The 57671-nt window shown below is 73.1% G+C and carries 43 protein-coding genes, 2 tRNA genes and 1 pseudogene (2 of these 46 only partly in view); 25 read left to right on the top strand and 21 right to left on the bottom strand.

The features are described from left to right. From LZF96_RS03500 to LZF96_RS03485, 4 genes and pseudogenes are all read left to right on the top strand, one after another. Positions 1–1033, top strand: the 3' portion of a protein-coding gene (locus LZF96_RS03500) for a thioester domain-containing protein (protein ID WP_233865472.1). Its footprint begins 446 nt before the window's first position; 1033 of the gene's 1479 nt are visible here — the last part of the coding sequence; its start codon lies beyond the left edge, outside the window; its stop codon occupies positions 1031–1033. 343 nt (positions 1034–1376) lie between these two features. After that, on the top strand, positions 1377–3041 hold the full coding sequence (gene ettA / locus LZF96_RS03495; protein WP_233865471.1) for an energy-dependent translational throttle protein EttA: 1665 nt from the start codon (positions 1377–1379) through the stop codon (positions 3039–3041). A 45-nt stretch (positions 3042–3086) separates the two neighbouring features. Continuing rightward, positions 3087–3541, top strand: a pseudogene (locus tag LZF96_RS03490) (acyl-CoA thioesterase). Further along, positions 3510–4289 carry a hypothetical protein gene (locus LZF96_RS03485; protein ID WP_233865470.1) on the top strand — a complete coding sequence of 260 codons (780 nt, stop codon included), beginning with the start codon at positions 3510–3512 and terminating at the stop codon, positions 4287–4289. Before LZF96_RS03490 ends, LZF96_RS03485 begins: the two are co-directional and overlap by 32 nt. Positions 4290–4378: 89 nt before the next feature. Here LZF96_RS03485 and LZF96_RS03480 read toward each other — a convergent pair whose 3' ends face one another. The 3 genes from LZF96_RS03480 to LZF96_RS03470 all read right to left on the bottom strand — a co-directional run bounded on the left by LZF96_RS03480 (position 4379) and on the right by LZF96_RS03470 (position 5961). Continuing rightward, entirely contained in the window at positions 4379–4804 is a 426-nt protein-coding gene (locus LZF96_RS03480) for a globin (protein WP_233865469.1), read from the bottom strand. A 145-nt stretch (positions 4805–4949) separates the two neighbouring features. Beyond that, entirely contained in the window at positions 4950–5135 is a 186-nt protein-coding gene (locus tag LZF96_RS03475; protein WP_233865468.1) for a DUF397 domain-containing protein, read from the bottom strand. Next, positions 5128–5961, bottom strand: coding sequence for a helix-turn-helix transcriptional regulator (locus LZF96_RS03470; RefSeq protein ID WP_233865467.1), 834 nt, complete (start codon positions 5959–5961; stop codon positions 5128–5130). Before LZF96_RS03470 ends, LZF96_RS03475 begins: the two co-directional genes overlap by 8 nt. A 501-nt stretch (positions 5962–6462) precedes the next feature. Between LZF96_RS03470 and LZF96_RS03465 the strand changes: the two genes are divergently transcribed. After that, positions 6463–6612: a hypothetical protein gene (locus LZF96_RS03465; RefSeq protein WP_233865466.1), complete on the top strand. Its 150-nt coding sequence runs from the start codon at positions 6463–6465 to the stop codon at positions 6610–6612. Positions 6613–6692: 80 nt separating this feature from the next. Here the strand turns inward: LZF96_RS03465 and LZF96_RS03460 are convergent, their stop codons facing one another. From LZF96_RS03460 to LZF96_RS03415, 10 genes are all read right to left on the bottom strand, one after another. After that, complete coding sequence (locus LZF96_RS03460; protein ID WP_233865465.1) at positions 6693–7760, bottom strand: ABC transporter permease; 1068 nt, start codon at positions 7758–7760, stop codon at positions 6693–6695. Next, positions 7757–8485 carry an ABC transporter ATP-binding protein gene (locus LZF96_RS03455; protein WP_233865463.1) on the bottom strand — a complete coding sequence of 243 codons (729 nt, stop codon included), beginning with the start codon at positions 8483–8485 and terminating at the stop codon, positions 7757–7759. The genes LZF96_RS03460 and LZF96_RS03455 overlap by 4 nt, the downstream gene beginning before the upstream one ends. Positions 8486–8573: 88 nt before the next feature. Further along, complete coding sequence (locus tag LZF96_RS03450) at positions 8574–9422, bottom strand: FHA domain-containing protein (RefSeq protein ID WP_233865461.1); 849 nt, start codon at positions 9420–9422, stop codon at positions 8574–8576. 195 nt (positions 9423–9617) lie between these two features. Beyond that, positions 9618–11105, bottom strand: coding sequence for a PP2C family serine/threonine-protein phosphatase (locus tag LZF96_RS03445; protein ID WP_233865503.1), 1488 nt, complete (start codon positions 11103–11105; stop codon positions 9618–9620). Between the two features lie 2 nt (positions 11106–11107). Beyond that, the gene (locus tag LZF96_RS03440) at positions 11108–13708 is read right to left on the bottom strand and encodes a serine/threonine-protein kinase (RefSeq protein WP_233865459.1); all 2601 of its coding nucleotides are present in this window, start codon (positions 13706–13708) and stop codon (positions 11108–11110) included. A gap of 68 nt (positions 13709–13776) precedes the next feature. Continuing rightward, positions 13777–15195, bottom strand: a complete 1419-nt coding sequence (locus LZF96_RS03435) for a hypothetical protein (RefSeq protein ID WP_233865457.1) — start codon at positions 15193–15195, stop codon at positions 13777–13779. 401 nt (positions 15196–15596) lie between these two features. Next, entirely contained in the window at positions 15597–16400 is an 804-nt protein-coding gene (locus LZF96_RS03430) for a glutamate ABC transporter substrate-binding protein (protein ID WP_233865455.1), read from the bottom strand. Between the two features lie 269 nt (positions 16401–16669). Next, the gene (locus tag LZF96_RS03425; protein WP_233865453.1) at positions 16670–18091 is read right to left on the bottom strand and encodes a hypothetical protein; all 1422 of its coding nucleotides are present in this window, start codon (positions 18089–18091) and stop codon (positions 16670–16672) included. 339 nt (positions 18092–18430) lie between these two features. After that, on the bottom strand, positions 18431–19060 hold the full coding sequence (locus LZF96_RS03420) for a GNAT family N-acetyltransferase (protein ID WP_233865451.1): 630 nt from the start codon (positions 19058–19060) through the stop codon (positions 18431–18433). Positions 19061–19238: 178 nt separating this feature from the next. Beyond that, positions 19239–20270, bottom strand: a complete 1032-nt coding sequence (locus LZF96_RS03415; protein WP_233865450.1) for a mechanosensitive ion channel family protein — start codon at positions 20268–20270, stop codon at positions 19239–19241. A gap of 415 nt (positions 20271–20685) precedes the next feature. On the opposite strand from LZF96_RS03415, the gene LZF96_RS03410 reads away from it, so the two are divergent. The 4 genes from LZF96_RS03410 (at position 20686) to LZF96_RS03395 (ending at position 24661) form a co-directional block, all read left to right on the top strand. Next, on the top strand, positions 20686–21216 hold the full coding sequence (locus tag LZF96_RS03410; RefSeq protein ID WP_233865449.1) for an HNH endonuclease: 531 nt from the start codon (positions 20686–20688) through the stop codon (positions 21214–21216). A gap of 359 nt (positions 21217–21575) precedes the next feature. After that, the gene (locus LZF96_RS03405; RefSeq protein ID WP_233865448.1) at positions 21576–21908 is read left to right on the top strand and encodes a hypothetical protein; all 333 of its coding nucleotides are present in this window, start codon (positions 21576–21578) and stop codon (positions 21906–21908) included. Then, the gene (gene malQ / locus LZF96_RS03400) at positions 21908–24169 is read left to right on the top strand and encodes a 4-alpha-glucanotransferase (protein ID WP_233865447.1); all 2262 of its coding nucleotides are present in this window, start codon (positions 21908–21910) and stop codon (positions 24167–24169) included. Before LZF96_RS03405 ends, malQ begins: the two co-directional genes overlap by 1 nt. 225 nt (positions 24170–24394) lie before the next feature. Then, positions 24395–24661, top strand: coding sequence for a hypothetical protein (locus LZF96_RS03395; RefSeq protein WP_233865446.1), 267 nt, complete (start codon positions 24395–24397; stop codon positions 24659–24661). Between the two features lie 64 nt (positions 24662–24725). On the opposite strand, the gene LZF96_RS03390 is transcribed toward LZF96_RS03395, so the two are convergent. The 5 genes from LZF96_RS03390 to pepN (LZF96_RS03370) form a co-directional block, all read right to left on the bottom strand. Further along, positions 24726–25694 carry a hypothetical protein gene (locus LZF96_RS03390; RefSeq protein WP_233865445.1) on the bottom strand — a complete coding sequence of 323 codons (969 nt, stop codon included), beginning with the start codon at positions 25692–25694 and terminating at the stop codon, positions 24726–24728. 502 nt (positions 25695–26196) lie between these two features. Then, on the bottom strand, positions 26197–28791 hold the full coding sequence (pepN, locus tag LZF96_RS03385) for an aminopeptidase N (RefSeq protein WP_233865444.1): 2595 nt from the start codon (positions 28789–28791) through the stop codon (positions 26197–26199). 396 nt (positions 28792–29187) lie between these two features. Beyond that, entirely contained in the window at positions 29188–32511 is a 3324-nt protein-coding gene (locus LZF96_RS03380) for a S8 family serine peptidase (RefSeq protein WP_233865443.1), read from the bottom strand. 177 nt (positions 32512–32688) lie between these two features. Further along, positions 32689–33843 carry a hypothetical protein gene (locus LZF96_RS03375; protein WP_233865441.1) on the bottom strand — a complete coding sequence of 385 codons (1155 nt, stop codon included), beginning with the start codon at positions 33841–33843 and terminating at the stop codon, positions 32689–32691. 443 nt (positions 33844–34286) lie between these two features. After that, entirely contained in the window at positions 34287–36947 is a 2661-nt protein-coding gene (gene pepN, locus LZF96_RS03370; protein WP_233865439.1) for an aminopeptidase N, read from the bottom strand. A 314-nt stretch (positions 36948–37261) separates the two neighbouring features. Between pepN (LZF96_RS03370) and LZF96_RS03365 the strand changes: the two genes are divergently transcribed. After that, positions 37262–37879 carry a disulfide bond formation protein DsbA gene (locus tag LZF96_RS03365; protein ID WP_233865501.1) on the top strand — a complete coding sequence of 206 codons (618 nt, stop codon included), beginning with the start codon at positions 37262–37264 and terminating at the stop codon, positions 37877–37879. A gap of 138 nt (positions 37880–38017) precedes the next feature. Here LZF96_RS03365 and LZF96_RS03360 read toward each other — a convergent pair whose 3' ends face one another. Further along, positions 38018–38659 carry a superoxide dismutase gene (locus LZF96_RS03360; protein WP_233865437.1) on the bottom strand — a complete coding sequence of 214 codons (642 nt, stop codon included), beginning with the start codon at positions 38657–38659 and terminating at the stop codon, positions 38018–38020. A gap of 367 nt (positions 38660–39026) precedes the next feature. Here LZF96_RS03360 and LZF96_RS03355 point away from each other — a divergent pair, with 367 nt between their 5' ends. The 6 genes from LZF96_RS03355 to LZF96_RS03330 all read left to right on the top strand — a co-directional run bounded on the left by LZF96_RS03355 (position 39027) and on the right by LZF96_RS03330 (position 44816). Next, positions 39027–39629 (top strand): biotin transporter BioY, encoded by a 603-nt coding sequence (locus tag LZF96_RS03355; RefSeq protein WP_233865435.1) that lies wholly within the window; start codon positions 39027–39029, stop codon positions 39627–39629. A 260-nt stretch (positions 39630–39889) separates the two neighbouring features. After that, positions 39890–40378 carry a ribose-5-phosphate isomerase gene (locus tag LZF96_RS03350; RefSeq protein WP_233865433.1) on the top strand — a complete coding sequence of 163 codons (489 nt, stop codon included), beginning with the start codon at positions 39890–39892 and terminating at the stop codon, positions 40376–40378. Continuing rightward, positions 40379–41233 carry an Fpg/Nei family DNA glycosylase gene (locus tag LZF96_RS03345; RefSeq protein WP_233865431.1) on the top strand — a complete coding sequence of 285 codons (855 nt, stop codon included), beginning with the start codon at positions 40379–40381 and terminating at the stop codon, positions 41231–41233. It begins immediately after the preceding gene. A gap of 205 nt (positions 41234–41438) precedes the next feature. Next, entirely contained in the window at positions 41439–42590 is a 1152-nt protein-coding gene (locus tag LZF96_RS03340; RefSeq protein ID WP_374203076.1) for a PP2C family protein-serine/threonine phosphatase, read from the top strand. 248 nt (positions 42591–42838) lie between these two features. Further along, positions 42839–43840 carry a M23 family metallopeptidase gene (locus LZF96_RS03335; protein WP_233865427.1) on the top strand — a complete coding sequence of 334 codons (1002 nt, stop codon included), beginning with the start codon at positions 42839–42841 and terminating at the stop codon, positions 43838–43840. Between the two features lie 760 nt (positions 43841–44600). Continuing rightward, entirely contained in the window at positions 44601–44816 is a 216-nt protein-coding gene (locus LZF96_RS03330; protein ID WP_233865425.1) for a hypothetical protein, read from the top strand. A gap of 229 nt (positions 44817–45045) precedes the next feature. Here the strand turns inward: LZF96_RS03330 and LZF96_RS03325 are convergent. Further along, positions 45046–45116, bottom strand: a tRNA-Gly gene (locus tag LZF96_RS03325). A gap of 197 nt (positions 45117–45313) precedes the next feature. Between LZF96_RS03325 and LZF96_RS03320 the strand changes: the two genes are divergently transcribed. The 5 genes from LZF96_RS03320 (at position 45314) to clpX (ending at position 50350) form a co-directional block, all read left to right on the top strand. Next, positions 45314–45390: transfer RNA gene (locus tag LZF96_RS03320), tRNA-Pro, on the top strand. Between the two features lie 201 nt (positions 45391–45591). Continuing rightward, complete coding sequence (tig, locus tag LZF96_RS03315) at positions 45592–47019, top strand: trigger factor (RefSeq protein ID WP_233865423.1); 1428 nt, start codon at positions 45592–45594, stop codon at positions 47017–47019. Between the two features lie 292 nt (positions 47020–47311). Further along, entirely contained in the window at positions 47312–47929 is a 618-nt protein-coding gene (locus LZF96_RS03310) for an ATP-dependent Clp protease proteolytic subunit (RefSeq protein WP_308294139.1), read from the top strand. A 58-nt stretch (positions 47930–47987) separates the two neighbouring features. Further along, positions 47988–48671: an ATP-dependent Clp protease proteolytic subunit gene (locus LZF96_RS03305; protein WP_233865421.1), complete on the top strand. Its 684-nt coding sequence runs from the start codon at positions 47988–47990 to the stop codon at positions 48669–48671. Between the two features lie 377 nt (positions 48672–49048). Further along, positions 49049–50350, top strand: a complete 1302-nt coding sequence (clpX, locus tag LZF96_RS03300; protein ID WP_233865419.1) for an ATP-dependent Clp protease ATP-binding subunit ClpX — start codon at positions 49049–49051, stop codon at positions 50348–50350. Positions 50351–50526: 176 nt separating this feature from the next. Here clpX and LZF96_RS03295 read toward each other — a convergent pair whose 3' ends face one another. Beyond that, positions 50527–51573: a hypothetical protein gene (locus LZF96_RS03295; protein ID WP_233865417.1), complete on the bottom strand. Its 1047-nt coding sequence runs from the start codon at positions 51571–51573 to the stop codon at positions 50527–50529. A 158-nt stretch (positions 51574–51731) separates the two neighbouring features. Between LZF96_RS03295 and LZF96_RS03290 the strand changes: the two genes are divergently transcribed. The 4 genes from LZF96_RS03290 to ndk form a co-directional block, all read left to right on the top strand. Further along, positions 51732–54371: a valine--tRNA ligase gene (locus tag LZF96_RS03290; RefSeq protein WP_233865414.1), complete on the top strand. Its 2640-nt coding sequence runs from the start codon at positions 51732–51734 to the stop codon at positions 54369–54371. Between the two features lie 491 nt (positions 54372–54862). Further along, positions 54863–56470: a folylpolyglutamate synthase/dihydrofolate synthase family protein gene (locus tag LZF96_RS03285; RefSeq protein ID WP_374203075.1), complete on the top strand. Its 1608-nt coding sequence runs from the start codon at positions 54863–54865 to the stop codon at positions 56468–56470. Further along, entirely contained in the window at positions 56470–56802 is a 333-nt protein-coding gene (locus tag LZF96_RS03280; RefSeq protein WP_233865412.1) for a DUF4233 domain-containing protein, read from the top strand. Before LZF96_RS03285 ends, LZF96_RS03280 begins: the two co-directional genes overlap by 1 nt. Positions 56803–57409: 607 nt before the next feature. Beyond that, positions 57410–57671, top strand: partial view of a nucleoside-diphosphate kinase gene (ndk, locus tag LZF96_RS03275; RefSeq protein WP_233865410.1) — the 5' portion only. The gene runs 152 nt beyond the window's last position; only the first 262 of its 414 coding nucleotides appear in the window; the start codon lies at positions 57410–57412; its stop codon lies beyond the right edge, outside the window.

Raw genomic sequence — 57671 nt, 5'->3', positions numbered from 1 at the left:
GGCCACTGCCGCAGCGGGCACCCAGGCCGCCATCTGGCGTTTCTCGGACCCCAAGCACGCCGCTTCCGCCAACCCCCTCAACGGGGCGGCGAAGAAGCTCACCAAGTACCTGTACGAGAACGCCGGTGACATCGCCGAGCCCGAGATCTCCCTCGAGCTCACCCCGCCGGAGGTCGCCGGCAAGCCCGGGCAGAAGCTCGGCCCCATCGGTGTGAAGACCTCCGCGGGCACCGTCTCCATCGCCCCGAACACCTCCGCCGGCGTCACCGTCACCGACGCCTCCGGCGCCCCGGTGACCGAGGCCGTCGACGGTAGCGAGCTGTACTTCGACGTCCCGGCCGACGCGGCCGACGGCACCGCCTCCTTCACCGCCTCCGCCACCCTGGCGGCCGAGGTCGGTCGGGTCTTCAAGGGCATCGACAAGAAGACCCAGACCATGATCCTGGCCGGCGCCAGCGAGGTCTCCACCTCCAAGACCGCCACCGCCAACTGGGCCTCCGACGGTCCCGCCCCGACCTTCAGCCACCAGATCGACTGTGTGGCCGGCGGCGTCAACCTGACCGTGGGCAACGACGGCGACCAGCCGTTCGAGTTCGACTTCCAGGGCGAGACCCACACCATCCCGGCCGGCGGCACCAAGGACATCTTCGTCCCGGTCGAGAACAAGCAGGAGTACCACATCTCCATCACCGACGAGGCCGGCGAGTCCCTCGCCGACTTCCATGGTGTCCTCGACTGCGAGGTCTCCCCGCCGGCCGAGCCGGAGGAGAACGAGGAGGGCCAGGAGACCGAGGAGCCCGCCCCGGGCACCGAGGAGCCGGGTGACGAGACCGAGACCCCGGACGAGACCGAGAACGAGCCGAACCCGCAGGGTTCCGGTGACGAAGAGGTCAAGGACGAGTCCCCGAACCTGGCCGAGACCGGCAGCAGCAGCAACGTGGGCATGATCGCCGGTATCGCGATCGCCCTGCTGGTGGCCGGTGGCGCGGCGATGTTCTTCATCCGCAAGCGCGGCGCCTCCTCCTCTTCCTGAGGATTCTTCTTCCCGAGGACCCCTCTTCACGAGGATCACGGGGGTTCACTCCTCCCGGTGCCACACCGGACCCCGTTCTCCCGGATCATCCGGGGGAACGGGGGGAGTGAACCCCGACAGGGGCCCGCCCCCGGCGCAAGCCGGGGGCGGGCCCCTGTCGTGCGCCGGGAGGAGGGGGAGGCCGACGGGAAACCCCGGGGCCGATCCGTTCCGCCCCGGCCCGACCGGTTCCGGCGCCCGGGCGACGGGCCGGTCGGCGTTTTCGTCCGGGGGCGCGAATGGGGCAGGATAGAGCGCACTGCCCCTGATCGAACCCGCCCCACAACCCGCCGGATGGTTTCTCTTGGCTGAGTACATCTACACCATGCGCAAGGCGCGCAAAGCGCATGGCGACAAGGTGATCCTCGACGATGTGACGACGGCGTTCCTGCCCGGCGCCAAGATCGGTGTCGTCGGCCCCAACGGAGCCGGCAAGTCCACCGTCCTGAAGATCATGGCCGGGTTGGAGCAGCCCTCCAACGGCGACGCCTTCCTCTCACCCGGCTACAGCGTCGGCATCCTGCTCCAGGAGCCCCCGCTGGACGAGGAGAAGACTGTGCTGGAGAACGTCCAGCAGGGCGTCTCCGAGGTCAAGGGCAAGCTCGACCGGTTCAACGAGATCGCCGAGCAGATGGCGACCGAGTACACCGACGAGCTGATGGAGGAGATGGGTCGGCTCCAGGAGGCCCTGGACCACGCCAACGCCTGGGACCTCGACGCCCAACTCGAGCAGGCCATGGACGCCCTCGGCTGCCCGCCCGGCGACTGGCCGGTCACCCACCTCTCCGGTGGCGAGAAGCGCCGCGTCGCGCTGTGCAAGCTCCTGCTGGAGCAGCCCGACCTGCTGCTGCTCGACGAGCCCACCAACCACCTGGACGCCGAGTCCGTGCAGTGGCTCGAGCAGCACCTCGCCAAGTACCCGGGCACCGTCGTGGCCATCACCCACGACCGGTACTTCCTCGACAACGTAGCCCAGTGGATCATGGAGCTGGACCGTGGCCGGGCGCACGGCTACGAGGGCAACTACTCCAAGTACCTGGAGACCAAGCAGGCCCGTCTGAAGGTCGAGGGCCAGAAGGACGCCAAGCGGCAGAAGCGCCTCAAGGACGAGCTGGAGTGGGTCCGCTCCAACGCCAAGGGACGCCAGGCCAAGTCCAAGGCCCGCCTCGCCCGTTACGAGGAGATGGCCGCCGAGGCGGAGAAGACCCGGAAGCTGGACTTCGAGGAGATCCAGATCCCGCCGGGGCCCCGCCTGGGCGGTGTGGTCGTCGAGGTCGAGAACCTGCAGAAGGGCTTCGGCGACAAGGTGCTGGTGGACGGTCTGTCCTTCACCCTCCCGCGCAACGGCATCGTCGGCGTCATCGGCCCCAACGGCGCCGGTAAGACCACCCTGTTCAAGATGATCCAGGGTCTGGAGCAGCCGGACGCCGGCAAGGTCAAGGTCGGCGACACCGTCAAGATCGCCTACGTCGACCAGAACCGCGAGAACATCGACCCGAAGAAGTCGCTGTGGGAGGTTGTCTCCGACGGCCTGGACTACATCAACGTCGGCCAGGTCGAGATGCCCTCGCGCGCCTACGTCAGCGCCTTCGGCTTCAAGGGCCCGGACCAGCAGAAGCCCGCCGGGATCCTCTCCGGCGGTGAGCGCAACCGCCTGAACCTCGCGCTCACCCTCAAGCAGGGCGGCAACCTGCTGCTGCTCGACGAGCCCACCAACGACCTCGACGTGGAGACGCTCTCCTCGCTGGAGAACGCCCTGCTGGAGTTCCCCGGCTGCGCCGTGGTCATCTCCCACGACCGGTGGTTCCTGGACCGCGTGGCCACCCACATCCTCGCCTACGAGGGCGATTCGCGGTGGTTCTGGTTCGAGGGCAACTTCGACTCCTACGAGAAGAACAAGATCGAGCGGCTCGGCCCCGACGCCGCCCGCCCCCACCGCGCCACCTACAAGAAGCTCACCCGGGGCTGAACCACTGTGCGACACCTCTTCCGTTGTCCGCTCCGCTGGTCGGACATGGATTCCTTCGGACACATCAACAACGTCGTCTTCCTGCGGTACCTGGAGGAGGCGCGCATCGACTTCCTCTGGCGCCTGGCGCGGGAGGCGGCCGACGAGACGGGTGTGTCCGGAACCGACCCCGGGACCGGCGACGGTCCCGGGGCGTCTTCGACCCGGAGATCGCCTTCTCCGGAACCACCGTGGTCGCCCGGCACGAGATCGACTACCTGCGCCCGCTGGTGCACCGGCACACCCCGATCGACATCGAGCTGTGGGTGACCAAGATCGGCGCCGCCGCGACCACGATCGGCTACGAGATGATCGACGGGGGCACCGTGCACGCCCGGGCCCGCACCGTCATCGTCCCCTACGACCTGGAGAAGGAACGCCCCCGCCGCCTGTCGGTGGTCGAACGGTCCTTCCTGGAACGGTACTTCGATGACGCCACCGACACGGCTCCGGTTCGCTGAGCCTGCCGACGCCTCCCTCCTCGCCTTCTTCCTCGGCCGACACCTCAAGTGGGACCGGACGGCGGCGGTCCGGCTGCGCGCCGAGGACGGAGTCCTCGCAGTCTTCGCCCGCCCCGCCCGCTTCGAGGTGGTGGCGGTGCTGCCGCTACCCCTCGCCGCGCCGGAGGTTTCGGACCCGGCGGACGGGACGGACGCGCCGGCGGTTCCGGCGCTGGACCTGACCGTCTCCGCCGGCGAGCTGTTGGAAGGGGTGGAGGAGCCCGACGGGGGAACCCCGGCCGGGGTCCGCCTCCCGGCCCCCGTCACCGGCCCGCCGTGGACCGGTCTGCTCCCACCCCGTGAGGGCTGGCAACGAGTGGCCGAGCTCTCCGCCGACGGCCTCCGGGCCGCCGCCGGCGCGGTGATCGCCGAGTTCCGCGACCGCACCGAACGCCTCGCCCCCGCCGAGCGCACCCGCTCGGCGCTGGAGACGCTGGCGGAGGGGATATGGTCCCGGCCGCTGCCGGACACCGTGCTGCCGCTGCGCGCCGTGCACGCCGCGCACGCCCTCGGTTTCCTCATCGCGTCGGAGGGGACGCCCGCCGAAACGGGCGGGGACGCCCCGGACGCGGGCCCCGTGGTGCTCACCGCCGGGAACTGGATACGACTGCGCACCCCGCGAGGCTCGGTCGCGGTGCGCCGCTCCGGCGGACCGTCACTGCCGTTCGTGGCCCCCACCACGGCGGGACGGGGACGCCACACCCACTGAGCGCGCGTCGAGTGGAAAGAGGGGTCCCGCTGGATGGCGGGACCCCTCTTTCCACTCGTGTCACGCCGGTCGCCCGGGCCGGCCCCGGGTCAGTCCGGGGTGTTCACCATCGAGGCGGCGGCGTACACCAGGTAGTTCCACAGCTGCCGCTCGTGCTCCGGGTCCAGCTCCAGGCTGTCCACCGCGTCCCGCATGTGACGCAACCACGCGTCGTGGGCGGCCCGGTTCACGGTGAACGGGGCGTGCCTCATCCGCAGGCGCGGGTGACCGCGCCCCTCGCTGTAGGTGCGGGGGCCGCCCCAGTACTGCATGAGGAACAGCACCAGGCGCTCCTCGGCCGGCCCCAAATCCTCCTCGGGGTACATCGGCCGCAGCAACGGGTCCTCGGCGACACCCCGGTAGAACCGCCGGACCAGGGCCCGGAAGGTCTCCTCGCCACCCACCTGCTCGTAGAAGGTGCGCTGCGGGTCGGCGCCCTCCGGCAGGCGCGGGATGTGCGGGACGTTCGACGTCATATGTGATCACCTCGGCTGGGGTACCCCGCCATGGTCGCAGATCCGACCCCCGCCCCGGCGGGGCCGTCCGGCCGCCGATCCCGGAGACGGGGAACGGCCCTCCGCCGTCACGGTGGAGGGCCGTCTCCCGGGAACCGGGGTGTGCTCAGGCGGTCCGCCGGACGTGCCGGACGAATCCGGTCCAGGCCGCCGCCGGCACGGTCAGCGCGGGCCCACCGGGAACCTTGCTGTCCCGCACCGGCACGACCCCCGGGGCCCCGTCCCGGACTTCCAGACAGGCGTTCTCCATGCCACCGCTGTAAGACGACTTGCGCCATTCAAGGCTACTCATCGGCGTATCTCCTTTCATACTGCTCGATCATCTCGAGGGACTCCGACTCGGGCAGCGCACGTGCCTGTGAGTGGTCAAATTGGTGTAGCAATTCCGCCACTCGGCGGGGCTCTTCGATTGTTGCACCGCTACTGAAGGATTCCACATAGGTCATGCAGCTGCCGTCCGGGCCTGTGAGGGCGGTGAAGCTTCCTCCCAGCATGGAGTATGCCCCGGCGGTGAAAGGAAGCACCTGTACGACGATATTCTGTCGACAGGTCATGGTGTGCATATGCCGTAGGGCTTCGCACATGATTTCTTTTCCGCCGACTGGTCGAGCAAGTGCGGCTTCATCCATGATTGCCCAATAAAAAGCTGGTTCCTCCCTTTCCAGTGCGGTATGGGAGCGCTCGCGACGAAGGATTACGGCATCGTCGAAGGTCTCCGGCGGTGCCTTGGGGGCGGCGCTCGCGAAAAGGGCTCGTGCATATTCAGGTGTTTGGAGCAAGCCCGGTAGAGTATTGCCCGTGAGTACCTGAATCCGCACCGCTGTGCGCTCTTTCATCAGGGCCGCTCGGGAGTAATTTGGGGCACCGTCGTGGCTGGCCAGTACCATGAGGCCGGCGAAAAGGCCGTCGGTTTCGAAGTGGGCGTCCAGGGCTCGGGTGAGGGACTCCGAGGGCATTTGGGTTCCGGTTTCGACGCGGGCGATATAGCCGTGGGTGAAGTTGATCTCCTTCCCCAGTGCGCGGACGGACAGGCCGGCGCGTGCCCGGTGGGCTTTCAAGCTGGTCGCCATGAGGTCCCGGGCTCCCGACTGCCGCATATCCAGATTGCGTTCCGTCATGCTTTGGCCTCCGCTTCGTTGTGGGATGCACTGTTTCCTGATCCCGTCGGCAACACGTTACGTCCCGTAGGCACCTCAATACTGCCCGATAGTGGAAGTGAGAGTTTCCAAGGATGGGAAGTGACCGGTGATCGATCGCCAGTGCGGCCGGGGGGAAGGCGTGTTTTCCCCGGTCCCGCCGTTTCTTCAGCCGTTTCGACAATCCCGCCGTCGGCATTCGGTGGGCGTCCGCGCAGAATCGAACAATCGTGGCAACGGTGGCTCGTCCGGTGGATGGTGAGAGGTGAGCGCGCGACATCTTCCCCGGCTTTCCCGGCCCGTTCCCGAGCCGATTCCGGGCTCGGAACGCCACATCTGTTACTTCTGCCGCGTGGGTCTGCACACCACGTGCACCGGGCGGGAGATCACCCACGACCCGGGGGTGCCCGGCGTGGTCTACATCGGATGTTCGTGCGCGGTGTGCGATCCGGCGAAGGACTCGATGAGGGGCGGGGGAGCGTCGTGACCACGGGGAACCGGGCGCGCCGGCGCAGGCATCGGCGCCGCGAGCGGCTGCGGGACCTCGGATGGTTCCTGTTGACGGCGCTGATCGGCGCGGTGGGCTGCGCGGCCCTCGTCACGGGCCTGTGGATGATCGGTCGGGGCTCGTGACCGTCCCCGCCGTCCCCATCGCCCCCGCCGCGCACGGTCGCGCCGGCGGGGGCGATCAGCGGGCGCGGAGCCCTCGACGACTACTTCGCCTCCCAGCGGAAGAGTCGGGCCGCGATCGCCGCCACCACGGCCGCGAACAGCAGCAGCCCGCCCATCACCGGCAGCGCCGTGCCCCAGCTCTCGCCGCGCGAGAGCACCCCCATCAGCGCCTCGTTGAGGTGCTTGAGCGGCAACAGGCGGGCGATCGGCTCCAGCCAGCCCGGCATCACCTCGGTCGGGAAGAAGGACCCGGAGAGGAACGCCATCGGCATGATCACGGCCTGGAGCACACCGTTGGCCGCCTCCTCGGTGGACGTCACCGCGCCGATCAGGAGGCCCACCGCCATGAACGCCAGCGTTCCGCAGGCCACCAGCGGGATCGACAGCCACCACATGCCGGTCAGCCGCAGCCCGTAGAAGGGGATCACGGCGACCGCGAGGAAGAGGACCAGCTGTGCCATCGCCAGCCCCAGGCTGACCCCGATCCGGGCGCCCACCACCGTGCCGGGACCGATCGGCGCCAGCCACAACCGGCGCAGCAGTCGCTTGCGGCGCCAGTTGACCAGGGTGAGCGCCGACATGAAGGACGCGCCCATGGCGATCGCCCAGCCCAGCAGGCCCGGCGCCAGGAACTGGATCGCCCGGATCGACTCGTCCTCCACCCGCTCGGTGCTCATCCGGAAGGCGGGCGGTTCGCCGGTCGCGGCCACGTTGGCGTCCTGTACCAGGGCGTTGACCAGGCCGCGCGCCGCCGCCGCCCGGGCCTCGTCGGCCGCCGAGTACCGCAGCTCCAGGGTGCCCGGTATCTCCTCCCAGACCACCGCGTCCACCTCGCCGGCACGCAGTCGCTCCAGCGCGTCCTCGCGGTCGCCGGTCCGCTCCAACACCAGGGCCTCGGAGAGCGCGGCCAGGTGTTCCTCGTCCAGTTCGTCGAGGACGGTCACCTCCCCGTACTGCACGACCGTCGAGCGCGATCCCCCGTCCCCCTGGAAGAGGGCGCCGAAGAGCACCAGGAAGGACAGCGGCAGCACGAGCATGAAGAACACGGCCGTGCGGTCCCGGAGCAGCCCCAGGAACATCACCTTCGACAGGCTGGACAGCGCGCTCATTCGCGGTACTCCCGTCCGGTCAGGCGGAGGAAGACGTCCTCCAGGTTCGCCACGCCCAGCTCCTCGATCAGCTCCCGGGGCGGGCCGACGCGCAGCACCCGACCGGCGTCCATCACCGCCACCCGGTCGCACAACAACTCGGCCTCGTCCATGTAATGGGTGGTCAACACCACCGTGCGGCCCTGGCCGTTGATCTCCCGCAGCAGGTCCCACAGGTTGCGGCGGGCCTGTGGGTCCAGGCCGGTGGTCGGCTCGTCCAGGAAGACCAGCTCGGGGTCGTGGACCAGGGCGCAGGCGATCGACAGGCGTTGCGCCTGCCCGCCGGAGAGCTCGGTGTCCCGCACGTCCGCCTTGCCGGTCAGGCCCACCGTCTCCAGCATCGCGTCGGCCCGCCCGGCGGAAACCCCGTACAGCGAGGCGAAGGAGCGGATCTGCTCGCGGGCGGTGAGCTTCTCGAAGAAGGCCGAGGCCTGGAGTTGCACGCCGATACGGCGCAGCAGGTCGGGGTCGCGCGGCCAGGAGGGCATGCCCAGCAGGCGCACCGTGCCCTCGTCGGGTTCGCGCAGCCCCTCGATCAACTCCAGGGTGGTGGTCTTCCCGGCCCCGTTCGGGCCGAGGATGCCGTAGAACTCCCCGGAGGCGACCTCCAGCGAGACGCCGTCCACCGCCCGCACGTCCCCGTACCGCTTGCGCAGTCCCTCGACCATGATCGCCGCATCAGTCATGCGGCGGATGGTAGGGGGTGCCGGGAGGTTCCACCTCGACCCGGGGGAGGACCGGGGTCACCCCCGGGACGGACGCGACCCCGGCGGGTCAGCCCCGGTGGACGGTCAGGGTGGTCCAGGCGCCCACGTGCACCCGGTCGCCCTCGCGCAGCGGCACCGGGACGAACGGCTGGATCGGCTCCTCCTCGTAGTTCACCGTCGTGCCGTTGGTGGAGTTCTGGTCCACGACCGCCCACCCGCCGTCCGGCTGACGCACCAGCAGGGCGTGCCGGTGCGAGACGCCCGGGTCCTCCGGGGGACGCGACAGGTCGATGTCGGGGGCCTCGCCGGTGGACGGCCGCGTCCGGCCGATGCTCACCTGCTGCCCCTCCAGGCGGATCCGCTGCTCGCCACCGGGGCCGGGCATCCGCAGGCGGGCGGCCTCGGGGCCCGAGCGGCGCATCATGGCGACGAAGTAGTCCTGGTCGGGCGTGATGTCCAGCATCCACGCGCCGGCGCCCGGTCCGCCGCCGGGGGGTGTGATCAGCCAGTCGCCGGTGCGCTGTTCGCCGCCGGGCACGGGTGGCGGGGGCACCGGCGGTGGGCCCGGCGGGGGAGCGGGCGGGAGGGGCGGGCTCCCGTAACCGGACGGGGCGCCGACGGGGCGCGGGTCCCAGTGGCCGGCGGCCGGGGCGCCGGGGTGCGAGTGGTGCCCGCACTCGACGCAGTAGGTCTCGCCGACCTCCCGGGGCGTGCGGCAGCGTGGGCACACCTCGCTCCGCGCGGTCGGTGGACCGGGATCGGGGTAGCCGGCGGGGGGAGCCGGGGGATAGCCGTAACCGCTGGGAGCGGGGGGCCCCGGCGGGGGTATGGGGCCGGGGTCGGAGGGCATGCGGTGACCGCAGACCTCGCACCAGTCGTCCGCCGTGGACCGGTGGCCGTTCGGGCACGTCGGCATCGGACGGCCTCCCCCTTTCTGCTCTCCGCGCCCGGGGCCCGTGGTGGACCGTGCCGGTGCCGGCGGATGGTTCCGTTGTGACCCGGAGCGGGTCCGGTGGGCCCGGGCTCCAGCCGGAACAGTACCCGGCCGTACGCCCCGGCGGCCGGCGTCGACCGGGCACCTCTTCGCTCCCGGTGGATCGCTCCCGGTGGATCAGGCCGACGGCGGTCGGGGCACGGCCCGGGTCGGGGTGCGTTCGACCGTCGGCCGGGGCGGTTCCGGCCGGGCCGCCGCCGTCCCACCCGGTGCCGTGGGGGCCGGGGCCTCCAGCGGCAGCGGGATGACCGCGACCGTGACGTTGTCGTGCCCCCCGCTGTCCAGGGCGTAGCGCACCAACTGCCGGGCGCCGGTCAGCGGCGCGGTCCTGGACTGCGGCGGGACCACGGCGGCCATTCGGTCGGCGGCGTCCGCGTAGTTCCACAGCCCGTCGGTGCACACCACCACCACGCCCGGTCGGTCGGGGGCGAAGGTCGCGGTGTGCGGTTCCACCCGGGGGTTGTCGGCACCCAGCCAGGCGGTGATGGCGTGGGCCCGCCGGTCCGCCATCGCCTCCTCCTCGCCGAGCAACCCGGCGCGGACCATCTGCGCGGCCCAGGAGTCGTCCTCGGTCAGCCGGCTGGGCCGTCCCGCGCCGTCCATCGGCACCCAGTAGGCGCGGCTGTCCCCGACCCAGCCCACCGTGAGGTCGCCGCCCACCGAGACGGCGCCGACGATGGTGCAGGCGGGGGCGTTCCGGCCGATGGGCTCCGGATCGCGTTCGGCCAGCTCGTTCACCGCCCGGGAGGCGGAGAGCAGCGCCTGGTGCATCGCCTCCCGCCCCGGCACGCCCTGCGGCAGCGCCGACAGCAGCACCTCGTCGGCGACCCCGGCGGCCACCGCCGAGGCCTCGTGCGGTCGGGAGGAGGAGGAGACCCCGTCGCAGACCACGGCGATGGCCACCGGCGTGCCGTTGGCCAGGGCGGTCGCCGAGACGCGGAAGGCGTCCTCGTTGCGGTGGTGACGCAGCCCCTGGTCGCTGACACCGGCCACCCCGCACACCGCCCGCTCCACGTGGTCGCGGTCGGTGGGGCGGGACCAGCCGCAGTCGTCGCAGCGGCCCCGGGCGTCAAGGATCCCCCGACCGCAGCCGGTGCAGTGGACGGGGACGGAGCCGGGCTCGGGCAGCGAGGTGTCCCGCAGCCGGGGGTCCGGGAGGCCGGCCGGGGGCGGAGCCGTCGGGATCGTCGGGGGCCCGGAGGACGGTCCGCCGGCGGGTGGGATCGGGGTCGCGGGCGCGGGGGGTTGGAGGGTGAAGTCCGGTTCGGTGGGTGTGGCCCCGGGGCTCCCGGCGCCGGTGTCCGTGCCGGTCCGGGGGACCGCGCCGGCGGGTGGGGCGGGTGGGGCGGGGGGTGTCGGAGGGGTCGCCGCGCCGGGCGACGCCTGCCACGGCGCGGGCCCGGCGACCGGCGCGGGGTACGGGTCGGCGCGGGACGGGGGGTACGGCTCGACGGTCCGGTTCGGGGGGTAGGGGTTGGCGACGGGCGGGGCGGGCGCGACGGGCATCCGGCGCAGTTCCGCGCCGCACACGCCGCAGCGGCGGTCGGCGACGGCCGGCGGCTCACCACAGCCGGGGCAGACGGAGACTTGATCGAGCTGCGGCATCGTCACACCCATGTCCTCGGGCGGAGACGGTTGGCCGTCTCCACCAGTTCGATCCGTTCGCGGGGGCTCGCGGCGAGGCGGGCCAGTACCCGGTACGAGCGTTCCAGACCCGACCGGATCCCCGTTTCGTCCAACGAGTGTCCCAGCACGGTACGTGCCCCCTCCGACGCAGGTTCCGGGGCCCCGGCCCGACCGGCCAACCACCAGTCCAGCGTCACGCCCAGCACCTCACAGGACAGCCGTTCGGCGAGTGCCGGTTCCACGCCGTTCCGGCGCAGTTCGGCCACCCGCCGACCACACGTCAACAGGTCGGGGAGGAGGGGGTCGCGGGGGTCGCGACCGCGCAGCCGGGCGCGTACCGCCGCCACCCGGGCGGCGTTGCGGTGCACCGAGGTCTCCGGGACGGACTCCAACGCCTCCACCGCGCCCGCGCGGTCGCCGGCGGCGAGCCGCACCCGGGCGAGGCCGAACCCGGCGCCGTGGTGGCCGGGGTCGGTGGCCCACACCACGGCGTACCACTCCTCGGCGTCCCGGGTGCCGCCCAACGCCTCCGCGCACACGCCCAGCGCCAGGCCGGGCGCGGGCTCACCGGGGAAGGCGTCGTGGACCGCGCCGAAGCACCGGGCCGCCGTCGCGGGATCGTTCGCGCACAGCGCCGCCACCCCCCGGTACCAGACCACCCGGGGGTCGCCGGGCGCGTGGCGGTCCAACTCGACGAGCAGCCGCGCCGCCCCGTCGTCGGCCGCCGCCCGGACACCGGGGTCCCCCGGCCGTTCGAGGGGCAGCTCCAGCAGCGCGCGGGTCCTGCGCAACCGCAGCTCCACCGACTCGGCGGGGGCGGCCCGCAGCGCGGTGAGGGTGTCCGAGGCGCCCGCCGGCGGCAGACCGGTGAGGAAACCGGCGCAGGGGTCCTCCGGGTCGAGTCGGGGGGCCGGTAGCGCCAGCGCGCTCTCCCGCAGGTCCGGGACGACCGTGCCGGGTGGGCCGCCGGGGGCGGGGAGATCAGGGGGGCCGTCCGTGCCCCCGGTGCCGACGGGAGGGCCCGGTGGCGTGGCGGGTGGGCGGCGACGGAGCAGGCGTAACCGGCGGCGCGGGACCGCGCGTCGGGTACCCGGCACCGGGACCTCCTCCGCCCCCGCCGCCCCCGACGGTGACACCACGGTGGTGTCCACCACCCGCCTCTCCGGCCCGAACAGAGTGGAGACGGCCGGTCGCGGCACACCGGTGGTCAACGCCACCACCTCCCGCAACACCCCGGTCAGTTGTTCGGCCATCGCGGCCGCGGAGGCGAACCGCAGCGCCGGGTCCGGGTCCGTCCCGCGCACCACCAGCCGGTGGAACGAGGCGTGGGTGCGGGGCACCTCCGTGTCCGGCGCCGAGAGCGGGTCGTCCTCGGGCAGCCCGGCCCGCACCGGGACGCCCAGGCCCAGTTCGGCCAGCGTGACGGCCACGGTGTGCAGATCCGAGGCGACCGACACGCCCAGTTCGGGTACCTCCGGCGCCTGGTAGCCGGGGGTGCCGTACAGGGTGCCGGTCGTCTCGTCGATCCGTCGTACCGCCCCCAGGTCGATCAGCTTGAGTCGGTGCCCGGTCCGGATGACATTGGCCGGTTTGAAGTCGCAGTACAGCAGCCCCCGGTCGTGCAGGTGGCCCAGGGCGTCCAGCGCCTCGATCCCGTGAGCGCACGCCTGTTCGAGAGGGAGCGGTCGGGGGCCACCGGGCCCGCGCCGCGCGTCCGCGATCTCCCGCAGGGACCGCCCGCCCGCGTACTCCATGACGATGTAGCCGTCCGGCGTGCCGGAGCGTGGATCGGGGTGTTCCACGAAGTTGTGGATGCGAACGATGCCCGGGTGCTCGATCTCCGCCAGGAACCGTCGTTCGGCGATGGCCGAGGCCAGCGCGTCCTCGTCCTCGGTGTCCCGCAGCCCCTTGAGCACCACCCACCGGCGGGAGACCGGGTGATCCACGGCCAGGTAGATCCATCCCTGACCGCCGTGGGCCAGACAGCCCACCACCTCGTACTGGCCGCCCACCCACTCACCGGCGCGCAGCCGGGGCACGAAGCCGTAGCGGCGTCCGCACCGACCGCACCGCCCCTCGTCGCCGCCCACGCCCTCACCGCGTGAGCGGCCCACGGGGGCGTCGCACTCGGCGTTCGGGCAGCGCCGCCGGTGTTCGGGCACGCGCGGATCGGCGAGCACCACCGAGCGGGGATCCGGACGGGGCTCCTCCGGGAGTTCGACCAGCCCCGCGACCGGACGGCTCCCGCCGCCGCGCGGACCGCCGCCCCGCGCGGCGGCGCGGACCACGGGCCCGGACCGGGAGGCGAACCGGTCGGGGAAGCCGGGGGAGGGGTACGGATCCCCGTGCGGGAGGTCGTCATCGATGGGGGAGAAGGAATCGAGAGGATCCGGTGGGGCGAAGGAAGGGGCGTCCTCCCGCTCGGTGTCCGCCGTGCCCGCCGCGTGACGACGGTCCGGATCCGGCCGTCCCCGGCCCACTCGGTGGGGGAGGGGCAGGACGGGGCGGGTCCGCGCGGCTTCCTCCCGGTCCTCCGCGGCTGCTCCGTGCCCGGCGACGGCCGGTTCCCCGGGGTCGGTCACCGGGTTCGGAACCCCCGGGTCCGGAACCCCCGGATCCGAAGCTCCCGCGTCCCCCGGGACCCCGGGGTTCACCGCGCCGCCCCGGGGGGTTCCGGGGACCCCGGCCGTTCGGCGTCGGCGACCTCGGACGAGCGGGCCCCCGGGGAGTGCCCGCGCGCCGGATCGCCGTCCCGCGCCGGGCTTCCGCCCCCCGCCGGGTCCCCGCCGGGCGCGTGATCCCCGCCGGACGCCGCCGTCCCGCCGGCCGCCCCGGCCCCGACCTCCGCCAGTCGCTCCGTGGTGGCCACCCGGTAGCGGATCACCGCCCGCTCCGCCGCCCGCAGATCGCACGGCGAGCTCCAGAGCATCCGGCGGGCGGTGTCGTAGTGCCGGGTCAGTTCCGGGTCGCCCTCCGCGCCCGAGCGGCCGGCCCGGGCATGGTAGGCGTCCAACCGGCCGCGCAGTTCGGCCCGCACGGCCAGGGGCGCCGTCACCGCGGTCAAGGCGTCGCGGGCCCGCTCCAACTCCTCCTGCGCCCGCTCCTCCAGGGAGTCCAGCAGCGGGGAGAGCCGGTGCCACTGGGAGTCGCGGCGGTACTCGGCCGCCGCCGTCAGCTCCTCGCGCAGCGCCGACGCCGGGCCGGTGATCACCGGGACCTCCGTGGCGGCGATCCGGGACAGCACCTCCCCCCGGGCGAGCCGGGCCTCGGCCAGGGTTCGATCCGCCCGGGAGAGGACGTCGCGCAACCGCACCAGGCGTTCCTCCGAGTCGCGCCGGGCGGCGATCACCGCGTCCACCTCGCGTCGGATGTCCTCGATCAGTGCGGCCGCCCGGTCGTACCGGGTGGTGTCCGGGCGGCCGGCACCCGGCGTGGCGCTCCCCTCGGCCGGCAGCCAGAATGCCAGGGGGTCCGCCAGCACCTCGGCCCGCAGGGCGGTCAGATCCCCGGTGACCCGGGCCAGGTCGTCGCCCGCCGGATGGGAGCCGGGCCGCACCCCGGAGGAGTGGGCGAGCGCGGTCAGCCGGCGCAGCTCGGCGCCGAGCAGGTCGATCCGGGCGGGCAGCGCCGACCAGACGGAGTCGGCGGCCACCACCACGTCCAGCACCTCGGCGTACCCGGTGTTCAGCCGTTCCACGGCGGCGGCCCATCCCCCGGGCGCCCCGCGTTCGGACGTGTCGTCCCCATCGGCGGATTCCGGGGAGCCGGCCGGCTTTTCCTCCAACAGGGCGACCAGTCGGGCGAGTTCCTCCGGTCCCGGGAACCGGCGTCGGGCCCGGACGGCCCGGGCGTCCTCCAGCCTCTTTCCCCACTCCTCGAAGCACGCCCACAGCGCGGCGAGTTCCTTCTCGGCGGCGGTCCACCGCTCGGCGGTGGCCCCGATCAACTCCGTGCCCTCCAGCAGCCGTCGCCCGGCGTGGTCCTGGAGCGCCAGCAACGAGGTCTCGATCGCCTCGTGCTCGACGCCCAGCCGTGCCAGCCGCCGGTCGGCCTCCTCCCGGCTCAACACCAGGTCAACTCCTCGTCTCTCCCCGTGCCGTCACCGTCGGGCCGGTCTCCCGCCGGCGGTGTGCCGATGTGGTGGTGTGATGGTGTGTCGCGGCCGGGGTGGTGCGCCGGAGTGCCGGGCACGGTGCCCGCCGGGGGGCGGACTTCCGATCCGCCCCATCCACCCCGTCCCTCCCCCGATTCACACCTCATCACACGACGTGCCCTCTTGTCCCGGTTGTCCGGTGGTCACGGGGGATGGGTGAACCCGTCCACGCACGCCCCGGGGCGGCGCCACCCCGGCTGTCCCCGTCCTTCCCCCGGCAGAGGGGCCGGCAACCCCGACGGGCGGGCCGATCACCCTTTCATCCCCTCTTCCGGGGAGCGCGCCCGGGCCGTCCGCCCCGGCGGAGCCGTCGTCCGTCACTCCCGGTACACCGGTACCGGGGGTCGGGGGTCGGGGTCCTCCAGGTGCTCGGCCAGCCACCGCCGGTACGAGGCGTGCCACGCGCTCTCCTCACCCCCCGCCGTGAACGTCTCCAGGGCCCGGTTCACCCGCCGGACCAGGTCCTCGTCGTCGGGGTGCATCGCCACCCCGTAGGACTCCGAGGTCAGGGGCACGCCCACCAGTCGGAGGGTCGGGTCCTGCGCGAGGTGTCCGGCGGCCAGCGCGCTGTCCGTCAACAGGGCCTCCGCCTCTCCCAGTTGAAGCAGCACCACGCAGTCCAGGTGGTTGGCGGTGGTGATCAACTCCACGCCCCGGGAGACCACCCCCACCTCCAGTAGCAGCGCCTCGGCGGTCGAATCCGCCGCACTGCACACCCGCCTCCCGGTGAGCGAGCCGTTCAGTCCGGTGATCCCCGACCTGCGCGGTACCACCAACTGCTGTCCGGCCTCGAAATAGGCGGCCGAGAAGGCGAGTTCGCCTCGGCGCTCGCAGGTGATCGACATCGTGCGCACGACCATGTCCACCTCGCGCTCCCGGATCAGCCGGATGCGCTCCGAGGTGGGCACCGCCCGGTACACCACCCGGGCGCGGGGCCCCAACAACTCCTCGGCCACGGCCTCCACCAGATCGATGTCGAAGCCGATGAACCGACCGGTGTCCGGGGTCCGGAAACCCCACAGGTAGCTGTTCTGGTCCACCCCCACCACCAGGGCGCCGCGGGAGACGATCCTCCGCACGGCGGGCCCGGAGGCGTCCGAGGGGCGAGGGCTCTCGGTCACGTCCCGACCGTCCGCGCACCGTTCGCGCTCCGGACGGGAGGCCCACGGACGGGAGACCGATGGATGGAGGAGAGGCGGACCGATCGAACCCGGTTCGCCGGGCGTCCCGGTTCCGGTGGAGGCCCGCTCGGCCGAAGCCGGCCCGGTCGGCGCCGGAGGGGTCCCGCAGGCCACCCCGAGCATCCCGAGCACCCCCAGCGCCCCGAGCACCGCGGTCGCGACCCGCCTCCGTGCCCCGTGGGGCCCCGGGCCGCCCCGGGTGCCGCCCCTCACCGGTACTCCGCCAACCGTCGACCGATCCCCAACACCACCGTCAGCGCGCCCAACAGCGTCAACGGAGCCGCGCCCTCGCCCGGCCCCCGCAGGGCCTCGCGTCCGGCCGCGGCGACCTCGTCGAACCGTTCCCGCTCGGCCTCCAGCGCCATGCGCAGCTCCTCACCGGCGGCCCGCGCGTACGTGCCGGTGTGCGCGGTGCCCCGGCTCCCCTCGGCTTCGCCGGGCTCACCGATGATCAGCCTGGTGGCCCGGTCGTACTCCCCGGATGCCTCGGCGCGCAGCGCCTCCGTGTTCAACTCCCACCAGATGGAGACCGCCTCCCGCGCCGAGGCCAGCCGCTCGGGGCCCCGCGGGTCCCGGGCCAGTTCGCCGGCCCGGGCCAGTAATCCCGTTCCGGCGGCCCCCTCCGGCCCCGACAACCGCTCGAGTCGCTGCCGCGCGCTCTCCGCGTAACCGCCCCCCGAGCCCCGGGCCACCAGGAAGAGGTTCTCGTCCCCCCGGGTCAGGATCACCGTCGCCCATGCCTCGTTGACCGCTTCCACCGCGGGCAGGTTCTCCCCCAGGGCCGCGCCGAACGAACTCCTGGCCACGGCGTGTGAGGCCAGGGCCCATCCCACCAGCACCGTCAGGGCCACGGTGCCCGCCACCAGCCCGGGGTTCAGGATCCGCCGGGTGCGACGCAGGTGTCGCCGGTGGGTGACGAGGAGCGCGAGCAGGGTCACCGCCCCCAGCAGGGGGCCGGCCACCGGGAGGGCGGACGCCCGTTCCAGGTCCGCGCGCATCCGTTCGGTCTCCAGCGCGTGCAACTCACGGGCGGCGGGGAGCATCACCTCCTGCATCAGCGAATTGGCGTACCGCAGATAGGCGCCCCCCAGGGGAAGCCCCCGACGGTTGTCGGCCCGGGCGGCCCCCACCAGGCCGGTGTAGACGGGCAGGGTGCGGTTGAGCAGGTCGATCCGCTCCACCGCCTCGGCCGCCGGCCCGCCCTCGGGGCGGGGATGGGAAGCGGCCACGGTCAGTAACCGCGCCGTGTCCGCGACCAGCTCATCGTGACGCTCGCGCACCTCGCGCGGTTCGTCACCACCGGCCAGGAAACCCATGGCCGCCGTCGTGTCGGCCTCGGCCAGCGAACGGTGGATCCGGGCGGCGTCGGCGCTCGGCGGTGCCCCGGAGACCAGGGCGTCGTGCGCGGCGCCGGCCCGTTCCGCCACCTCGCCGGCGGTCAGGACGCCGGTCAACAGGATCAGCCCCACCAGCACCGCGCCGATGGCCCGCAGCCGTCCCGGCTCCGTCCCGGCAGCGGCACGCAGCCGCAGGGCGGCCTCGACCGGGGCGGGGCGACGGGCGGGGGCGGTGCCGGTGACGGCGTGTCCGACCCGGGGCGCGCGCGGCCGGCGGGTCACCGGATGGGTCACGACCGGGCGCCTCCCCTCGCGCGTTCGTGTGCGGTTTCCGACACGCGGGTGCCGGGCGGTGCGGGTGCCGCCGATCGGTCGCGCGGGCCCGGCGGCCGGCGGGATTCGTGCCGCGCGTTCGGCCGTCGGCGCGGCGCGTGCTCCGGCTCGGACACCGGTACCCGGGGGCAGTATGACCGTCGGGCCGGTTCCCGGGGAGGGGGTTCGGGGCACCCGGCTACCGGAATTCCCGTCCGACGCGGTCCCGGTCCCCCTCCCGCGCCCGGAGGCGGGTGCCGGTGCGGGGGCGGATCCCGGACGGGCGGTCCGGCGTCCGGTCCCCGGTGCCGGGTCCCGCTCTCAGCCCCCGGTGTCGAGGGCCAGTCCCAGGTGGATGACCCCGGCCCCGGACGGACTCCGCAGCAAGGTGAACCCCATCCGCTCGTAGAAGGCCCGGGCACGCTCGTTGCGGGGATCCATTCCCAGGTGCACCCCGGGGACCCCCCGCTGCCGCAGCGCGGCGAGGTACGCCTCCATCAACCGTCGGCCCAGTCCCCGCCCCTGGCCCCCGGGCAGGAGATCGATGTGCAGGTGGGCGGGGTGGAGGGCGGCGATCTCCGGGACCAGCATCCGTTCGGCGTGGTGCAGCAGGTCCCGCATCTCCTCGTCCGGGGTGCCCGGCGGTCCGTCCGGCGGCGGGTGACGGTCGGCGACCGTCGGCAGCCACCGCTCCCGGAACGCGCGGAAGAAGGCCGTGCTGTCCGCCGTGCCCACGATGTAGCCGAGCACCCGACCGTTCTCCTCCGCCACCCGCACCAAATCCGGTTCCAGGGCGACGTAGGGGCGCAGGAAGAGGTCGGGCAGCAGGTCGTGGTCCCGGTACAGCTCCCGGGCGTCACCGCCGATGTGGCCGGTGCGCAGACAGATCTCCGACAACGCCTCGAGATCCTCCGGGCGTTGGTGACGGATGACGGCGGTGGGCGGGGTCATGGCCGACATCCTGTGGAAGGTTCGCGGCGAGCACAAGGGTCCCGGCCCGACGGCGAGCGGTGTGGCGGGTTCCGGTTCCCTCCGGAACCTCCGCCCGCCCGGGCCGCATCCGCCTCCGGCCGGGCACCGCGCGGCACCGGAACGCCCGGCGCGGGGTCGGTGCGGGGTCGGTGCGGGGTCAGCGCGGTCGCGCCGGCTCCGGCTCCGCCCCGTGGCGCGGTCCGCGCAACTTCTCCAGGGTCAGCGCGGTCGCGTCCACCCGCTCGATGCCCGCGGCGTCCAACGCCTCCTTGAAGTGCCGGCGCATGGCGCGCTCGGCGGCCGCGGCCCGTCCCGGCTGCACCTTCGCGGTGACCTTGAGGACCATCGAATCCGGGGAGACCGCCTCCAGCCCGAGGACCTCCGGCGTCTCCCACAACTGCTCGTCCCAGGGCTCGCGGCGGGCCAGCTCCGCACCGGCCTCCTCCAGAATCCGGTGCACCCGCTCGGGGTCCGCGTCACCCCGGACCTCGGTCTCCACCGCGGCGGTCGCCCATCCCTGACTGAGGTTGCCCACGCGCTTGATCTCGCCGTTGCGCACGTACCAGACCTCCCCGTCGTCGGCGCGCAGCGTCGTGACCCGCAGTCCGATCTCCAGCACCGTCCCGGTGGCCTCGCCCGTGTCGACCCGGTCCCCCACCCCGTATTGGTCCTCCAACAGGATGAACATCCCGGTCAGCACGTCGGTGACCAGGTTGCGGGCGCCGAAGCCCAGCGCCACACCCACGATGCCCGCGCCCGCCACCAGCGGACCGAGTTGGATGCCGAGCTGGTCCAGGAGCATCAGGGCGGCCGTCCCCATCACCAGCAGCGAGGCGACGCTGCGCAACACCGAGCCGATCGCCGCCGCCCGCTGCCGTCTGCGCTCGGGGTGGGCCAGTGGGTCCCGGACCCCGCCGCGGGCCGCCGGACGGTCGGCCCGGCCCACCCGTTCCACGGCCCGGGTGATGGCCCGGCGCAGCACCGCCCGGACCACCACGGCGACGATCACGATCAACAGGATCCGCAATCCGCCGGCCAGCCACTTCTCCCAGTTCTCCTCGACCCAGGTCGCGGCCTCGGCGGTGCTCGGGGAGGTCTCGCCGAGGACGGCGAGGAGGTGTGGAGGACGCGGGGACGGGGCGGGGAGGGTCGGACCGGACGACGTGAGGTGGGGGTGGAGCGCTCGCACCCCGCCAACGGTAACGGCGCCTCCGCGCGGGGGAGGGGCCCGGCGGCCGGATGGCGCGTCCCCACCCCCTCGCCCGCCGCGATCCGGCCGGCCCGCCGGCCCGGGGCGGCCCCGTAACCCGTCGGCGCGGACAGGACGCGGGGAGACCCGTCCCGGACCGGCGGTGCGGGGCTCCACCGACACCCGTGACCGGGCCGTATCCGGTCGGGAGGGGAGAACGGCCCTCTTCCCGGGAAACCACTTCTCGGGACGTCGATCGCCGGGCCCCGACGTCCGGACCGCGCGGCGACCGCGTCCCTCCTGTGTCCCTCGACACATTCCCGATCGTGGTGGCGCGGCCCACCGGGGTCGGGACACACTGTGGTTGATCGTCCCGGCGCGAGCCACGCGCCGCCGACGGAAACGGAGGCCGGCTGTGCCCAATGTCCTGGTTCTCAACGCGTCGTACGAGCCGCTGGGCGTGGTGCCCGTCCGGCGAGCCCTGATCCTGCTGCTGCACGACAAGGCGGTCAGCCTGGAGGACTCCGGCCTCCTCATGCGCAGCTCCAGCACGCAGATCGTCGCTCCCAGCGTGGTGCGGCTCAAACGTTTCGTCCGGATCCCCTACCGTGCCAACGTGCCGCTCACCCGTCGTGCCCTCTTCGCCCGGGACGGCGGCCGCTGTGCCTACTGCGGGGGCGTCGCCACCAGCGTCGACCACGTCGTCCCGCGCAGCCGGGGCGGGGCGCACGCCTGGGAGAACGTCGTGGCGGCCTGCCGCCGCTGCAACCACGTCAAGGCCGACCGCCATGTGGCGGAACTCGGCTGGCGGCTGCGGTACCAGCCCGCCCCGCCGTCGGGTCTCGCCTGGCGCATCATCGGAACCGGCCACCGCGATCCGCGGTGGCTTCCGTATTTGCGGCCCTACGGGGTGGCGGAGGAGGTGCCGGTCGCCGAGTGCCGGTAGCCGGTCCGTCGGATCGCGGGCGACCCGGGTTTCCCGGTCCGCCGGCGATCCGACGTGCGCCGGCGGCCGGCGGAAACCGGGCGGGAACGACGGGGGAATCGTGTGGTGAACGGTACGGAGAAAAGGTGACGCAGCGCGCGAACCCGACACCCGGTGCCACGGGAGGGGTTACGGTGGGTATGGCTCCCGGTCCGCAAGAACCGTCGTCGCCGGGGGCGACAACACCACATATTGCGTCGTGTCCCGGCGTGAGCCGCCCCCACCTTTCCCGTTCCGGGAGGATTTCGGTGTGATGCCGTGAGTGCTTCGGGGTAGACCTCACTCCGGGTCGTCTGTCCACCACCCGAACGGAGAACCCCGTGCCCGCAGCCGCCGAGCGCATCCATCCCGCACTCATCGCCTCGCCCCCCGGACGGGGGGACGGAGAGCCGGTCAAACCCGACCTCCCCGAGCTGTGGGACGACACCGGGGAGCTCGACCTGTCCGACCTCTCCCACCCCGACTCCGGACTCGCCGGCGCGGGGTACGGCGGCCCGGTGCCCGCCCCCCTGACCAGCGAGCCGCCCATCGGCGCCGGCACCCCGCTGACCAGCGAGCCCCCTCTGAACGCCCAGCCTCCCCTGACCTCCGAGGCCACCGTCGCCGGCGGCTACGCCGAGCCGCCGGTCGGCCCGGAGCCCGACGGCATCTGATGCACGGGTTGGCCCGACTCGCCGCGGCGTACGGGGTCGCCGAATCCTACGAACCCGCCCCGGGGCACCGGGTGCAGGTGCCCACCGAAACCGTCGTGGCGGTCCTGGCCGCCCTCGGCGTGGACGCCTCCGGCCCCGACGCGGTACGCGACGCGCTGGAACGCCACGAGAAGTCCCTCGCCGCCCGCCTGCTGCCGCCCACCGTGGTCCTCGTCGCCGCCGACCCGGCGGTCGGGGCGCGACTCCCCGCCGACCTCGTGGCCGGCCTGCCGCCCGGCACCGACCTGCGGGTGACCACCGAGGACGGCCGGTCCCTACCCCTCGGACGGACCGGCGACACCCCCGCGTCCACCGCCCCGGCCGTGCCGCTCGGCGTGCACGCCCTGGACGCAGAGGCGCCCGACGGCCGCCGGGCCCGGGTCCATCTGTTGGTCTCCCCGCAGCGGGTCCCCGAGCCGGCCGGCCGCGCCCACGGCCTGATGGTGCAGCTGTACTCGCTGCTGTCCGAGCACTCCTGGGGCATGGGGGACCTCGCCGACCTGGCCCAACTCGCCGGCTGGGCCGGACGATCGGCGGGTGCCGGATTCGTGCAGCTCAACCCGTTGCACGCGGCCGTTCCCGGCCTCTCCGGCGAGAGCACCGACCCCTCCCCCTACCGCCCCGCCACCCGGCGGTTCGCCGACCCCGTCCACCTGCGGGTGGAGGCGGTGCCCGAGTACGCGCTGCTGGGCGGGGAGGACCGGTACCGCGCCGACGCGCTGCTCGCCCGCGCCGAGCTCCTCCGCGAGGCGGTTCTGGAACGCGGCACCCCGGTGGACCGCGACGAGGTGTGGCGGCTCAAGCAGGAGGCGCTGGAACTGGTGGCGCGGGTCCCGTTGGGGCCGGGGCGTCACGCCGCCTACTGCGCCTTCCTCGCCGAGCACGGCCGCGCGCTGGAGGACCACGCCACCTGGTGCGCCCTGACCGAGCTGTACGGGCCGGACTGGACCGCCTGGCCCGGGGCCCTGCGCGACCCGCGCTCCACCGGCACCGCGCGCGCCCGCGCCGAACACCTGACCCGGATCGACTTCCACAGCCGGCTCGCCTGGCTGGTCGACGAGCAACTCGCCGGGGCCCAGCGCGCCGCCCGCGAGGCCGGGATGGGAATCGGCCTCATCCACGACCTCGCGCTCGGCGTGCACCCGCGCGGTTCGGAGAGCTGGGCCCAGCAGCACGTGCTGGCCGGCGGCATGTCCACCGGAGCGCCCCCGGACGCCTTCAGTGCCGAGGGCCAGGACTGGGGATTGCCGCCCTGGCGGCCCGACGCCCTCGCCGAAGCGGGTTACGCCCCCTACCGCGACCTGCTGACCGGCCTGCTGCGGCACGCCGGCGGGCTGCGCATCGACCACGTGATGAGCCACTTCCGGCTGTGGTGGATCCCCGAGGGGCGGCCACCGCGCGAGGGCACCTACGTCTCCTACGACGCCTCCGCCATGCTCGGCACGCTCGCGCTGGCCGCCCACCGGGCCGACGCGGTCGTCGTGGGCGAGGACCTGGGCACGGTCGCGCCCGGTGTCCGGGAGGAACTGGCGGGCCGCTCGGTGCTCGGCACCTCCGTCCTGTGGTTCGAACGCGACTGGGAGAAGGCCGGTGCGGACGGCACCGCGCCGATCCTGCGGCCGGGCGAGTGGCGGTCCGGCTGCCTGGCCACCGTGACCACCCACGACCTGCCGCCCACGGCGGCCCGGCTCACCGGCGAGGACGTGGAGCTGCGGGCCCGACTGGGCCTGCTCGGCGGGCACGCCGGAGGGGACGGAGCGGGCGGGCACGCCGCCCGGGACGCGGACGCCCGGGAGCGCCGGCGGACCGAGGCGCTGGAGACCGCCCGGACCGACGCCCGACGGGAGATCGACGACTGGCTGGAACTCTTCCGTCGCATGGGTCTGCTGCGGCCGGGCGCGGGCGAGGAACAGCAGATCGTCGCGGCCTACCGCTTCCTGGCCCGTACCCCGGCCCGCCTGCTCGGAATCTGGCTGCCGGACGCGGTGGGCGACCGCCGTTCCCAGAATGTCCCCGGCACCTGGCGGGAGTATCCCAACTGGCGGCTGCCGATCGCGGACGCCACCGGCCGGCCGGTCACCCTGGAACGTTTGACCGGATCGGCACGGGCGATGGCCCTGCTGGAGGCGGTACGCGCGGAGACGGCCCGCCGACCGGAGGATCCGCCGGGGGCGACCGGCTCGGCGCCGCCGGCCGCCGAGGAGACGTCCCGAACGGCCTGACCACCGGGAACACCGTGGTGCCACGGCAGCGCGGCCCCGCGGCCCCGCCCCGGACACCTCCGACCACCGTCTCCGGAGGCGTTCGCCGGTGGCCCGTCCGGCGCCCGGACGGTGCCGCCCCGGGGAGGGGCGGCACCACCGGGTCGGCCCCCGGGGAAGCCGCCGGGACGCGCCGTGGGCCACCCCGGTCGAGCACCGGCCGGGGTGGTTCGTTACCTTGGGGCCGTGGCCAATGAGAACAAGAAGCGCGCCGCCCGGGCCGGAGCCGTCACGCTCGGCGCGGTGCTGGCGCTGCTCATGACATCCCCCGCCGCCCACGCCCTGTACCGGGACGACGGCGACCAACCCGGTGAGGGCCTGAGTGTCTTCGAGACCCTCGGCCTGTTCGTGATCGCGCCGATCGCCTCCTTCGTCCTCATCGCCGTCCTCGTGGTGGTCGGCGAGAAGGCCGCGGTCAAGCGCAACTCCACCAGCCGCAACATCAGCACCTGAGTCCCGTTCCCGCCGGGCGGAGTCCCCGCCCCGGCGGGGCCGGACCGGGCCGGCCCGCGCGCGATCAGCGGGCGGGCCGGGTGGCGCAGACCAACTCGGTGTCGCCGTTGAGCACCCAGTACCAGTAGTGCCCCCGGTCACCGGGGGCGCGCGAGCAGACCGCCGCCGGCACCCGGTCCGGGCTGGGGCGCACGTCGCTGATCACCAGCACGGTGTTGTACGGCTCCGGCAGCTTCCGCGCGCCGCAGTCCAGCCAGACGTGCAGGTCGGCCTCCGGGATCGCCCGGCCGGGCCCCGCCGGGCCGTCCGTCGCCCGGGCGGGGAAACACTGCCCGACCCGGAACTCGCGCTGCAGGCACAGCACGGTGACCCCGCCGTCGGCCGAGGTGTGGTGCCAGTCGCCCCGTCCCGAACCGGACGGGCACGCCTCCGCCCGATCGGTCACCTCCGTCACCCGCAGGAAGGCGCTGTCCGAGGCGCAGGCCACCGGGTTGGGCAGGTGGCTGTTCCACTCCTCGCCGGTCTTGTGGTTCGACAGGCAGTCACCGGGGCCGACCCGCCGGTACGCCTCGGCGGTGGGGTCGCCCGCCGCCGTGCCCGGCTCCCCCTCGGGGGTCCGCGGGGGGGCCGCGGTCCCCGGTGCGGCGGTCGCCGCCGGGGGTGGCTCCTCCGCCGCCTCCCCGGTCGGCGGCTCCCCGCCGACGTCCTCCGCCGGGGCGGCGTCCGGCGCCCCCGACTCCGATCGGGTACCGGCCCCCGGGGCACCCGATCCCGGCTCCCCGGGGGTTTCGTCATCCGGGGTCCCGGCCGAATCGTGCGGGGTGCCGGCCGCTCCGTCGGATCGCTCCGAGCCCGCTCCGCGCTCACCGAGGCCGGGCGCGACGAGCAGCGCGAAAACCGCCAACACGATGCCGAGCAGCAGCAACTGGCCACCCGACGAGGAGGAGCGGACACTCCGGGAGCCGCTCCGCCCCCGCCGCCCCGCGCCGGTGGGCCGGCCCACCCGGTGATCGGATTCCTCCACGCCGGTCATCGACGGTCCCTCCGTGCTCCTCCCCGGCCCCGGGGCCGGCGGTTCCCTCCGTCCGGGACCCACCCGGCTCCCGCCCGCGCTCGTGTGCGCGCCCACGTCCGTGCCCACGTCCGAAAGGCTACGGTGAGGGACCGTCATCGCGCACCGGTACCCCCGGTGATCCGGCCGGCCCGTTCCCGCTCCCGGGCCATGGTTTCCGGCCCGGGAAGGGGCCGGGACGTGCGGAAACGGGGCATCCGTCCCCGAAGCCGACGGGCGGGACCGGGATCGCGGACCCCGCCCGCCCGGACGGGTCGGCTCCGACCCCCGTCGGCGTTTCACCCGTGCGGATGAATCCCGGGGCGCCCGGAAGCGGGGACGCGCGGGCGGGCGCGCGGCGACCGCCCCGGCACTCGCCGCGCCCGGCGGCCCCCGTGCCACGCGCGCCCCGGCCCACGCACGAGTCCCCCCGACCCGGTCGGAACCGGATCGGAGGGACTCGCGGAGCGGGGCGCCGAACGGATCAGGCCCCGGAGGCGCCCCCGGCCCGGCTGTCCGCCTCCCGGGCCCGCATCGCGCGCACCACACCGGCCCGGTTCTCCGTGACCAGGCGCCGCAGCGCCGCGCCCGGTCCCGCCGCCGCCAACCAGGCGTCGGTCCGCTCCACCGTCTCCGGGCCGATCTGCAGCGCCGGGTACAGGCCGACCGCGATCTGCTGCGCCATCTCGTGGCTGCGCGACGCCCAGACGCCCTCGAGCGCCTCGAAGTACCGGGCCGAGTACGGCTCCAGCAACTCCCGCTGGTCGGGCTGGACGAAGCCGCCGATCACCGACTCCTGGACGGCGTTGGGCAGCGAGTCGCCCTCCACCACCAGGGCCCAGGCGGCCGCCTTCGCCTCGGCGGTCGGGACGGCCGCCCGCGCGTACGCCGCGTGCCGCTCACCGGCGGCGGTGGCGTCCCGCTCCAGCTCGGCGGCGATCTCCGCCTCCCCGGCGCGCCCGCACGCCACCAACCGGTGCAGCAGGCTCCAGCGCAGTTCGGTGTCGACCGCCAGCCCCTCCAGGGCCTCGGAACCGTCGAGCAGGCCCGCGAGCAGCGAGAGCTGCCCGTCGGTGCGGGCGACGGCCGCGAACGCCCGCGCCCACGCCAGCTGGTGGTCCCCCCCGGGCTCGGAGCCCCGCAGGAACTCCAGGGCCGCCGCGGTCCAGCGGGTCAGCCCCTCCTCCCGCCACGTCGGGTCCGCGTACAGCTCGAGGGCGAGCTTGACCTGCCGGTGCAGGGTCTGGACCACACCGATGTCGCTCTCCCGGCCGATGCCGGAGAGCACCAGCTCCAGGTAGTCGCGGGTGGCCAGCTCGCCGTCGCGGGTCATGTCCCAGGCGGAGGCCCAGCACAGGGCGCGCGGCAGCGACTCGGTGAAGTCGCCCAGCCGCTCGGTGACCACGGCCAGCGAGTCGGCGTCCAGCCGCACCTTGGCGTAGCTCAGGTCGTCGTCGTTGAGCAGGATCACGTCGGGCCGGGCGCGTCCGACCAGCTCCGGCACCTCCGTCAGCGCGCCGTCCACGTCCAGCTCGATCCGGTCGGTGCGCGTCAGCGTGCCCGAACCGTCCGCGCCGGTGCCGACCTCGTACAGGCCGATGGCGATGCGGTGCGGACGCAGCACCGGCTCACCGGTCGCGCCTTCCGGCAGGGCGGGAGCCTCCTGTCGGACGGCGAAGGCGGTGATGACGCCGTCCGCGTCGGTGGTGATCTCCGGCCGCAGCACGTTGATGCCCGCGGTCTCCAGCCAGGCGCGGGACCACGCCGACAGGTCCCGCCCGCTGGTCTCCTCCAGGGCCGTCAGCAGGTCCGGGAGGGTGGTGTTGCCCCAGGCGTGACGCTTGAAGTACGCCTGCACGCCCCGGAAGAACGCGTCCTGCCCGACGTAGGCCACCAGCTGCTTGAGCACCGAGGCGCCCTTGGCGTAGGTGATGCCGTCGAAATTGACCAGGACGTCGTCCAGGTCACGGATCTCGGCCATGATCGGGTGGGTGGACGGCAGCTGGTCCTGCCGGTACGCCCAGGTCTTCATCTGGTTGGCGAAGCTGGTCCAGGCGTGCGGCCAGCGGCTGCCCGGCGCGTCGGCCTGGCAGGCGACGGAGGTGTAGGTGGCGAACGACTCGTTCAGCCACAGGTCGTTCCACCACTCCATGGTCACCAGGTCGCCGAACCACATGTGGGCGAGCTCGTGCAGGATGGTCTCCGCACGGCCCTCGTAGGCGGCGTCGGTCACCTTGGAACGGAAGACGTACTGGTCGCGGATGGTGACCGCGCCCGCGTTCTCCATGGCGCCGGCGTTGAACTCCGGGACGAAGAGCTGGTCGTACTTGGCGAACGGGTAGGGGAAGTCGAACTTCTCCTCGAACCAGTCGAAGCCCTGCCGGGTGACCTCGAAGATCGCGTCGGCGTCCAGGTGCTCGGCCAGTGAGGGGCGGCACCAGATGCCCAGCGGCACGGTCCTGCCGTCCTTCTCCCACGAGCTGTGCACGGAGGCGTAGGGGCCGGCGATGAGCGCGGTGATGTAGGTGGAGATGCGCGGGGTGGGCTCGAACCGCCACACCCGGTCCGCCGGCTCCGGCGTCGGGGAGTTGGAGATCACCGACCAGCCCTCGGGAGCGGTCACGGTGAAGCGGAAGGTCGCCTTGAGGTCGGGCTGCTCGAAGCAGGCGAAGACGCGCCGCGCGTCCGGCACCTCGAACTGGGTGTAGAGGTAGGTGCTGCCGTCCACGGGATCGACGAAGCGGTGCAGGCCCTCACCGGTGTTGGTGTAGGCGCAGTCGGCGACCACCCGCAGTTCGTTGGCGCCCTCGACCAGGTCCGGCAGGGCGATCCGCGAGTCGGCGAAGACCTTCTCCGGGTCCAGTGACTCGCCATTGAGGACGACCTCGCGGACGGCGGGGGCCACCAGGTCGATGAAGCTCGGGCCGGCGCCGCTCGCCTCGAACCGCACGGTGGTCTCCGAGCGGAAGGTGCCGCCGGCGGGGGCGTCGGTGATGTCGAGGACGATGTCGTATTCCTCGACGCGGAGCAGACGAGCCCGCTCCCGCGCCTCGTCCCGGGTCAGATTCGTGCCAGGCACAGTGTGGTGACTCCTTACGCGGTTCTGCGGTGATGAGACGCCGCGGAGCCGGTTTTCCGCGGCGGTCGCGCCGGGCGGGTGAACGGGGGTTCACCCGCGTGTTGCCACGATCCTTTCACGGGGCCCCATCCCCCGGGCGGAGGTGCGCGGAAGGACGGGTAGGGGCCGGGGACGGGAATCCGGGGCCGCCTCCGGGGGGCCCGCGTCGACGGGTGCCGGGCGTGGTCGGGCGGGGTGGTCGGAGGGGACGCGCGGGGCGCTGGGGCCGGGAAACACGGGGGCGGGCACCCCGTGAGGGATGCCCGCCCGTCGTGTCACGCGACATCGTGTCGAGGTGGGGGTCCGGGCGGTCGGTGACCGCCCCTCACCTCGTCACACCGTCATACCGTCCCGTGGTCACTCCACGACATCGAGGACCACCACGCTGCCGGTGCCGGCGGCGGTGCCGCGCTCGTTGACCAGCGAGACCGTGCCGAACAGCTCACGGCCGGCCGGGGCCGGGGCGTCGGCGACCACGGAGGCCTCCACGGTGGTGGTGCCGCCCGCGGGCAGCTCCACCGTCTCGCCCTCCGCCACGCTCACGGAGCCCAGGCCGTCGCTGTAGTAGACGTCCCGGTAGTCGTACTCCGTGGTCCCGGCGGGTACGGACCAGCCGTGCACCTCGACCACGTAGCTGCCCGGCTGCGGGTCGACGAGCCGCACCAGTTCCTCGGAGTCGCCGGTGGTGCCGCTGCCCACCAGGGTGCCGTCCCGGTAGACGTACAGGTCCAGGTCGGCGGAGGCGTCGGTCGGCGAACCGATCACCGCTTCGAAGAGGGAGACGCCCTCCCCGATCTCCACGGTGTTGACGACCACGTACTCGTCGTTGCCGATGGTCGGCCGCTCGCTGCGGGCGGAGCCGAGCGGACCGCCCTCGAGCGAGCCGGTGATGCCGGCGAACTCGTTGGTGACCTCCCAGGAGACCTCGACGGGCTCACCGACGGTCGCCTGCTCGACGGTCCGCACCGCCGGGTCGAAGACCGCGCCCAGGGCGTTGACCTCGAGGGTGTACGGGTTGTCGAGCATCGGCGAGGTGCGGCGGGCGTCCACGCTCAGCTCCCAGACACCCGGCATCGGGTTGTCGTAGGCGCGAACGTCGGGCCGGCAGGTGTTCCGCGGGTCGTCCAGGTTGTGGTAGCAGGAGAACACCGCGGTGTTGTCCACCGGCAGACCCCACGGGCTGACGGCCAGCCAACGGCTCTGGCTGCCCTCCAGCAGGCCGCCCATGGCGACCTCCATGGTGCTGGTGCCCTCGGGGACGCGGACGAAGTGGTGCAGCGGTTCGTTGCGCTGGACCTTCCCGGAGGTGTCGAAGGAGAAGTCGGGGGAGCCCAGTTCCTCCGGCACGATCACCGTGGCCAGGATCTGGTGGACGACGCCGCCGGTGCGGGTGTCGCTCAGCTCCAGGACCGCGCTGTGCGCGCCGGTGGACCGGGGCTTGACCTCGACGCGCACGGTCACCGGCTTGTTCAGCGGCAGTCGCACGGCGGCGCCGCCGCGCACCTTGAACGCCTTGGTGAGGTCGTTGCCGACCTTCAGGTGGTGGGTCAGGGTGCGGTCCGGGCCGGTGGTGCGGGTCAGGGTGACGTCGTAGACCTTGGTCTTCCCCTTGGCCGGGCCGGTCTCACGGTCGTAGATGCCGGCGCCGGTGTGCGGCTCGGCCAGGAACCCCGAGAGCGTGTGGCTGACCGGCGCGGAGACGCTGTACTCGTACGGGGTGGTGGCCCGGGCGAGGTACTTCCAGGCGCCGACGGTGTCCATCAGGCCGGAGCCCTGCTCGTACGCCTGGATGCCCTTGATCGGCTTGGCGGAGGAGGCCAGGGCGTGCCGCAGGTCGGCGGGGGAGACGTCGAAACCGCGCTGCTTCGCCGCGGACAGCAGCAGCGCCGAGGCGCCGGCCACCTGCGGGGAGGACATCGAGGTGCCGTTCAGCATCCCGTAGCCCGGGGGCAGGTCGTAGCCCGCGTTCGGCACGCCGGAGCCGGGCATCCAGGTGAGGGTGGAGTTGATCGAGGCGCCGGGGCCGACGATGTCGGGCTTGAAGCCGCCGTCGGCGCGCGGACCGCGCGAGGAGAACGGGAAGAGGTTGTAGGGCGTCTTCACGATCGAGCCGTAGTTGGCGGCCCAGGTCTCCTTGGAGACGCCGGCGCCCACCGAGACGACCTTGTCGGCCAGCGACGGGTCACCGATGGAGTTCATGCCGGGACCGCTGTTGCCGGCGGAGATGACCAGCTGGACGCCGTGGGTGTCGATCAGTTGGGTGTAGAGCCGGGCCCGGGCGTTGTTGCCGTCGTTGAGCGCCGGCAGGCCGCCGATGGACATGTTGACGATGTCCACGCCCCGGTTGACCACCAGGTCGATCATGCCCTCGGTCAGGGCGGTGGCGGTGCAGCCGCCGCCCCAGTTGCAGGCCCGGGAGGAGACGACCTTCGCACCGGGGGCGGCGCCGGTCATCTTCCCGCCGAAGAGGCCGTTGGCGGCGGTGATGCCGGCGACGTGGGTGCCGTGCCGGTCGTTCACCAGGCCGATGTTGACGAAGTCCCGGGTCTCCCCGATCCACTGGCCCCCGTAGGGGTCCATGGGGACGTCCTCGCGGATCTCGACGACGAAGGAGATCGCCTCGGCGATGGCGGTGTCGGGGTTGTCCTCACCGAAGAACCCGATGTCGAAGTTCTCCTTGTAGGGACGCATCGGGGTGTCGTTGGTGAAGTCGCCGTCGTTGTCGAGGTCGACGGTGACGGTCCCGTCCTCCGGCGTGTACAGCACGCCCCAGACGCCGCCGGTGGTGCCGTCCCGGTTCAGGTCACCGGCCATCTCGCCGCCGGCCGTGGCCGACTCGCGGAAGAGGCTGACGAAGTGATCGCCCTCGGGGGCGGTGTACTCGCGACCGGAGTAGGTGAAGGTCCCGCCGGAGACCTCGGTGACCATCGGGCGCCAGGTCTGATCGTTGTCGATGATCGGATCGGTGGCGGTCACCCAGTCGACGATCTTGCGCTCGCCAGTGGTGGTCTCCTGGAGCGCGGGGTGGGCGAGGTCCACGCCGGTGTCCAGGACACCGATGGTGATGCCCCGACCGTCGGCGTTCCGGTTCTTCCTGATGAAGTCGACGGTGCCGATCTCGTGCGACGGCTGGTAGGGGTTGACGTTCGGGGTGGAGGCGTCCGGCCCCGGGTAGGTGGTGCCCTTGCCCTTTCCGGGACCACCCTTTCCGCCCTTGCCGCCGCCCTCGGGTTCGGGGTCGGGAAGGCGGATTTCCTCGTTGAGATCGATCGCGTGGACGGAGGAGTTCTTGACCGCGCGATCCACCAGGGAATCGGCCCGATGGGTCGGGACGGTGGCCCTGACGTATCCCACGGAGTCGTCGGTGAACCCGACGGAGGCACCGCTGATCGCCTCCAGGTCGCGGGCGACCTCCTCGGTACCGCCCGGCTCGGCCGCGATGAGCAGCGTGACCCGGGGTTCGCCGGAGAGCTTGGCCTCCTCGAGCTTCGACGCGTCGGCGGTGCTGAACTTCTCGTTCAGCGGCTTGGCCGGCACGGGCTCGGGGGTCTCCTCGGCGGCCAGTGCGGGGGTGACGCCGGTGGCCGCGAGAGCGACCACGACACCGGCGGTCAGGGCGACCCGGGTGAGTCTCCCGACCGCCGGTGAGGCAGCGGATATGAACGATGGGGTGCTCGTCATGACCATCCTTGTTCGGTATCCGGGACAGGATGGTCGGTAATCATACGTAAATGATCTTCACTTGTGTGTACTCGTGGAGAAGTTGACGAATAGCTGCCAGGCAAATGGTGTGGACTACCCGGAAAAAGGGGACTAAACACCCCTCTTGGGGGTGGCGGGAATCGGCCGGCCGGTCGATCAGCGCGGCAGTACTCCCACACATCGCCCGGATGGCCGAGCGGAAGCCCCCGTCAACGCCGTCCGGATGACGACCGCCTGAAGGTCCGGCGTCTCCCGCAACCCCCGGGGCGTCAGGTGCACCACCGTCACCCCGGACCGTTCCAGGGTTTCCCGCCATCGGACGTACCCGGCGGTCTCCTCCGCCTCCCCGCGACGGGCATGTCCCGGATCACGGAACGCGCCCGGGAGGTGCGCGGTTCCCGGCGAGTACCGCCGGGTGTCCAGGACGAGGGCCACGCCCTCCCCGGGCCAGTAGGCGTCCGCCCCGCCCGGCGCCTCCCCCGAGGGGCGCAACTCCACGTTCCAGAACGGTTCCGCGGGTCCGGCCTCCGCCGGATCGGTCCCCGGGCGGTCCATCGCCCCGGCCGTGGCGCCGCCGGTCGCGTCGCCCCTCGCGTCGCCCCGCCCGGCGGGGCCCACCACGACCCGCACCACCTCCCGCAGCGAGTCCTGCGCGACCGCCCGGGCCTCCGCGCACGCCTCCTCCAGGGCGCGGGCCGGTCCGCGCCGCCGGTTCGGGCGCAACCGCCCCACCTCCCGGGCCAACTCGCGGGCCGTGCAGTGCCCCCCGATCAGGGCCGCGGCCATCAGGGCGCGTCCCGCGGACGGATCCCCTTCCACGGGGCCCGGCTCCGGCACCACCGCGTCCGCGACCGCCCGGGCCACGGGTACCACCGGCAGACCGTCGATCCACACCGGTCGGGGCAGCTCGCGGGTGCGCAGCAGGCGGATGCCGGCGGGTGGGCGCAGCCGTCGGGTGTGCGGCACCATCAGGGTGATCGGTGGGGGAGGGGCGGACCCGGGGTCGTGACATCCGGCCGGCTCGGGATCGTGCAACTCCAGGGCGGTGATCCCGCCGAACAGCACCTCGCCCGGTCGACCACCGGCCCAGACCAGGGCCGCCCGCAGGCGCTCGGAACGGCTGATCGGTCCGGGGTGCGACAGGTGGACGCCGGGGAAGGGCATCTGCCACGGCCCGTCGGGCCGGCACCTGCGGGCCGCCTCCGCGCGGCCGATGCCCCGGGCCCGCAGGTCGGCGACGGTCAGTGGTCCCGCCGAGCGGATCCGACCGCCGACACCCGGTCCGGACGGTCCGGCCGGGGACTCGGTCACGGACTCCCGGTGGGGGCGTCGGTACGGGACCGGCCCGATGGGTGGCGCGACCGGCGCGGGTGGGTCGGTGGGGAGCCCGGGGGTCGGACGCGGACCCGGGAGCCGGCGGGGCCCGATGGTCGGGGGACGCCCCGCCTGTCGGGGGACGCGCGGTCCGCCGCCGAACCGGGGCTGCGGAAGGGTCCCGTCGTGGTGCATGGCGCTCATGTCGCCGGGATGCCCCCTCGCGCACCCCCGCCGAACCTCCCGGGGGGCCTCGATCCGTTTCCGGGCCGACTCCCCGGATCGGGAACAAGTGTTCAAAATTCGAAGGTGTTCCCTGCGCCGCTGGTCACGGGGAGTGTGAGCTTGGGCCCGAGGTCGCTCCGCTCCGCGAGCAACCTCGAGCCCAAGGGGGGATGTGAGGGGGCGTTACTGGGGCGTGAACGCGTCCCGAGGGGCGCTCACCCGGCCGCGCGCGCCTCACACTCGCGGGCCCGCAGAGCCCGTGCCAGGTCGTCCCGGGCCTCCAGCACCAACCGCCGCAGCGCCGGCGCCGCGTCCGGGTGGTCCCGCAGCCAGGTGTCGGTGGCCTCCAGCGTGGCCGGGTCGCCCTGTGCCGCCGGGAACAGCCCCCGTACCACCGCCATGCCGATCTCGATCGAGCGCTCGGCCCACACCCGCTCCAGCGCCTCGAAGTACGGCCCGGTGTAGGGGGCGAGCAGCTCGCGCCGGTCCCCGCGGCCGAAGCCGTCGATGGTCGCCTCGATCAGCGCGTTGGACAGCCGATCGGACTCCATGACGTCCGCCCACGCCCGGGCCTTGACCTCCGGCGCCGGCCGGGCCGCCAGACAGCGCACGTGGTGCCGACGGCCGGAGGCGGTGTCGTCCCGCTCCAGCTCCCGGTTCAGCCGCTCCTCGTCCACCCGGCCGTGGACCGCCAGGGGCAGCAGCAGTGCCCAGCGCAGCTCCTGGTCGACCTCCAGGCCGTCGATCCGGGCTTTCCCCTCCAACAGCCTTTCGAGCAGCACCAGGTGCTGCTCGTCCACCGCCGTCTCGGCGAGGAACCGGGCCCAGGCCAACTGGTGGTCGCTGCCGGGCGGGGCCAGCCGCAGCTCCCGCATCGCCGCCTCGGCGGTCGCCGACTCCTGGCCCGGTCGGCGTTCGGGGGTGGTGAAGCGGGTCAGCGCCGTCCCGGCCCAGGCCAGCACCATCTGCAGGACCCCGACCTCGGTCTCCGCCCCGCCCGCCCGGCGCACCAGGTCCAGGAAGTCACCGGCGGGCATCAGACCGTCGCGGGTGAGGTTCCACAGCGCCGACCAGCACAGCGCCCGGGCCAGCGGATCGGCGATGGACCCCAGATGCTCGCGGAGCGTGGCCAGCGAGGCGTCGTCGAAGCGGGTCTTGCAGTACGTCAGGTCGTCGTCGTTGACCAGCACCAGGTCCGGCCGCTCGGCGCCGGTCAGCTCCGACACCACCGTGCGCGCCCCCGTCACATCGGTGAGGGTCCGCGCGTACCGGGTCAGGGTCCCGCTCGCCGGGTCCCGCCGGTACAGGCCGATCGCCACCCGGTGCGGGCGCAGCACCTGCTCCGGCGACCCGCCGGGCGCGGCCGGCTCACCCGCCGAGCCGGCCGGCAGTCGGGGCGGTTCCGGGGCCTCCTGGACCACCGCCAGCTCGGTCACCCGACCCGCCGCGTCACAGGTCAGCTGCGGCGTCAGGGTGTTCACCCCGGCGGTCTGCAACCAGGCCTTCGCCCATTCGCCCATGTCCCGGCCGGAGGTCTCCTCCAGCACCGCCAGCAGGTCCTCCAGGGTGGTGTTGCCCCAGGCGTGACGCCGGAAGTAGCGGCGCGCGCCCTCCATGAAGGCGTCCTCGCCCGCGTAGGCGACCAACTGCTTGAGTACCGAGGCGCCCTTGGCGTAGGTGATGCCGTCGAAGTTGAGCTTGGCGTCCTGCAGGTCGTGGATGTCGGCGGTGACGGGGTGGGTGGAGGGCAGTTGGTCCGCCCGGTAGGCCCAGGCCTTGCGGCGATTGGCGAAGGTGATCCACCCCTCGGTGAACGGGGTGGCCTTCACCAGCGAGAAGGCGCCCATGAAGTCGGCGAACGACTCCTTGAGCCACAGGTCGTCCCACCACTCCATGGTGACCAGGTCGCCGAACCACATGTGCGCCATCTCGTGGAGCAGGGTGTTGGCCCGCCCCTGGTAGGCGGCCCGCGTGGTGCGGCCCCGGAAGACGTACTCCTCCCGGAAGGTGACCAGTCCCGGGTTCTCCATCGCGCCGATGTTGTACTCCGGCACGAACGCCTGGTCGTACTTGCCGAACGGGTACGGGAAGTCGAAGTGCTCGTGGAAGAAATCCAGGCCCCGCTTGGTGAGGTCGAAGATCTCCGGGGCGTCGAAGTGCGGTGCCAGCCCCTTGCGGCACAGAGCGGCCAGCGGGATCTCCAGGGTGGTGCCGTCCGGCAGTCGGCGGCCGTACCGATCGCGCTCCACGTGGTACGGCCCGGCCACCACGGCGGTGATGTAGGTGGAGATCGGCGGGGTGCGGGCGAAGACCCGGGTGGATGCGGCGCCGTTGTCGCAGGGGCGCGGCTCGCCCACCTCCTCGCCGTTGGACAGCACCGTCCAGTGTGCCGGGGCGGTGACCCGCATGTCGAAGGGCGCCTTGAGGTCGGGCTGCTCGAAGCAGGCCATCACCCGGCGCGCGTCGGCGGGCTCGTACTGGGTGTAGAGGTAGGTCTCGCCGTCCTGCGGGTCCACGAAGTGGTGCATGCCCTCGCCGGTCCTGCTGTAGGCGCAACGGGCGTCGACCACCAACTCGTTCGTCGCCGACAGGGCGGGCAGCGCGATCCGCGCGCCGTCGAAGACGCGGTCCACCGGCAGGGAGTCACCGTTCAGGGTGACCGACAGCACGTCCGGGGCGATCAGGTCGATGAAGGAGGAGGCACCCGGCTCCGCGCAGCGGAACCGGACGGTGGTCGTGGAGCGGAAGGTCCGCGGACCGGAGGCCGGGGCCGGAGCCGTCGCCGACCGCAGGTCGAGTGACACCGTGTAGCCGTCGACATCGATCAGCCGGGCCCGCTCGCGGGCCTCCTCACGGGTCAGGTTCTCTCCGGGCACGGGCCCACTCCCTCTTGTCTGCTCGGCTGGTGGTCCGCCGGGTGGGGGGCGCGGGCCGGCGGACGTCCGGCCAGCATCCCACGGGCCGCCGACGCCCCGCAGCGGGGAATCCGGTCCGGCGTATCCCGGCGTCATGGGGTAGAACCCCCTCACGGCATATCACGGCATATCACGGGGAGACCCGGGGCGAGGAGCGACGTGTGGATCGGTTGACGGGTTGGGAGACCGGGGCACCCCTCGGCAGTACGGGTGGGACCGGTGAGGGCGGGGCCCCCGGCGGCGGGGGGGACGGAGGCGACGGCGACGGGACCCCGGTGACGGCCGACTTCTGGTTCGATCCCGGCTGCCCCTGGGCGTGGGTGACCTCCCGCTGGATGAAGGAGGTCGAGTCCGTGCGCCCGGTACGGGTGCGCTGGAACGTCATGAGCCTGACCGTCCTCAACGAGGACCGCCTCGGCGAGCTCTCCGAGGAGCACCGGGAGCGCCTGAAGCGGGCATGGGGACCGGTCCGGGTGTGCGTGGCGGTCGCCTCCGACCACGGCCCGGAGGCGCTGGACCGGCTCTACACCGAGCTGGGGGAACGGCGCCACGGGGAGGGCCGCGCGTTGGACGGGGAGACCCTCCGGGACGCCCTGAAGGCGGCGGACCTGCCGCTCGAACTCGCCGGCGAGGCGGAGTCCACCGCCCGGGACGAGGAGGTCCGCGCCTCGCACGGGCGCGGCATCGGCCTGGTCGGCCAGGACGTGGGAACCCCCGTGATCGCGGTCCCCGGCCCGGACGACGGGCCCGTGGCCTTCTTCGGTCCCGTGGTCACCCCGATGCCCCGGGGCGAGGCGGCGGGTCGACTGTGGGACGGTGTGCTGCTGGTGGCCGGTACCCCCGGCTTCTACGAACTCAAGCGATCCCGGACCGAGCGGCCCCGGATCGACTGAACCGGACGGAACGGGGGCCCGCACGTCACGACCGTGCGGGCCCCCGTCCGTTGCCACCTGCCCGGTGAGCGGTGAGAAGACGATCACGCGAGCGAGGGGTTCGGGTGGGCCGGCGCGTCGCCGGCCCGGGAGGTCTCCTCAGGGGGCGAGCAGCAGGGTGTTGGCACGCTCGCGGGCGGCGGTGTACCGGGCCGCCACGTCCTGCCAGTTCACCACCCGCCACATCGCCTCGACGAAGTCCACCTTCTGGTTGCGGTACTGCAGGTAGAAGGCGTGCTCCCAGGCGTCGAAGACCAGGATCGGCACCGAGCCCTGCCCGACGTTGCCCTGGTGGTCGTAGATCTGCTCCACGATCAGGCGTCCGCTCACCGGCTCGTACGCCAGCACGCCCCAGCCCGACCCCTGGGTGGTGGCGGCGGCCTTCGACAACTGGGCCTTGAAGCGGGCGAAGGAGCCGAAGGACTCGGCGATCGCGTCGGCCAGCTCGCCGGTGCCGTCCTTCTCCAGCGGCTCGCCGCCGCCGTCACCGGACATGTTGCGCCAGTAGATGGAGTGCAGGATGTGCCCGGACAGGTGGAAGGCCAGACTCTTCTCGAGGCCGTTGATGCCGCCCCACTGCTCCTTGACCCGCGCCTCCTCCAACTGCTCCAGGGTGTCGTTCGCCCCCTTCACGTAGGCCGCGTGGTGCTTGTCGTGGTGCAGCTCGATGATCTCCCCGCTGATCACCGGCTCCAGCGCGACGTAGTCGTACGGGAGTTCGGGGAGTGAGTAGACGGCCATGTCCGGTGCCCTTCGACGGCGTGGGTGCCCTGAATCGACCCGCGCGGGCCCTGCGCGGTTCCTCTTACTGCAATCAACTTGCAACAGCAGGCTAGCAGCAACTCCCCATGGGTGGCGGAGGGGGATCATCGGACGGCCGGCGCGTCGGACGGTTCGCGACGGGTGCCCCGGACACGGCGAGGCGTGGGGGTCGCGGCGGAACCGCGACGGGGCCGGGGTCCCACAAGGGAGAGGGCGCGGTTTTGTCGCCAAGCTCACGCCGTGCCCCGGCCACCCCTCGGTTAGCGTCGTGGAGGCCGTGACCGGGGCCGACACGCCACCGGGTCCGGCCGTGCCCGCACGTCCAACCCGCTTCTGTGGAGATCCCATGAGCACCGCCGCCGCCCACCTCGGTCCGGGCGCCGTCCTCGCCGACGTGCTGCCCGCCGGTACCGCCGCCCGCGCCCGGGCCCGCGACATCGCCCTCATCGCCGGGGGCGCCGCCCTGACCGGTGTCGCCGCCCAATTCGCCCTACCGGTGCCCGGCTCGCCCGTCCCGGTCAGCGGCCAGACCTTCGCCGTCCTGCTGGTGGGCATCTCGCTCGGCCCGCTGCGCGCCTTCGCCTCCCTGCTGCTGTACGCGCTGATCGGGATGGCGGGCATGCCCTGGTTCGCCGAGGGCGCCTCCGGCTGGGCCATGCCCACCTTCGGCTACATCCTCGGCTTCGGCCTGGCCGCCGCCGCCGTCGGTGCCCTGGCGCGACGCGGCGGTGACCGCACGATGTGGCGCACCGCCGGGACGATGGCCGTCGGCACCGTCATCATCTACGCCTTCGGCGTCCCCTACCTGGCGCTGGCCACCGGCATGGGCATCGGCCGGGCCATGGCGGTCGGCATGGTGCCCTTCCTGATCGGCGACGCCCTCAAGGCGGCGCTGGCGATGGGAGCGCTGCCGCTGGCGTGGCGGCTGGTCGGTCGTCGCGCCGACTGAGCCCCGGGATCCACCGCGGCGCTCCGCGGTTTCCCACCGCCGCGCCGCGAACGGGCGCCGGATCGAAACAGCCGATCGAACGCGACGCGCACACCTCTCGTCGACTTCGCCCGAAAGGGTGGTCTCGGTCGATCGGCGGGGAGCCGTCCCGGGGCCCCTCCGCGGCCGGGCGCGTCACCGGCGATCGATCCCGGCCGGCCCCCGACCGCGCCGCCGCCCCCGATCCGGCCCGCTCCCGACCCGCGTGCCACACTCGTGCCATGCGTGTCTACCTCGGTTCCGATCACGCCGGCTACGAGCTCAAGAACCACCTCGTCGACTGGCTCACCCAGCACGGGCACGAGCCCGTGGACTGCGGCCCGCACATCCACGACCCGCAGGACGACTACCCGCCGTTCTGCCTGCGCGCCGCCGAGCGGACCGCCGCCGACCCCTCCTCCCTGGGCATCGTCATCGGTGGCTCCGGCAACGGCGAGGCCATCGCCGCCAACAAGGTCACCGGGGTGCGCTGCGCCCTCGCCTGGAGCGAGGAGACGGCCCGCCTCGGCCGCGAGCACAACAACGCCAACGTGGTGAGCATCGGCGCCCGGATGCACACCGAGGACGAGGCCACCTCGTTCGTCGCGGTCTTCCTGGCCACCCCGTACTCGGCCGAGGAGCGCCACACCCGCCGCATCGAGATGCTCGCGGCCTACGAGACCGAGGGCGTCATGCCCCCCGTCCCCGGGCACCACCCCCGGCGGGACTGAATGCCCGAGGGACACACCATCCACCGGCTGGCCGGCCGACTCGGTGAGCGGTTCGGCGGCCGGTCGGTGCGCGTGGACAGTCCCACCGGCCGCTTCGCCGACGGTGCCGCCCTCATCGACGGCCACCGCCTGACCGCCACCGAGGCGCACGGCAAACACCTCTTCCTCTCCCTCACCGCCCCGGGCACCCCGCCCGGGGCGGCGGCCCCCGACGGGCCCGTACTCACCCGGCTCCTCCACGTCCACCTCGGCCTGTACGGCTCCTTCCGGCTGCACCGGGGCCCCGCCGGGGAGCCGGAGGGACAGGTGCGGCTGCGGCTGGCCACCGAGGAGGACCACGCCGTGCTGCGCGGCCCCCGGGTCTGCGAGCTGATCACCCGGGGCGAGAAACAGGAGTTCCACCGCTCGCTGGGCCCCGACCCGCTGCGCAACGACGCCGAACCCGATCGGGCCTTCGCCCGGATCTCCCGCAGCCGGGTCCCCGTCGCCGCGCTCCTCATGGAGCAGCGGATCCTCGCCGGGGTCGGGAACGTCTACCGGGCCGAGGTGCTGTTCCGCAACCGTGTCGATCCCCACCTGCCCGGTCGCGAACTGGACCGCGAACGCTGGGAGGCGATCTGGCGCGACCTGACCGTCCTGATGCCGGAGGGGGTGCGAACCGGCCGGATCGACACGGTACGTCCCGAGCACGCCCCCGAGGCCATGGGACGTCCGCCGCGCCGGGACGACCACGGCGGCGAGGTGTACGTCTACCGGCGACTCCACCAGCGCTGCTTCCTGTGCGGTGGGTGGATCCGCGCCGAGGAGATGCGGGGCCGGAACCTCTTCTGGTGCCCCGGGTGCCAGAAATCATGACGCTCCCCGCCCCGGATCCCATCCCGGTGCCGGTCGCGTCCCCGGCCCGACGGCGCACCGTTCTCCCGCTCCACCCCGGGTCCCCCTCGACCCCCGGGCGCGTCACCGCCCCGGTACGCGACGGCGTACGTCACCCGGCCGATACTTCGCTTCGCAACCCAACGGGAATCGACGCACCGCCCCGGGGTGGATAGGGTCGCAAATCATGGCAGGCGGCGGCACATCACCCCCGGGGGCACGGAGAACGCGAGCGCACAAGGCGCTGCGTCGTGCCCGTCTCACCATGCGCCGGACCGCCGTGGACCACTTCCGCGGCGAGGGTTCGGACGCACTGGTGCTCATCGCGCTCTTCCTCACCGTTCCCCTCATCGCCGCGGGCACCCTGCACCGCCCCGATTGGTGCCCACCGGAGGCCCTGGTGCTGCCCCTGGTGGCCGGCGGGCTGCTGCTGCGTCCCGTCAGCCTGCTCGCCCTGTACGCCGCCACCGCCGTGGCGCTGATCACCGAGACCGCCCTGATGGAGGGGCGATCGGTGTCGCCCGACCCGATCGGCCCCGGCACCATCCTGGTGGTGGCCGCCGTCGCGCTCTCGGGGCTGTTGATCGCGCAGTTCCGCAGTCGGGTCGGGGTGCCCTGGCGCCGGGGCGGGACCATGCTCTTCGACCTGCGCGAACGCATCCGGGCGCAGAGCACCGTGCCGGCCCTGCCACCCGGCTGGCACTGTGATCTGAGCCTGCGTCCGGCCGGTGGCCAGTCCTTCTCCGGCGACTTCGTGGTCGCCGCGCGCACCGGCCCGGACCGCCGGGTGCTGGAGGTGGTGCTGACCGACGTCTCGGGCAAGGGCATGGACGCGGGCTCCCGTTCGCTCCTGCTGTCCGGCGCCTTCGGCGGGCTGCTCGGTTCGCTGCCCCCGCACTCCTTCCTGCCGGCGGCCAACGGCTACCTGCTGCGACAGAACTGGGACGAGGGCTTCGCGACCTCGATCCACCTGGTGCTCGACCTGGACACCGGTGATTTCGAGCTGCTCTCCGCCGGCCACCTGCCCGGTGTGCAGTACGCGGCGGCCACCGGCCGGTGGCAGGAGATCGCGGCCGAGGGGCCCCTGTTGGGCGTGTGGGACGGCGCCGAGTTCCACCCGGCCAAGGGGACGCTGCGCCCGGGCGACGTGCTGATGCTCTTCACCGACGGCCTGGTGGAGCGCTCGGACCGAGACCTGTCGGACGGCATCGACCGGCTCACCGGCGAGGCGGAGCGCCACCTCTCCACCGGGCTGCGCCGGATCGCGAGCGACCTCATCGAGAGCGTCGCCCGGGACGTCAACGACGACCGCGCCCTCATCCTCATCTACCGCGACTGATCCCGGCCCGACCGCGCGGTCGGACCGGGTCCGCCGGGGCGCGCGGGTCGGTGAGCGGAGCGGGATGTCCTCCGATCGCCGGTCACCCCCGCGACGGAATCCCGCGCCGGCCCCGGGGACGGGGGCCGGTCCCGGTGCGAACAGCGCCGATACCCCTTCCGGCCGCCGCGCCGCACTGAGCCGAACGGACGCGCCGGGCGGTGCGTCGCCGGATGCGGCACCCGGCCCGCCGGGCTTGGCTCTCCGTCATGACCCCATCGCGGAACGACTCCCGCGGCGCCCGAGCGTCCGCCCCCGGCCGCCGTCCCGTCATCGGAGGCCGCCCCGGCACCGGTTGCCGGCTGGTGGCCGGCGTCCTGGCCGCGCTCCTGTTCGCCGCCGGCGCGCCGGGAGCCGCCCACGCGGGAAGCGCCGGGGATCGTTCCCCGCTCGGGGCCCCGCAGGCCCGGGAGACCCCGCCGTCCGCCCGGACCGGCGGCGACCACCGACGACATCCGAGGGGTCCGGGGGAGCCGGACTTCCACCGGCACCGTTCTCCCGGTCCGCCGCCCCGGGCCGCCGTCGACCCGGGCGACGGTGCCGTGGGCGGTGTCCCCGACCCCGCGGGGAACCGGGCCGCCGTGCTGCTCGAGCGGTACCGAGGGCTCGGACGCCCCGGCGCCGGCCCCGGGTGGCGGAGGGTCGACCGATCGGCCGCCGTGCCACGGTTCGACCCGTTCTCCCTCCCCGGCGGCGTCCCTCTCCCCGGCCGGGGCTCCCTCCCCGCACCGGGCACGGAACCCCTCCCCGGGTGGATCCCGGGGGCCGCCGGCCCTTCCCGGCCGGCCGGTGGTGACATCGGCGGGCACTGGACCGCGCCCGTGGTGGGCTACCCGGTCTCCGCCTCCTACGGAACGCCGGGGGAGTGGCAGGCGGGCTATCACACCGGGGTGGACTTCGCCGTCCCGGAAGGGGCGGAGGTGGTCTCGGTGGGTCCCGGCACCGTGGTCTTCGCCGGTGAGTCGAGCTCGTACGGACAGCTCGTCACGGTGGAGATGGCGGACGGACACCACGCCCTGTACGCCCACCTCTCGCGCCTCCACGCGCGGCCGGGGGAACGGGTCGACGGCGGGGTGCCCGTGGGGCTGTCGGGCAACACCGGGCGCTCCAGCGGTCCCCACCTGCACTTCGAGGTTCGCGAGGGGGCCGACTACGGCACCGATGTCGATCCGGTGGCCTACCTGCGCCGGTACGGGGTCGAGATCGGATGAGCGGTGGGTGGGACGGCGTCGCGCACCGTCTCCCGGGGGGTCGGTTCCCCCGGATCGTCCGGCGGCGGACTCCTTTCGGGTCGGATAACGAACGCGCAACATTCGTCGCGCCGTGGTCGTCCGGCGGAGGAGGTGGCCCGTCCCGCGAAAGGCTCGGGAAGATGTTCGAGGGACGGGCTTCGCGATGCCGGAATCCCCCTCCGGGCCGTCCGGTGCCGGAGAGGGGCGGCGGAGCGGGGTGGGAGCGGCCCGGCCGGCAGGGGTCGGGACGACTCCGGGGATGTTCCGGGCCATTCGGGTGCCGGTTCCGTGCGGGTCCGGTGGGGGAGTCCGCGGTGGGGAGGCCGGGGTCGGAGGGTCCGCGCACGCGGGGCGATCGACGGGAAGGCGGGGCACCCCCGGCCGCCCTCCCGGACCCGGATGGGAAACCGGACGCCTCCGTGGGGCAATTCCGTCGGGGGAGCGGGGAATTCATCGGAATCGGACTCGACTCGGCGATCACGGAACGGTAACGTCCGGGACGGGGGGTCGACTTCGCGGCGGTATTCGACCAGGGGCCCGACGGTCAACGGCGACCGTGCCCCGCCACCCCGTGGGTCGGTGGTGGTGGCGTCCGACGGGCCGTCAGGATCCCCTCGACGGGGCCCGGATGCCGGCACGATGGTCCCGTGCTTGCGGGGGTGTCGGAGGGGGAAGGACCCCGGGGGCACGGCCAGGCGGCTGTGTCCGCACGCGGTGTTACGTTCGAGGGTGTGATCTTGTGATTATCTCGTTCTCGCTGGTGCTCCTCCTGGGCATCGTTCTCGTGGTGATGATCCGCGGGGGCTCGATGAAGTGGGGTCCCGCGATCATCGCGATCCTCTTCGGGTTCTCCCTGGCCTCCACCGGTGCGGCGGACCCGATACGGGACTTCCTGGAGTCGGTCAGCAACTCGATCGGTTCGTTCGACAACAGCATCAACAGCGGCGGCAGGTGATCGATCGCGATCGGGGGATCGCTCCGGCGGGGCCCCGGCGCGGGCGGACGTGTCACCGATCGTCGGGGGTGGACCCGTCCGGCGCGACGCGTCCCGCCCCCGCCTCGCGCTGCCCCGGGGCGACGGACGGCACGGCCGGGCGCGGCGGAAGGGAAACGGCTCCGACACGCGCGGGCGGCTCCGACACACGGAAAAGCCCGGCCCCGGGGAATCCGGGACCGGGCCGAGGAGCGGGTGACGGGAATCGAACCCGCGTAGCTGGTTTGGAAGACCAGGGCTCTACCATTGAGCTACACCCGCGAGACCTCGCCGCACCCGGGTCGGGCGCGCTCGACGTCACGGGGCATCCTAACAGCGTCACCGACCGCCGCCCCGCCGGGTATTCGTCTCCGGGGGTCCCGGGGTGGGTCCGAGGGCGGTTCGGGTCCGTGATCGGTGCCCCCGGCACCGGTCCGGCGGTCGGACCTGTACCCTACGTGTCGCGTCATGAGCCACCTCGGGGTGTGGCGCAGCTTGGTAGCGCGTCCGCTTTGGGAGCGGAAGGTCGTCGGTTCGAATCCGGCCACCCCGACCACGTACTATGAGGATCGCGCGTGCCTGTGTCGTGTCCGCATGTTCATGCCGCATACGGGGCGCCCCTCAAGCCAAGAAGCCCGGCTCCGACGGCCCGGACGGGGTTCGGACCATGTGTTCGGACGCAGTTCGGGCGGATCGGCGCGATCGATCCCGTCGGAACCGGGCACCACCCCAGCAGTCAGCCCCAAGGAGACCGACCGTGAAGAGCGCCGTGGAGACCCTGAACCCGACTCGGGTTCGGCTCACTGTCGAGGTGCCCTTCGAGGAGCTCAAGCCCAGCCTCGACGCGGCGTACAAGAAGATCAACCAGCAGATCACCGTCCCCGGTTTCCGCAAGGGGAAGGTGCCGGCGCGGGTGATCGACCAGCGCTTCGGCCGCGGTGCGGTGCTGGAGGAAGCGGTCAACGAGGCACTCCCGAAGTTCTACTCCGAGGCGGTCACCGAGGGTGAGCTGAATCCCCTCGGCCGCCCCGAGGTGGACATCACCGATCTCAAGGACGGCGAGGTCCTGACCTTCACCGCCGAGGTCGACATCCGCCCCGAGATCGAGATCCCGGACTACTCCGACATCGAGGTCACCGTCGACGCGGTCGAGGTCGCCGACGCCGATGTCGACGAGGCCGTCGAGCAGCTGCGCGAGCGTTTCGCCTCCACCACCGAGGTCGAGCGGGCCGCCGCCGAGGGCGACGTGGTGCGACTCGACCTCCAGGCCCGGGTGGACGGCGAGGTCCTCGAGGACGGCGTGGCCGAGGGCATCGACTACACCATCGGCTCCGGCCGCCTGCTGGACGGCATCGACGAGGCCGTCACCGGCCTGGAGGCCGGCGGCACCGCGACCTTCACCAGCGAGCTGAAGGGCGGCTCCGCGGCCGGTCGGGAGGCGGAGATCACCGTCACCGTGCACGCCGTCTCCTCCCGTGAACTGCCCGCCGCGGACGACGAGTTCGCCCAGCTGGCGAGCGAGTTCGACACCCTGGAGGAGCTGCGGGAGGACGCCCGTACCCGCCTGGCCCGACAGAAGAAGTACGACCAGGCCACCAAGGCCCAGGAGCAGGTCCTGGACGCCCTGCTGGAGCGGGTCGAGGTCCCGATGCCGGAGAACCTCCTGCGCGACGAGATCGAGACCCGCAAGCACAACCTGGTCAACCACCAGCTCGGCCGCCTGGGCATGGACCTCGACCGGTACCTGGAGATGCAGGAGAAGACCGCCGAGGAGTTCGACGAGGAACTGCGCGAGCAGGCCGAGAAGGGCATCCGCACCCAGTTCGTGCTCGACGAGATCGCCAAGAACCAGAAGGTCAACGTCAGCCAGGAGGAGCTGACCGAGCACCTGATGCGTCGGGCGCAGTCCTCCGGCATGAGCCCCGACGAATTCGCCCGCGCGGTCGTCGAGGGTGGCCAGGTTCCGATGCTGGTCGGCGAGGTCAGCCGCGGCAAGGCGCTGGCCGGGGTCGTGGAGTCCGTCCGCGTGGTGGACACCAACGGTGAGGTCGTCGACCTGGAGGACGAGGACGAGACCGAGGGCGAGACCATCACCCCGGAGGAGGCCGCGGCCACCGCCGGTGGGGACGAGCCGACCACCGACGAGAACACCGGCGAGAAGGCCGACAAGAAGGACAACGCCTGATCGAGGAGCCGCACGCGGCACCCGGAACGGGGCCGGACGTGATCCACGTCCGGCCCCGTTCCGCTCCCGGCGCAACCCCCGGGGGAACCCCACCTGCGCTCACAGCGAACAGTTTCCGAGCCGGGATGGGTCGGCCCCACCAGCGCGTTAGGGTCCGTAAAGGCAACCCCTCGACAGTACGGCCGAGTACGTGCCCCGGGGCCCCGGCCCCGGACGTTCTCGGCGACGAGCAACGACGATGCCGGCGCCCGTGCGCGAGCACGGTCGTCCAATGAATGAGCAGGTGGAATACGTGACGCTTCCGATGCCTTCCGCCGCCGCCGACCCCATTGCCGGCGGCCTCGGTGATCAGGTCTACAACCGGCTGCTCAGCGAGCGGATCATCTTCCTCGGCCAGGCCGTGGACGACGACATCGCCAACCGGATCACCGCGCAGTTGCTGCTGCTCGCGGCCGACGACCCGGACAAGGACATCAACCTCTACGTCAACAGCCCCGGTGGTTCGATCACCGCGGGCATGGCGATCTACGACACCATGCAGTTCATCAAGAACGACGTGGTGACCATCGCCATGGGCATGGCCGCCTCGATGGGGCAGTTCCTGCTCAGCGCCGGCACGCCGGGCAAGCGCTTCGCCCTGCCCAATGCCGAGATCCTGATCCACCAGCCCTCGGCCGGCCTCGCCGGTTCCGCCTCGGACATCAAGATCCAGGCCGAGTGGCTGCTGCGCACCAAGAAGAAGATGACCGAGCTGTCCGCGCGGCACACCGGCCAGAGCATCGAGCAGTGGACCCTCGACTCCGACCGCGACCGCTGGTTCTCCGCCGAGGAGGCCAAGGAGTACGGCCTGGTCGACCGGGTGATCGCCAACGCGGCGGACATTCCCGGCAGCGGCGGCACGGGTGCCTGAGAACGGCCCCTTCCGCGCAGCCCCGACCCCGTCGACAGCTCATCGCCAGGAGACCCCGATGACCGCACCGATTCCCTTCTCCGGTCCCTCCGGGACCGCCGGCCTCCCCGGTTCGGGCCGGTACGAGGGCCCGAACCCCGATTCCCGCTACGTCCTCCCGCGCTTCGTCGAGCGCACCTCCCAGGGCATCCGGGAGTACGACCCGTACGCCAAGCTCTTCGAGGAGCGGGTGATCTTCCTGGGCGTGCAGATCGACGACGCCTCGGCCAACGACGTCATGGCGCAGCTGCTGTGCCTGGAGTCGATGGACCCGGACCGGGACATCCAGATGTACATCAACAGTCCCGGCGGCTCCTTCACGGCGCTGACGGCGATCTACGACACGATGCAGTTCGTGAAGCCGGACATCCAGACCGTGTGCATGGGCCAGGCCGCCTCGGCCGCCGCCGTGCTGCTGGCCGCCGGGACCTCCGGCAAGCGGATGGCGCTCCCCAACGCGCGGGTGCTCATCCACCAGCCGTACAGCGAGACCGGCCGTGGTCAGGTCTCCGACCTGGAGATCGCAGCCAACGAGATCCAGCGGATGCGTGTCCAGCTGGAGGAGATGCTCGCCAAGCACTCCACCAAGCCGATCGAGCAGATCCGCGACGACATCGAGCGCGACAAGATCCTCACCGCCGAGGGCGCGGTGGAGTACGGTCTGATCGACCAGATCGTGACGACCCGCTCCGCCTCCGTCTGAGCGACCGGATCGCCGGCCCTCCTTCGGCGGGATGCCACCCCGTCCCGGGGGTTTCCCGCCAAGGAGGGCCATTCCGTCCGGGCGACAGGGTACCGTCGTGAGGACAGCGCGATAACGGCATCCGGCACCGACCGGGCCGCGGCTCCGGGAACGGGGTGCCGCACCCGGCCACGGAGCCGTTCGCGCGGTCCGCAGGGCTCGACACCGGCACCACACGCACCGGCACGACACCACGGACAGCACAGGCGCACACAGACATCCAGACGCGCGCGGTCGCGGCACCCGTGAACCCCCGGACGGGCTCGCGGAGCGACGGCGCACCAGGTACCAGGCACCGCCCCCTCCCGGGAGGTGCGCAGGCGAAGGGGAAGCACCTCGTGGCACGCATCGGTGACGGCGGCGACCTGCTCAAGTGCTCGTTCTGCGGGAAGAGCCAGAAGCAGGTGAAGAAGCTCATCGCGGGCCCGGGGGTGTACATCTGCGACGAGTGCATCGATCTCTGCAACGAGATCATCGAGGAGGAACTCGCGGAGTCCCCCGAGTCGGACCTCGGCGAGCTGCCCAAGCCGCGCGAGATCTACGAGTTCCTCGAGAGCTACGTGGTGGGTCAGGAACCGGCCAAGAAGGCCCTCTCGGTGGCCGTCTACAACCACTACAAGCGGGTCCGGGTGAGCGAGGAGTCGGCGCACTCACGGGACGAGGAGATCGAACTCGCCAAGTCCAACATCCTCCTGCTGGGCCCCACCGGCTCGGGCAAGACCCTGCTGGCGCAGACCCTGGCCCGGATGCTCAACGTCCCCTTCGCGATCACCGACGCCACCGCCCTGACCGAGGCCGGGTACGTCGGCGAGGACGTGGAGAACATCCTCCTCAAGCTCATCCAGGCGGCCGACTACGACATCAAGAAGGCCGAGCAGGGGATCATCTACATCGACGAGATCGACAAGGTGGCCCGCAAGAGCGAGAACCCCTCGATCACCCGGGACGTCTCGGGCGAGGGCGTGCAGCAGGCGTTGCTGAAGATCCTGGAGGGCACCACGGCGGCGGTCCCGCCGCAGGGCGGGCGCAAGCACCCGCACCAGGAGTTCCTGCAGATCGACACCTCGAACGTGCTGTTCATCGTCGGCGGAGCCTTCGCCGGACTGGACGAGATCGTGCGGGCCCGCTCCGGCGGCCGGGGGATCGGTTTCGGCGCCGACATCCGCTCCAAGCGCGATCGGGACGCCTCCGAGCTGCTGGCCGACGCCCTGCCCGAGGACATGGTCAAGTACGGGATGATCCCCGAGTTCATCGGCCGGCTGCCGGTCATCACCTCGGTGCACAACCTGGACCGGGACGCCCTGCTGCGCATCCTGGTCGAGCCGCGCAACGCCCTGGTCAAGCAGTACCAGCGACTCTTCGAACTCGACGGCGTGGAGCTGGAGTTCGACCGCCCCTCGCTGGAGGCGATCGCCGACCAGGCGATCCTGCGCGGCACCGGCGCGCGCGGCCTGCGGGCGATCATGGAGGAGGTGCTGATGTCCGTGATGTACGAGGTTCCCTCGCGTCAGGACGTCGGCCGGGTGGTCATCACCGAGGACGTGGTCCGCTCCAACGTGAACCCCACCCTGGTGCCCCGCTCCCGAATGGCGAAGCAGCGCGGCAACTCGCCGCGCACCCCCCGGGAGAAGTCGGCCTGACCCGGCGACCGGCCGGACCCCGCCCCGGCGGGTCCGGCCGGTACCCGGAACCACCGGTGGGCGCGGAGCCCCGAACGCCGGCGCGCGTCGCGCCCGTTCGGAACTCCGCGCCCACCGTCGTCGGGGGACCGGAACCTCCGGGGTCCGGCCCCCGGGAGCGGAGCCGGCGCGGCCGGTCACCCGGCGCGCTCGACCAGGGCGTCCTCCCGCAGCTGTCGGGTGTACCCGGCGGCCTCCTCCGTGGTGATGCCCTCCGGCTCCCCCATCTCGGGCATCTCCTCCAGGGACGGGTCGATGTCGGCGGGCAGCGAGGGGAAGGGCACGTAGTAGGTCAGCCCCACCGTGCTGTAGTCCGCCCAGGCGCAGATCGTCATCTCCAGCGTGTACCCGAAGTCGGCGTCCGGCTCGGTGCCCCGGGCGATCTGGCACTTCAGCGCGGCCTCCTCGTAGGTGAACGACTCGGCCGTGCCGACCAGTTCGATCTCCTCACCCTCCTCCTCGGCGAGACTCTGCGCGAACTGCAGGAAGATCAGGTCAACCGTCTGCTGCGGGTTCTCCACCTCGCCCCACATACCGCCGAAGCCCATGCCGATCCTGCCCCACTCCGGGACCGGGGAGTCGGAGTCGGGCACCAGGTAGGAGCCGCCGACGCTCTCCATGTCGGCGAGACCGGCGTCCTCCAACTCCTGCTCGGAGAGCATGGAGGAGCCCCCCTCGTCCTCCGACAACACGAACTCGCCGCTCTGCTGCGGCAGCGTCAGGTCGTACCGCGTGTCCGGACGCGGACCGAGGGCGTTGTCACCACCGGAGAGGACGGTGTACAGCCCGCCGCCGACCACGGCCAGGGCCGCGACCACGGCCACCGTGATGCCGATCGTCCGACCCCTGCCGCTCTTCCCCGCAGGAGCACCCGGCGCCGGCGCGCCCGCCTGCTGGGGGTAGCCGTATCCGGGCTGACCGGGCTGACCGGACTGCTGGGGGTAGCCGTATCCCGGCTGACCCGGCTGACCGCCCGGCTGCTGGGGATACCCGTAACCGGGCTGCCCCGGGGGCGGTTGTTGCGGATACCCGTAACCCGGCTGCGCGCCCGGCTGCGGCTGCGCGTAGGGGTTCCCGCCGGTGGGCGGCTGTCCCGGCGGGGGCGTCCCGTACGGGCCGGGCTGACCGGGCTGACCGGGCTGCGGGCCCTGCTGCCCGTACGGCCCCGGCTGCTGGTGACTCATCTGTGTACCCCTCTGGGCGGGAGTTCGGATATCGGGGGCCCATCCTGGCCGACCGGAGGCGCTGCTGTACATCCGGAGTCCGGGCTCCCGGTCGAGGGGCGCCCCGGGCCGGGAAACCGGGTCGAGGGCGGCCCTCCGCCGTCGATGGACCGGGCCCGGTGACCGAGAACACTCAGCAGCCCGCCACCGGGCCACACGGCGCCCCCACCGACCTGCCCAGCCGCTACGTCCCGGCGGAGGTAGAGGGGAAGCTGTACGAGCGCTGGGTGGAGCGCGGCTGGTTCGAGGCCGACGCGAAGAGCGACAAGCCCCCGTACGCCATCGTCATCCCGCCGCCGAACGTCACCGGCAGCCTGCACCTGGGCCACGCCTTCCAGCACACCCTCATGGACGCCCTGACCCGCCGCAAGCGGATGCAGGGGTACGAGGTGCTCTGGCTGCCCGGCATGGACCACGCCGGCATCGCCACCCAGAACAAGGTCGAGCAGCAGCTCGCCGAGGAGGGGAAGTCCCGGCACGACCTCGGCCGCGAGGAGTTCGTCGAGCGGGTCTGGCGGTGGAAGGAGGAGTACGGCGGGAAGATCCTCGGCCAGATGCGGCGCCTGGGCGACGGCGTCGACTGGTCCCGTGAGCGCTTCACCATGGACGAGGGCCTGTCCCGGGCCGTGCGGGCCATCTTCAAGCGGCTGTACGACGACGGACTGATCCACCGCGCCGAGCGCATCATCAACTGGTGCCCGCGCTGTCTGGCCGCGATCTCCGACATCGAGGTCGACCACGAGGACCGCGACGGCGAACTGGTCTCCATCCGCTACGGCGAAGGGGAGAACTCGCTCGTCGTCGCGACCACCCGGGCCGAGACGATGCTCGGCGACACCGCCGTGGCCGTCCACCCCGACGACGAGCGCTACCGGCACCTGATCGGCACCGAGGTCCGGCTGCCGCTGACCGACCGGAGCATCCCGGTCGTCGCCGACCCGCACGTCGATCCGGAGTTCGGCACCGGCGCGGTCAAGGTCACCCCGGCCCACGACCCCAACGACTTCGAGATCGGCCGCCGGCACGACCTGCCCTCGCTCACGATCATGGACGAACGCGCTGTCATCACCGTCCCCGGCCCGTTCGAGGGGCTGGACCGGTTGGAGGCCCGCTCGGCCGTCGTCGGCGCGCTGCGCTCGCAGGGCCGGATCGTCGCCGAGAAGCGCCCCTACGTCCACTCCGCGGGCCACTGCTCCCGCTGCAAGACCATCATCGAGCCACGGCTGTCCCTGCAGTGGTGGGTCCGGGTCGAGCCGCTGGCCCGCGCCGCCGGCGACGCGGTCCGCGACGGCCGGGTCGCCATCCACCCGCCGGAGATGGCCGGGCGCTACTTCCAGTGGGTCGACAACATGCACGACTGGTGCATCTCGCGCCAGCTGTGGTGGGGCCACCGCATCCCGGTCCGGTACGGGCCGGACGGCGAGGTCGTCTGCGTGGGCCCCGAGGAGGAACCGCCGACCGGCGAGGGCTGGACGCAGGACACCGACGTCCTGGACACCTGGTTCTCCTCCGGGCTGTGGCCCTTCTCCACCCTCGACTGGCCCGACGAGACCGCCGACCTGGCGAAGTTCTACCCGACCGATGTCCTGCTGACCGGCCACGACATCATCTTCTTCTGGGTCGCCCGGATGATGATGTTCGGCCTGTACGCCATGGACGGCACGCCGCCCTTCCACACCATCGCCCTCACCGGCCTGGTCCGCGACGAGCGCGACAAGAAGATGTCGAAGTCCTTCGGCAACGTCGTGGACCCGCTGGACTGGATGGACGCCTACGGCTCCGACGCCGTCCGCTTCACCCTGGCGCGCGGCGCCAACCCCGGCGTGGACGTCCCGATCGGCGAGGACTGGGTCCAGGCCTCCCGCAACTTCGCCAACAAGGTCTGGAACGCCACCCGCTTCGCGCTGATCAACGGCGCCACCGTGGAGGGCCCGCTGCCGGCCGCCGAGCGGATGTCGGCCACCGACCGGTGGATCCTCTCCCGGTTGGACGCCGTCCTCGGCGAGGTCGACACCCACTACGACGACTACCAGTTCGCCAAGCTCTGCGATGCCCTCTTCCACTTCGCGTGGGACGAGGTCTTCGACTGGTACGTCGAGCTGAGCAAGACCACCTTCCAGGCCGACGGCGAGGCGGCCGAGGTCTCCCGCCGGGTGCTCGGCGAGGTCCCGGACGTCCTGCTGCGCCTGCTGCACCCGATCACGCCGTTCGTCACCGAGGAGCTGTGGACCACCCTCACCGGGCGCGATTCCGTGATGGTCGCCGACTGGCCGACCGCCGGTGGGTTCCGCGACGAGGCGGCCGAGCGCGAACCGGCCGAGGTGCGGCGTCTGGTCACCGAGGTCCGCCGGTTCCGGGCCGACCAGGGTCTGCAGCCGGGCCAGCGGGTCCCCGCCCGCGTGGAGCTGGCCGGTACCGGCTTGGAGGCGCACGAGGAGGCCGTCCGTTCCCTGCTGCGGCTCCAGCCCGCCGGCCCCGACTTCACCGCCTCCGCCACCCTCCCGGTGGCCGGCGCGGAGGTCGCCCTCGACCTCTCCGGCGCGGTGGACACCGAGGCCGAGCGCAAGCGCCTGACCAAGGACCTGGCGGCGGCCGAGAAGGCCGAGAAGGAGTTGGCGCAGACCACGGCCAAGCTCGGCAACGAGAAGTTCCTGGCCAAGGCCCCGGAGCCGGTGAAGGAGAAGATCCGGGCCCGGCGCGAGGCGGCCGAGGCGGACATCGCCCGCCTCACCGCCCAGCTGGGGCGCCTGGCCGGCTGAGCCGGGCGTCGCGCACGGCCCGCGCGCGACGCGAGGTGCGAACCCTCCGGTGCCCGCGTCCTTCCGGGACGCGGGCACCGGCGCGTCCCGGCATCGGCGCGTCCCGGCATCGGCGCGTCCCGGCACCGGCACCCGGCCGGGGCCGGTCCCGGCGCACATCCGTCCGTGCGCGCGGCTTCGACCCGCGCCCGGTCGTGCGGTGGCCGCGTCCGGCTTCGGCGCGTGTCCGGGGCGGTCCGGCTCGGCGCGTGTCCGGCCATGCGCCCGACCGCGTGCCCGCCTTCCGGGTGTCCGGCCGGGCACCCGGCTTCGGCGTCCGCCCGGTCGTGGGTTCGGTTCGGAGTGTGCTCGGCCGTGTGTCCGGTTCCCGCGCCCGGCTGCGACGCGTGCCCGGCCGGGCGCCGGCTCCCGGGCACCCGATCGGCGCCGGTACCCACCGGTCGGCCCCTCCGCCCGCCGTGCGCGGGTGATCCATCCGTAGAATCGGGGGCGTGAGTGACAGCACCGGTGCCCCCGGCTCCCCCGACCCGGCCGACCGTCCCGACGAGGGCGGTGCCGGGCAGTCGGCCCGCCCGGCGGATCCCGGGGCGGTCTCCCCGGCCGACGTCGCCTTCGAGAGCATCGTGGACAACGAGACCGACCGGGACCCCGACCTCGCCGTCATCGAGGCCGGCAGCCGCACTCTGCGCGCCTCCGTCGGTCCCGCCGCCTCCGCGGGCGAGCAACTGCCCGGCACGCCGAGCGACCCGGCGGTCGCCGAGGCCCTGCGCGAGGTGGAGAAGGAACTGCTGGACCGTTGGCCGGAGACCCGGCTGGATCCTTCCCTGGCACGCATCGAGGCACTGATGGACGTGCTGGGGGAGCCCCAGCGCGGCTACCCGGCCATCCACCTGACCGGCACCAACGGCAAGACCACCACCGCCCGCATGATCGAGGCCCTGTTCGGCGCCTTCGAACTGCGCACCGGCCGGTTCAGCAGCCCCCACGTCCAGTCCATCACCGAACGCATCAGCCTCGACGGCCGGCCGATCGCCCCCGAGCGCTTCGTCGAGGTCTACCGCGATCTGCGTCCCTACCTCGACCTGGTGGACGCCGCGCAGGAGCACCGACTCTCGTTCTTCGAGGTGCTGACCGCCATGGCGTACGCGGCCTTCGCGGACGCGCCGGTGGACGTCGCCGTGGTCGAGGTCGGCATGGGCGGTTCCTGGGACTGCACCAACGTCATCGACGCCGGGGTCGCCGTCCTGACCCCCATCGCGCTGGACCACACCGACCGCCTGGGCGACACCCCCGAGCGCATCGCGGTGGAGAAGGCCGGGATCATCAAGTCCGGTGCCACGGTCGTCCTCGCCGGACAGACCGTCGAGGCCGCCGCGGTGGTGCTGCGCCGGGCGGTGGAGGTGGACGCGACCGTCGCCCGCGAGGGTATGGAGTTCGGCGTGCTCTCCCGTGAGGTCGCCGTCGGCGGCCAGCTGCTGACCCTGCGCGGGCTGGGCGGGGAGTACCCCGACGTCTTCCTTCCCCTGCACGGCGCCCACATGGCGCGCAACGCCGTCGTGGCGCTCGCCGCCGTCGAGGCCTTCTTCGGTATCGGCGCCACCCGGGCCCGCACCCTGGACCCGGAGATCGTCCGGCAGGCCTTCGCCACCGTCACCTCGCCGGGTCGGCTGGAGGTGGTGCGCACCGGCCCCACCGTGCTCCTGGACGCCGCGCACAACCCGGCGGGAGCCGCGGCCACCGCCGAGGCGGTGGAGGAGGCGTTCGGCTTCAGCCGGTTGATCGGAGTGGTCGGCGCGACCGTCGGCAAGGACGTGCGGGGGCTGTTGGATGCCTTCGAACCGGTCTTCGCCGAGGTCGTCGTCACCCGTAACAGCGGTTCCCGCGCGGTGGACCCGGACGAGCTGGCCGCCCTGGCGGTCGAGGTCTTCGGCGAGGACCGGGTGCGGGTCGAGCCCCGTCTCGACGACGCCATCGAGGCGGCCGTCTCGCTCGCCGAGGAGGACGGCGAGGCGGCCGGTTACGGCGGTGTCGGGGTCCTGGTCACCGGCTCGGTGATCACCGTGGGCGAGGCCCGCCTGCTGCTCGGGGGCGAGAGCTGATGCGGGCGCTGTGCGCGGCGACCCTGATCGCCGAGTTCATCGTGCTGGGCCTGGCGGGCCTGGTGGCGATGGCCCTGACGGACGTGCCGACCGTGATGCTGTGGGCGGTGTGCGGCACCGCCATGGCGGGCGCCCTGCTGCTGTGCGGCCTGTTGAACCGCCGCGCCGCCGTCCCGGCGGGGTGGGTGCTACAGGTCGGGCTGATCGCCAGTGGCGTGCTGGTGCCGGCGATGTTCCTGCTGGGTGGTCTCTTCGCCGCGCTGTGGTGGGCCGCCGTCCACTACGGTCGGGAGATCGACGCCATCAAGGCCTCCCGCGCGGCCGAGGGCTGATCCCGGGTCGGTCGCCGGCCGGCTGCTCCCGGTGGGGGAGTGGCCCGTCGCCGGGTCCCGACGCGGTCCCTCCGGCGCGCCGTTCCCGGTGGCCCGGCGCGTTCCGACCACGCCCCCGGCCCGGGGCGCGGGTCCTTCCCCGACCGTGCCGATCACCGCTCCGCCCCCGGGCTTCCGAGTCCCCGTGCGGTGTTCCTCCGGCGCGCCGTTTCCGGACTCCTCGGGGCCGGTTCGTCGGGTCCGGCTCTCCCCCCATTCCCTCCCGGGGGCCCGAGCCCCTCCGTCACCCGACGGTTCGCCACCGCGCTCCGGCGGAACGCACCGCCGTATTCCACGGGGACGGGGCCCGGCCGCCCGGTCCCCTTTCCCGACTCCGGCCCCGGGAGGTGACCCCGAATTCCGGACAACCCCGAACCCCGGCCGGAGGCACCGCCCCGGAGGCACCGTCCGTCCCGACTCGCGAACCCGGCTGGGGATTCCCGACCCCGGGCGGGTATCGTGCGATCATCCCGCTTCCTCCGTGAGCGACCGCGTACCGTCGTGCGCGGGAATCGTCCGGGGCCCGGGAAGCCCGGGCCCGCGCATCCCAGACCCTGGAGCCGTTTCCATGAGCCAGCGCACCCTCGTTCTCCTGAAGCCCGACGCGGTGCGCCGCGGACTCATCGGCGAGATCGTCGGACGGATCGAGGCCAAGGCCGGGTGGCGGATCACCGCCCTGGAACTGCGTGAACCCGACCGCGCCACCCTGGAGACGCACTACGCCGAGCACGAGGGCAAGCCGTTCCACCCGCCGCTGCTGGAGTTCATGGCCTCCGGCCCGTCCGTGGTCATGGTCGTCGAGGGCGAGCGGGTGATCGAGGGGGTGCGCG

It is taken from the genome of Streptomyces sp. ST2-7A, from assembly GCF_021390475.1.
In the GTDB taxonomy this organism is placed as follows: Bacteria; Actinomycetota; Actinomycetes; order Streptomycetales; family Streptomycetaceae; genus Streptomyces.
Note: the sequence above shows the minus strand (reverse complement) of the source record. Positions and strands in the feature narration are given on the sequence as shown.

What these genes read in the sequence shown, in the direction of transcription:
- LZF96_RS03485 (WP_233865470.1), top strand. Translation starts at nt 3,510, where the DNA reads ATGACGCCACCGACACGGCTCCGGTTCGCTGAGCCTGCCGACGCCTCC.
- LZF96_RS03480 (WP_233865469.1), bottom strand. Translation starts at nt 4,804, where the DNA reads ATGACGTCGAACGTCCCGCACATCCCGCGCCTGCCGGAGGGCGCCGAC.
- LZF96_RS03475 (WP_233865468.1), bottom strand. Translation starts at nt 5,135, where the DNA reads ATGAGTAGCCTTGAATGGCGCAAGTCGTCTTACAGCGGTGGCATGGAG.
- LZF96_RS03470 (WP_233865467.1), bottom strand. Translation starts at nt 5,961, where the DNA reads ATGACGGAACGCAATCTGGATATGCGGCAGTCGGGAGCCCGGGACCTC.
- LZF96_RS03460 (WP_233865465.1), bottom strand. Translation starts at nt 7,760, where the DNA reads ATGAGCGCGCTGTCCAGCCTGTCGAAGGTGATGTTCCTGGGGCTGCTC.
- LZF96_RS03455 (WP_233865463.1), bottom strand. Translation starts at nt 8,485, where the DNA reads ATGACTGATGCGGCGATCATGGTCGAGGGACTGCGCAAGCGGTACGGG.
- LZF96_RS03450 (WP_233865461.1), bottom strand. Translation starts at nt 9,422, where the DNA reads ATGCCGACGTGCCCGAACGGCCACCGGTCCACGGCGGACGACTGGTGC.
- LZF96_RS03445 (WP_233865503.1), bottom strand. Translation starts at nt 11,105, where the DNA reads ATGCCGCAGCTCGATCAAGTCTCCGTCTGCCCCGGCTGTGGTGAGCCG.
- LZF96_RS03420 (WP_233865451.1), bottom strand. Translation starts at nt 19,060, where the DNA reads ATGACCCCGCCCACCGCCGTCATCCGTCACCAACGCCCGGAGGATCTC.
- malQ (WP_233865447.1), top strand. Translation starts at nt 21,908, where the DNA reads ATGCACGGGTTGGCCCGACTCGCCGCGGCGTACGGGGTCGCCGAATCC.
- LZF96_RS03390 (WP_233865445.1), bottom strand. Translation starts at nt 25,694, where the DNA reads ATGACCGGCGTGGAGGAATCCGATCACCGGGTGGGCCGGCCCACCGGC.
- LZF96_RS03380 (WP_233865443.1), bottom strand. Translation starts at nt 32,511, where the DNA reads ATGACGAGCACCCCATCGTTCATATCCGCTGCCTCACCGGCGGTCGGG.
- LZF96_RS03360 (WP_233865437.1), bottom strand. Translation starts at nt 38,659, where the DNA reads ATGGCCGTCTACTCACTCCCCGAACTCCCGTACGACTACGTCGCGCTG.
- LZF96_RS03355 (WP_233865435.1), top strand. Translation starts at nt 39,027, where the DNA reads ATGAGCACCGCCGCCGCCCACCTCGGTCCGGGCGCCGTCCTCGCCGAC.
- LZF96_RS03350 (WP_233865433.1), top strand. Translation starts at nt 39,890, where the DNA reads ATGCGTGTCTACCTCGGTTCCGATCACGCCGGCTACGAGCTCAAGAAC.
- LZF96_RS03345 (WP_233865431.1), top strand. Translation starts at nt 40,379, where the DNA reads ATGCCCGAGGGACACACCATCCACCGGCTGGCCGGCCGACTCGGTGAG.
- LZF96_RS03340 (WP_374203076.1), top strand. Translation starts at nt 41,439, where the DNA reads ATGGCAGGCGGCGGCACATCACCCCCGGGGGCACGGAGAACGCGAGCG.
- LZF96_RS03335 (WP_233865427.1), top strand. Translation starts at nt 42,839, where the DNA reads ATGACCCCATCGCGGAACGACTCCCGCGGCGCCCGAGCGTCCGCCCCC.
- LZF96_RS03305 (WP_233865421.1), top strand. Translation starts at nt 47,988, where the DNA reads ATGACCGCACCGATTCCCTTCTCCGGTCCCTCCGGGACCGCCGGCCTC.
- LZF96_RS03295 (WP_233865417.1), bottom strand. Translation starts at nt 51,573, where the DNA reads ATGAGTCACCAGCAGCCGGGGCCGTACGGGCAGCAGGGCCCGCAGCCC.
- LZF96_RS03280 (WP_233865412.1), top strand. Translation starts at nt 56,470, where the DNA reads ATGCGGGCGCTGTGCGCGGCGACCCTGATCGCCGAGTTCATCGTGCTG.